The sequence below is a fragment of the Paenibacillus sp. JMULE4 genome (genome assembly GCF_013337105.1).
Taxonomy (GTDB): Bacteria; Bacillota; Bacilli; order Paenibacillales; family NBRC-103111; genus Paenibacillus_G; species Paenibacillus_G naphthalenovorans.
Genome location: NZ_SGWF01000014.1, coordinates 1 through 57,671, shown reverse-complemented (window position 1 = coordinate 57,671; position 57,671 = coordinate 1). Strand labels below are relative to the sequence as shown.

The following is a 57,671-nucleotide window of genomic DNA, read 5'->3' as shown; positions in this document are numbered from 1 at the left end:
GCGCTGCGCATTGCCGTTAACGACGAGCTCGGAGCCTTTGAAGAAGCGCTCGAGCAAACGATTCGCTGTCTGGCTCCGGGAGGCAGAGTGGCAGTCATTACGTTTCATTCGCTCGAAGATCGAATCTGCAAACAAACGTTTGCCAAATACGTAGGGAAATGCACATGTCCGCCGGATTTTCCATTGTGCGTATGCAACCCCGCAGGTATTGTCAAGTTGATTAACCGCAAACCGATTGAAGCCGGCGCAAAAGAGCTTGAAGAGAACCCGCGAGCGCGTTCGGCAAAGCTGAGAATAGCTGAAAAATTACCTTCTTAAGGGGGAGATGACGTTGCCAGCCTACATGCATGGGAATTTAGCGACAGAACAAAAAACGCAGCCCAAAGTGAAGATCAGGGAAACGAAGAAAGTCGTTTACCGGAGCAAGGCGCTGCCGCTGCAGGAGAAGCTTCTTTATTTATTCACCGTCCTCATTTGCGTAGTGGTGGCGGGATTGATTATCTGGAGATATGCACTGATCTATGAGATGAATGCGGACATCAAGTCCATTGAACAGAAAATCAGTAGACTGGAAGCGGAGAACAGTATTTTGAAGCAGCGGGTGGATGGATTGTCTGATCCGAGAAGGCTGGAAGAGGAAGCCAAAAAACTCGGTTACGGAGTTCCCGGAGACAACCAGGTCAAGCCGTCCGGCAATGCCAAAACGGGTACATCGTCCGTATCTTCTCAAGGTATAGCCGCAAATACGAACAAATCAAAGGATCAACCCTGATCTGCTATTCGAATAGGGGGAGCAGCCGATGACTAGAAAAGTAAAGTTGCGGTCGTTAATTATTGGAGGGGCCTTCACCCTCCTTTTTGTTGTCCTGGTTACCCGATTGTATTGGGTTCAAGTGGTCCAGGGGGCGGAATTGCTGTCGGACGCAAAAATGATGTGGGCGACAGATAAGGAGCTCAGGCCGGTACGTGGCACGATTTTGGACCGCAATGATAAAGTGCTTGCGGAGGATTCGCCCGCCTATACGCTGGCGCTGAATCCGAAAATCATTCATGATAAGGGCATCGAGAACGAAATCGTTCAGGGACTATCTGAAATTTTGGGCAATTCGGATGATTCCGGCGCTTTGGCGGCGCTTGCGGATAAAATCCGTACCCGGATCAATCAGAAGAGAGATGACGGTTCCTATTATACCCAAGTGGAAATTCGGAATGAAGGCTGGAAGATCGATGCGGAGATTGCCGATAAAATCAAAGCGCTCGAGAAGGAGCTTCAACAGAAGCTGAATACGAAAAAAAGCCTGGGCATTCTATTGCTGCCCGAGAGCAAACGGTTTTATCCGTCCGGAGGTCTGGCGGCTCATCTGCTCGGCTACATGGATAAAGATGGCAAACCGATCATGGGTTTGGAATCCCAGCTGGATGAATATCTAAAAGGCGAATCCGGATGGCTGAGCTATGAGAAAGATCGCTACGGCGTGGAGCTGCCCCATTCCCAGAGAAAGTACCAGCCGGCCGTCAACGGAGACAACGTGAGGCTGACGCTGGACAAAAACATCCAGTTTTATATGGAGAGCGCCATCCAAAAAGTGTACGAAAAATGGCGTCCGAAAAGCGTAACGGCGATCGCGGTCGATCCCCATACCATGGAAATTCTCGGATTGGCCAATATGCCTTCGTTCAACCCCAATAAATATTGGGAAGCAAAGCGGCAAAGCGATTTTGTCAATCATGCGGTAGCTTCCCAATACGAACCGGGATCGACCTTCAAGCTGGTCACGCTCGCCGCAGCGGTGGAGGAAGGCATTTTCAATCCGAATGAAACCTATCAATCCGGTTCGATTGCCGTTCCGGGTCGGAGGCTGCATGACCACAACGTCTCGGGCTGGGGACAAATATCCTATCTCGAAGGCTTGAAGCGGTCCAGTAATGTCGCATTTGTCAAGCTGGGGTATGAGAAGCTCGGGCAGGATAAGCTTCGGGCGTATATCGAAAAGTTCGGTTTCGGCGCAAAGACCGGTGTGGACATTGCCGGAGAAGTCGCCGGAATCGTAAATATGCGTTATCCGGCGGAATTTGCCACAGCTACTTACGGTCAAGGGCTGACGGCTACGGCGATACAGCAGACGGCGGCCTATGCGGCCATTGCCAATGGCGGCAAATTGATGTGGCCCCATTTGATCAAAGAAATTTATAACCCGGAAACGGGAGAAATTATAAAAAAATTCGAACCCAAGGAAATCCGCAGAGTCGTTTCGGAAAACACGGCCAAGCAGGTCGGTGAATATCTGGAGCAGGTTGTAGCCGACCAATCGATAGGTACGGGAAGAAAAGCTTATATCGACGGCTATCGCATAGCCGGTAAGACAGGTACGGCGAATAAGGTTATTCCGGGTCAGAAAGGGTATGCCGAAGGCAAATGGGTGATTTCGTTTGCCGGGTATGCACCGCTTGAAAATCCGCAAATTCTGGTTACCATTATCGTCGACGAACCGGACCTGGGGGGAAACTACCATCTTGGAGGGGATGTAGCGGCCCCGGCGTTCAAGGAAATCGTCTCGCAAACCTTGCGTTATATGGGCATCGCGCCGAATACGGCGGCTCAACAGCACGCTCAAGCGGCGGAACAGAAGATGCTTGCCGCTGTTCCCGATTTGACAAGCCTGTCGCTTGATCAAGCCCGGAAGACGATGGACAAATTCGGCATTTCGGTAGCGGCGATCGGCCAAGGAGCCGGCGTGATTGCACAATATCCCGCCCCTGGCACCGAAATCGGAGGCTTGCAGCGAATGTATGTAATGATGCAGGAGACGAAAGATGTTCCGGTACCGGACATGACCGGCAAATCGCTTCGCGATGCGATCGGACTCTGCTCCTTCCTCAAGCTGCGATGTCAATCCGAGGGAGAAGGATATGTAACGAGCCAGACGTTGGAGGGCACCGGGGAAGACCGGGTGCTGCACCTGCGGCTCCATCCTTACGGTGAGACGGAGGAGAATGCCGAATCGGAGAAACCGCAAACCAACCCGAACCATGACGGCGCTGAGAATGGTGCCGAAAATAAAGAAAATAAAGAGGAGTCCGCACCCTCGGCCCCCCACGGCAATTAATCCGCATATCATGCCGCACCGCCGCGACAGCTTGTTCTAACCCCTGGTTGTCCTGAATAGGGATGATTATGAAACGATTTTTGTTTACAACGGACAACGTGGAAGAAGCGTTGTAAAGGTTGTAGCACTGTTGACAGCTGACGGCGGCTGTAACGCCGTAACGGCTGCAGCATTTCGGGAGGGGGAAAAAACGGGCATGAGGGCATCGAACGTAACGGTTCGTCGACGTCTATTCGCCGCACTGATCGTCGGCACGTTTCTTTTCTTGGCGCTGGTGGTGCGGCTCGCGTATGTGCAGATTTGGGTAGGTCCGGAGCTGTCGGACAAAGCGGAGGATTCCTGGAGAAGGGATATCAAGGTGACGGCCAAACGGGGAGAGATTCTAGACCGCAACGGGGATCGCCTGGCTTACAACGTCAGTTCACCGACCGTTGTTGCCGTACCGGCGCAAATTAAAGATCCGAAAGCAACGGCCGCCAAACTGGCCGCGGTTCTTCAAATCAGCGAGGAAACGGTATACAAACAAATTACAGTCCGGAAAGCCAGTGTATACATTAAGCCGGGCGGACGAAAGATTACGATAGAAAAAGCGGATGAGATTCGCGATTTGCAGCTTCCCGGCATCTGGGTGACCGAGGACAACAAGAGGTACTATCCTTTCGGCGGCCTGGCTGCCCATGTGCTTGGATTTACGGGCGATTATAATCAAGGCTTGACAGGCATAGAATTGAAATATGACAACAGATTGACAGGGATCGACGGAAGCATATCGTATTTGTCCGATGCGGCCGGCAAGCTGATGCCGGGGTCGACGGATGAGTACAAAGAGCCGCTGGCCGGTATGAACCTGCAGCTTACGATCGACAGCCATATCCAATCCATCATGGAGCGGGAGCTCGATCAAGCCATGGTGAAGTACCAGCCGAATCATGTCATTGCCATTGCGATGGATCCGAACAATGGAGAAATTTTGGCCATGGGTTCGAGACCCGGCTTTGAGCCCGGCAATTATAAAAATTATCCGGTGGAGAATTACAACCGGAATCTTCCGATCTGGATGACTTACGAACCGGGGTCGACGTTTAAGATTATCACTTTGGCAGCTGCCCTGGAGGAGAAAAAAATAAGCCTGACCGAAGGGTTTCACGATCCCGGCGCGATTGAGGTCGCCGGGGCAAGGCTTCGCTGCTGGAAGCGGGGCGGACATGGAAGCGAGACCTTCCTTCAAGTGGTCGAAAACTCCTGCAACCCCGGCTTTGTGGTCATGGGGCAGCGGCTGGGCAAGGAGAAGCTGTTTGATTATATCTACAATTTCGGCTTCGGTAAAAAAACCGGTATCGATCTTGGCGGCGAAGAGAATGGCATTTTGTTTAAGCCTTCACGTGTCGGCCCTGTGGAGCTTGCGACGACCTCGTTCGGGCAGGGCGTCTCGGTCACGCCGATTCAGCAAATCTCGGCGGTATCCGCAGCCATTAACGGCGGCAGGCTGTTTAAGCCGCATGTTGCCAAAGCCTGGTATAAGCCTGAAACAGGCGACGTGGTCGAGACCGTGAACCCGGAACTGATCCGTCAGGTGATCTCTCCGGAAACCTCCAGGATGGTGCGCGAAACGTTGGAGAGCGTTGTGGCCAACGGTACGGGGCGGAATGCATTTGTCGACGGTTATCGCGTAGGCGGGAAAACGGGAACGGCACAAAAGGTCATCAATGGGCGCTATTCCTCCAGTGAGCATATTGTTTCCTTCATCGGATTCGCTCCTGCAGACGATCCGAAGGTCGTCATTTATGCGGCCGTGGATAATCCGCAGGGAATCCAATTCGGCGGTTTGATTGCTGCTCCGCTGGTTAAGAATATCATGCAGGATACGCTTCAATATATGAAAATTCCGCCGCGGAAGGATCAAATGGAACGCAAATACGTATACGGAGACAAAAGAATTGTGGAAGTGCCGAATCTGGTCGGCATGACCCTTACTGATATCTACGAAGATCTCAATATGAATTTCCAACTTGCCAAATCCGGCGTCGGCCGCACGGTGATCAACCAAGTGCCGAAGCCCGGTACTAGGATCGAACAAGGCTCTACGATCCGGATCTATTTGTCGGATACGCAGCCGGTGCCCGATGGAGGGGCCAGACCGCAAGTTCAATAGCGCTGCCCCGGCAGAACCGGCTTGGGAGATGCTGAATCTGCGAGTGGAGAAGACTTGAGCGTCCGATCCGCTCGCCCGGTCTGTACGTAAGGTCGATTTAACAGCCTTGGAGTCTGTTATGTCCGGCCGCTTTCATACGCCTTGAACAAAAGTTCGCCGTCCCCCGTGCCTTTTTTCAAAAGGGGCTTTTCACGGCACATTTTTTTGTCCATAATAGATACCATGTGCATAAACGGAGGAGGACGCTTGATGCAACTGAAGGAACTCGCTTCTCAGCTTGCGGTGAGCCGCCTCGTTGGCGATGACCGCATCAATATTACCGGATTGCAGACGGATTCCCGCAAGGTGAACCCTGGCGATTTGTTTATCTGCATCCCGGGATTTGCCGTAGACGGACACGATTATGCGGGGAAAGCGGTTGAGCGGGGAGCTGTTGCCTTGGTTGCCGAGCGGGAGATGCAGCTAGGCGTTCCCGTGTTGATCGTAAAGGATGCGCGATATGCGATGGCGGTGCTTGCGAACCATTATTACGGTTATCCGAGCCGCGAGCTGAAGCTGATCGGGATCACGGGGACCAACGGTAAAACAACAACAACTTACTTGCTGGAAAAAATCTTGAGCGATCAAGGGTTTCGAACCGGACTGATGGGCAACATTCATGTCAAGATCGGTTCCCGATATATTCCAAATGCGATGACGAATACGCAGGAAGCAGTGGAGCTTCAGCGGATTTTACGTGAGATGGTGAACGAAGGAACGGATTATTGTATCATGGAAGCTTCCTCGCACGGACTGGAATTGGGCCGGGTCAAAGGATGTCGTTTCCGTACGGGCATTTTCACGAATTTAACCCAGGATCATCTGGACTTTCACCATACCATGGAACAGTACAAGGCGGCCAAAGGACTGCTTTTCTCCCGTCTCGGCAATGAATTTTCCGATGATCCGAACCAAAACAGGTTCGCCGTGCTCAATGCGGACGATCCTGCATCGAAGGATTATGCGAGGCTGACTGCCGCACAAATCATAACTTATGGAATCGAGGATCCGTCTGCGGATGTGAGAGCTGAAGCGATCGAAATTTCTTCGAAAGGTACACGGTTCAAATGTGCAACGTTTCGCGGAAGCGCCGAGGTGAGCATGCGGCTTGTCGGGCGATTTAATGTATACAATGCGCTTGCAGCCATCGCTTGCGCGCTTGCGGAGGGGATTGAGCTTGCAAGGATTGCCGACAGCCTCGGCCGGGTGGATTCGGTTGAAGGCCGGATGGAGATAGTGAATGCCGGACAGGAGTTTCTTGTTCTTGTCGACTATGCGCATACCCCTGACGGTCTGGAGAACGCCCTTTCGACGATTCGTCAATTTGCCGAAGGCAAGGTATACTGCGTTTTTGGCTGCGGAGGAGACCGCGACCGCGCCAAACGTCCCCTGATGGGTGGCGTGGCGGCCAAGTATGCGGATTATGTATTCGTCACTTCCGACAATCCGCGTACCGAGGACCCGGAGCGCATTCTTCAGGACATTGTTCCGGGACTTCGTACCGCAGGGTATGACCCCGGCCGCTACGAGCTGGTTGCCGACCGCAGAGAAGCGATTCAAAAAGCAGTCGATCGCGCAGCTCCGGGCGACTGCATCTTGATTGCGGGGAAGGGACACGAAACGTATCAGGACATCATGGGCGTCAAGCATCCTTTTGACGACCGCAAGGTAGCCAAAGAAGCAATCATGAATCGCTTTCGTTCATCGGGAAGCGATGGGGTTTAAGCAATTGGGGGGATAACGCGTGGATTTTAATATGTGTGTTGATCACGCTCGGCGTGGCTTTTTTACTTGCTGTCATTATGGGGCCTCTATTCATTCCGCTGCTCCGCAGGCTCAAATTCGGGCAGCAGATTCGTACGGAAGGGCCGCAGGGACACTTGAAAAAAGCAGGCACGCCGACGATGGGCGGGATCATCATTATGCTGGCGCTGGCGGTTGCCGTGCTTCGATTCGGGGAAAAAAACCTCGAAACCGTCATTCTTCTGGTTGCTGCGCTTGGCTACGGATTAATCGGTTTTCTGGACGACTACATTAAAATATTGTTTAAGCGTTCGTTAGGGCTTACCGCCAGGCAAAAGCTGCTTGGGCAGCTGGTTTTATCGGGCATCGTTTGTTTTTTGCTCGTACAGTCCGGGCACAGCACCGAAATACGCATTCCTTACGTCGACTTTTCTTTTGACGCCGGGTGGCTTTATTTTCCTTTTGTGGTGTTTCTGATGCTGGGCACGTCCAATGCGGTGAATTTCACGGATGGTTTGGACGGACTATTGGCCGGTACCAGCGCCATTGCTTTTGGGGCCTACGCGGTGATTGCCTTAAACAACTCGCAGCCGAACATTGCGATTTTCTCCGCCGCCATGGTAGGCGCGGTGCTGGGCTTTCTCGTGTTTAACGCTCATCCGGCCAAAGTGTTCATGGGGGATACCGGTTCGCTCGGTATAGGCGGCGGGCTCGCCGCGGTAGCGATCCTGACCAAAGGGGAAATACTGCTGGCCTTGATCGGCGGCGTATTTGTCGTCGAAGTACTATCGGTTATCATTCAGGTCGTCTCCTTTAAAACGAGGGGAAAACGAGTGTTCAAAATGAGCCCGATCCACCATCACTTCGAGCTTGCAGGCTGGTCGGAGTGGCGCGTGGTGATCTCCTTTTGGACGGCCGGTCTGATTCTTGCAGGCGTCGGACTATATATTAACGAGGTGTTGTAATGATGGAGCATCCGCAGAATTATTGCGGCCGCCAGGTGGTCATATTGGGCCTTGCGCGCAGCGGCGTCGCTGCTGCAAAGCTGTTTCACGACAAGGGAGCTTTGGTGACGGTTAATGATAAAAAGGAACGCAAACTATGCCCTGAAGCCGATGAGTTGGAGGCTCTGGGTATTTCTGTTGTTTGCGGGGGTCACCCGGCGGGGCTGATTCATGAGGGGATTTCGCTCATCGTGAAAAATCCGGGCATCCCATACACGATCGAACCATTGAAGAAGGCGGCTGCGCTTGGTATCGAAGTCGTTACCGAGGTCGAAGTAGCCCATCATATTTGTAAGGCTCCCATCATTGGTATTACGGGCTCTAACGGCAAGACCACCACAACGACCTTGACCGGACTGATGCTGGAAGCCGGCGGCTTGAAGCCGATTGTTGCCGGCAATATCGGCCGCGCTCTGACGGAGGCGGCTCTGGAGGCCGAGGCAGACAACTGGATGGTCGTTGAGCTCAGCAGCTTTCAATTGAAGGGCACTCGCAGCTTCCGGCCCCGCATCGGCTGTTTGCTTAACGTATATGAAACTCATCTGGATTACCACGATACCATGGAAGATTATATTTTTTCCAAAACGAAGCTGTTTGCGAATCAAACCGAGGAAGACACTGCGGTGCTGAATTGGGACGATGCCGTATGCCGGAAGGCTGCCGGGGAAATCAAATCCCGGGTGTTTCCATTTTCGGTCAGCTCGGAGCTTTCTTACGGCATGTATGTGTCGTCTCCGTTCGGCACGGGGGAGGACGCGGATAGCATGATCGTTTACCGCGATCATGATGGCGCGGAGCATCCCGTTATTGCCGTCAGGGAGCTGGGCATCCCCGGCAAGCACAACGTGGAGAATGCGCTCGCCGCCAGCTGTATGGCGCTCGTTTCCGGCGTGCGGACGGACGTTATTGCCCGGGTATTGAAAGAATTCCGCGGGGTGGAGCACCGTCTGGAGTATGTGGCTCTGAAGGATGAAGTTTTATTTTACAATGACTCCAAGGCAACCAATCCGACGGCAACGATCAAAAGCATCGAGTCGTTCTCTCAAGACATTATCCTGATTGCCGGCGGACTCGACCGGGGATCCGATTACATGGAACTGCTTCCCGCATTTCAGCAGGAGGTGAAAGGACTGGTCGTCCTGGGGGAAACAAAGGAAAAAATCGCCCGCGTGGCCCGGCTTGCAGGCATGAGCCGGATCAAAACCGTCGATACTGCTAAGGAATTGCAGGATACGGTTGCAGAAGCGGTGAGAGCCGCTTTTGCCATGGCAAAGCCGGGTGATGTGGTGCTGCTGTCCCCGGCTTGCGCCAGCTGGGACATGTTTCCTTCTTACGAGGAAAGGGGAAGAATGTTTAAGCAGACCGTGCATAACCTGTAAAGAGGGAGTAAACAAGCTTGCCGCCGCCTAAAAAGACGGCAAATGCCGCGGCTGCAGGCTGTTGAGGACAGACGCTCCCATCAAACTCAAGGTTAGAGGTGTGGGCGGTTATGGTTAAAGCACGGTCGGCTCCGGACATGTTGATGCTGGGCTCCACGCTGCTCCTGCTCGGAATCGGCGTGGTCATGGTGTACAGTGCCAGCGCAGTGCTGGCGTTTCGGGAATTCGGCGATGCCTTCTATTACTTGAAGAGGCAGGCGCTGTTCGCGGCCTTAGGCATTATGGCCATGGTTTTTACAATGAACACAGATTACTGGATCTGGAAAAAGTATGCCAAACTCGTGCTTATCATTTGCTTCATTTTACTTGTAGCGGTGCTTATTCCGGGCATTGGCGTGGTTCGCGGCGGCGCGCGCAGCTGGCTTGGCATCGGATCGTTCGGGATTCAACCCTCCGAATTTATGAAAATTGGCATGATCATTTTTTTGTCCAACTGGCTTTCCGAAAAACAAAACACGATTACGCTGTTCGGCAAAGGCTTGCTTCCTCCGCTCGGGCTTGTAGGACTAGCCTTCGGCCTGATCATGCTGCAGCCGGACCTTGGCACCGGCGCTGTGCTGGTGGGAGCCTCGCTTTTGATTATTTATACGGCGGGAGCGCGCCTTGTTCATTTATCTTATCTCGGTCTTGTCGGGGTTCTCGGCCTGGTCGGTTTGATCGCTGCGGCGCCTTATCGTTTGAAGCGGATTACGGCTTTTCTGGACCCGTGGCAGGACCCGCTCGGAGCGGGCTATCAGGCGATTCAATCGCTGTATGCGATCGGTCCGGGCGGTCTAGTCGGCCTCGGACTGGGCATGAGCCGGCAAAAGTACAGCTATCTGCCCGAGCCGCAGACCGACTTTATTTTCTCTATTATCGCCGAAGAGCTCGGCTTTATCGGGGGAACGTTCGTACTTGCCCTGTTCATACTGCTTTTGTGGCGCGGCATGCGTACGGCTATCACGGCTCCGGATACGTTCGGCAGCTTGCTGGCTGCCGGTATCGTCGGGATGATTGCCGTACAGGTGATAATTAACATCGGCGTCGTCATCGGCATGTTCCCCGTCACGGGCATCACGCTTCCGCTTATTAGCGCCGGAGGCTCATCACTTACGCTGATGCTGACCTCGATCGGTGTATTGCTTAACATTTCCCGGTTTTCGAGGTGATCCTGACATGAAAAAAATCGTCTTCACCGGCGGCGGAACGGCCGGCCATGTCACGCCGAATTTGGCGGTGATGGCTGAGCTGCGCAAGCAGGGGTGGGAGATTGAATATATAGGTTCCCGTGACGGTATTGAAAAAGAAATCATCGATCACGAGGGCATTCCGTTCCATCATATCGCTTCCGGAAAGCTCAGGCGCTATTTCGATCTGAAGAATGCGAAAGATCCGTTTAAAGTGCTTCTGGGCATTGGGCAAGCCTATCGTCTGCTTCGAAAAATCAAGCCTCATATTGTATTTTCCAAAGGGGGATTCGTGACCGTTCCGGTCATTCTGGCATGCAGGCTGAATGGCATTCCCGTGATCTGCCACGAGTCGGACCTGACGCCGGGGCTCGCCAACAAAATTTCCCTGCCATTTGCTTCTCGCATTTGCGTTACCTTTCCCGAGACGCTTAAGCATATTCGCAGCCGCAAAGCCGTATGCACCGGACTGCCGATTCGCGAACAAATTTTGCAGGGCCAAGCTTCCCGTGGACTTCAAATGTGTGATTTTCACTCTAATAAGCCTGTATTGCTCATGATGGGCGGCAGTCTGGGATCCAAGCGGATTAACGAAGCGCTCAGAGCAACGCTGGAGACGCTGCTCACACAATTTCAAATTATCCATATCTGCGGTAAAGGCAACGCCGATCCTTCCCTGGACGGGGTACCGGGTTACCGGCAGTTCGAATATGTGAAAGACGAGCTGCCCGATTTGCTGGCTTGTGCGGACTTGGTCATCTCCCGGGCGGGATCTACTTCCATCTTTGAGTTTTTGGCGCTCCGCAAGCCTATGCTTCTGATCCCGCTGTCCCGCGAGGCCAGCCGGGGAGACCAGATATTGAATGCGGAATCTTTCCGTAAGATGGGTTACAGCAAAGTGCTTTATGAGGAAAACCTTTCCCCGCAAACGTTAGTATCCGCCGTCTCCGATCTTTATGAAGAACGCGTCCGCATACAAGAGCAAATGTCCGGCAACCCCTTCGGCAACGGGACTCAAAGGATTGTAGAGCTGATCGAAGCTTGCCGGTTGCCTGAAGCATGACAAATTTGCCTGGGCATTTGTCACACTCTGCAGTGATTCACATAAACTACACTATAACCGTGACAGACACCTGACGAAGCCGCATGCCGCAATGTGCGATAAAAGACAAAAGAGGCGCATGGCCTGAGGCTCTCGTGCTTCCGGGGATGTACCGGAAGCCCATCGTCTTGTCGTTCTGTGAAGGAGGTTTTCCCATGCAACAGGTCATAACAGAATTGCTGAAAGGATCGTATGGTGAAGTTCGATTGAACGAACCGCTTGCCCCTTATACCACATGGAAAATCGGCGGTCCGGCCGATGTCCTGCTCATTCCGCAGGACAAAAGCCGATTGATCAGCGCCGTTAAGCTGCTCCATCAGCACGATATCCCATGGATTGCGCTCGGCCGAGGCTCTAATCTGCTTGTAACCGATAAAGGCATCCGGGGGGTCGTGATCAAACTGGGGCATGCGCTGGAGACCGTGCGTTTCGAAGGAGAGTACGCCTTTGCCGGCGGCGCATATTCGTTCATCAAACTGTCGGTCATGGCAGGCAAGCAAGGATTGACCGGGTTGGAGTTTGCCGGAGGCATTCCGGGAACCGTGGGAGGCGCCGTTTACATGAACGCCGGGGCGCATGGGTCGGATGTGTCGCGCATTTTACAGCGGGTTGAAGTGCTGCTCCCGACAGGGGAGTTGGTGACGATGCAAAAAGATGATTTGGCGTACGCTTACCGGCATTCGATTCTGCACACGAATCCGGGGATTGTGACGGAAGCTGTCTTTAAGCTTAGCTATGGGGACCGGAAGGAGGTCGCAGCGGCCATGGCAGCCTATAAAGACAGGCGGCTGAGAACGCAGCCGCTTCAGCTTGCCTGCGCGGGAAGCGTATTTCGTAACCCGGAAGGGCATCATGCCGCAAAGCTGATTGAAGAGGCCGGACTCAAGGGCTTAAGGGTCGGTGACGCCCAAGTATCGCCACTGCACGCCAACTTCATTGTCAACACCGGGCAAGCGACAGCCCACGACGTGCTCACCCTGATCGAACAAGTGCGAAATGCCGTTTCGGAGCGGTTCGGAGTTCGTCTTGTACCTGAAGTATTGGTGGTGGGTGAGCGGTAAATCGGAGGTGGGACTTTGGAAAAGTTGGTTATCGAAGGCGGGAAACCTCTATCGGGAGCCATCAGAATTCACGGCGCAAAGAACGCTGCACTGCCCATACTTGCGGCAAGCATCATGGCAAAAGGTACAATAATGATTCAAAATGTGCCCGATTTGTCCGATATCCATGTTATGTTGGGTATTTTGCGTGCCCTCGGCTGTCAAGCCGAGCTTAAGGGCGATGCTGTCATTGTGAACACAAATGGCGTTCATCAGTTTCACATTCCCGAGAGCCTGATGAGCCAGATGAGGTCTTCTATTTTCCTTATGGGTCCGATGCTGTCCCGTCTGGGGAAAGTGGAGCTTTATCAACCCGGAGGCTGTGCCATCGGAGAACGAAAGATCGATCTGCATTTGCAGGGATTGGCTGCCATGGGGGCAAGCATTGAGGAGAGCGGCAACAAAATCGTTTGCACGGTCGATGAGCTTGAGGGCGCGGAGATCGTGCTCGATTATCCGAGCGTAGGGGCTACGGAGAACATTATGATGGCCGCCGTGAAGGCTCGTGGAATGACCACGATCACCAATGCGGCCAGAGAGCCCGAAATCCAGGATCTTCAAAATTTTTTGAATGCCATGGGCGCCAAAATTATCGGCGCCGGTACCGATACGATTACGATTGAAGGCGTTCGCGAATTGATTCCTTGTTCTTATCGGATTATCCCTGACCGGATCGTAACCGGAACGCTGATGATTGCCGCTGCGGTTACAAAAGGCAACGTCACGTTGGAGAGGGTAAATCCCTCTCATCTGACCTCCGCGATTCACGTATTGAAGAGGGCAGGTGTTCAAATCACGATTAACGGTGATATAATGAACATATGTGCCAAAGCCCGGCCCAAAGCCGTAGGGTGGGTCGTCACTTCTCCTTATCCTTCATTCCCGACGGATCTGCAGTCGCAAATTATGGTACTGTTGAGCTTGGCGGACGGCGCCAGCATTGTAAAAGAAACCGTGTTTGAGGGCAGATTCAAACATGTCGATGAGCTTTCGCGCATGGGTGCGGATATTCGGGTGGATCTGAATGCGGCGTTTATCCGCGGGGTATCGAGGTTGTACGGGGCCACGGTAGAGGCAACCGATCTGCGTGCGGGCGCCGCACTGGTCATTGCAGGCCTTGCCGCCCAAGGAACGACGATCATCGAGCAGATTCACCATATCGATCGCGGATATGAGCATATCGAGCACATGCTGAGCGCTTTGGGTGCCAGTATTGAACGGATTACTCCCGTTAGGGCGGAGTAGCTATATTCATCCATATGACCATAACCGTTGAAATATCCCTTTTCCCCTGCGGGAAGGGAATTCAGCGGTTTACATATTATTCCTGAGCTCGGGAGGATTTCCATGACTTCAGAAGACAGGCTTCCGGTCATCAAAAAACCTGCACCGAGAAACCGCAGCAGCAAAAGGCTGCTTCTGTTTCTTTTCGTTTTCTTCATTACGCTGCTTCTCGTGCTGTTCTTTCAATCATCGCTGAGCCAGATTACGGAAATCGAAGTTCAAGGGCAAGAGCTTGTGTCTGCGGAAGACGTCAAGGCAGCCGCCGCGGTAAAGCCGGGGGACCATTTTTTCTCTGTCTCTTCCAGCGGGATTGCAGAGAAGGTCAAAGCCTTAAGAATGATAGAATCCGTGCAGGTGTCCAAGCATTTTCCCGGGCGGATTTTGATCGAAATAAAGGAATACCCGAAGGTGGCCTATCAAATCGGTGAGGACGGCCGCATCGAAGCGCTGCTTGCGGATGCCAGCGTGGTTCCGGTGACGCTTCAGGGATTTGTGCCGGACAAGCCGTTGTTAACGGGCTGGGGCAAGGATGATCCGCTCAAGACCCAGCTTTGCCTTGCGATGTCCAAGCTGTCCGCTGCTTATTTTGCCGACGTATCGGAAATCAAGCCCGACCCGAGTTCATCGTATCCGGACAAAATTAAGATGTATACCCGCTCGCAATTCGAAGTTCAGACCACGATAGGATATCTGCCGGAAAAAATCATACATTTAAACACGTATATTGCTAATTTAAAAGAAAATAACCAGTCAGGCGGAGTATTGAGGTTATTGGAAGCCGATTCCCACACGCCTTTACCGTTCGAACAGGGCAGAAAAGAGGGAGACGCCAATACCTCGGCTCCAAGCCAATAATTGAAAAATCCGGCTACTCAACCTTACAAAAAAATGATAGAATTGTAATTATGGTATATTTTATGCGCTTATTCCGAAAAAAATTGCGAGAAAAAGAGGAAACGAACGAGCTGTGTGGAATAACTACAGGAGGTTTGCTGGCCAAGGCTCGTTTACATTACATATCACAGGAGGTGCCACAGGTTGAGCAGCAATGACATCATTGTTAGTTTGGACATCGGTACATCCAAAGTTCGTGCTATTATTGGGGAAGTCGTTAACGGCACCATTAATATAATTGGAGTTGGATCTGCCGACTCGCAGGGAATCCGCAAGGGAGCAATCGTTGATATCGACCAAACGGTGCAATCGATTCGAAGTGCGGTGGATCATGCGGAGCGGATGGTGGGCATTCAAATAGCGGAAGTGTATGTTGGTATTTCCGGCAATCATATCTCTTTGCAGTCCAGTCATGGCGTCGTGGCCGTGTCAAATGAAGACCGTGAAATCGGGGATGATGACATAGAACGTGTCATTCAAGCCGCCAGGGTCATTCCTTTGGCTCCCGAGAGGGAAATTATCGGTGTTGTCCCCAATCAATACGTGGTGGATGGCACGGATCAAATTCATGATCCCAGAAGCATGATCGGCGTAAGGCTGGAAGTGGAAGCGACGATTATAACCGGCACCAAAACAGCCATTCATAATTTGCTCCGCGTTGTTGAGAAGTCAGGTCTGAAGGTAGCCGGCTTGGTGCTTTTATCGCTGGCCGCAGGCCATCTGGCTTTGTCCAAGGATGAGAAGGCGATTGGCACCGCATTGGTGGATATCGGTGCGGGAGCAACCACCATTGCTGTGTTTAATGAAAACAATTTGGTTGCGACAACCACGCTTCCGATCGGCGGCGAGTATATCACCAATGACATTGCATACGGGCTCAGGACGCAAGCGGATATCGCCGAGAAAATCAAGCAGAAATTTGGATGCGCCATGGTGGAACATGCGGCTGATGATCAAGTGTTCAAGGTGAACCGTCTCGGCAGCAATGTGGACAAGGAGTACTCACAGGTCGATTTGGCGAATATTATCGAACCGCGCGTACAGGAAATATTTCATTTGATAAAGATGGAAGTGCTAAGGCTGGGATTCAGTGATTTGCCGGGCGGGTATGTATTGTCCGGCGGGACCGTTTCTTTGCCCGGGGTGCTGGCTGTCGCGCAATTGGAGCTGGCATCGTCTGTCCGAATCGCCGTTCCGGATTATATCGGCGTTCGGGATCCCGCATTTACAAGCGGAGTAGGGATTATTCAATACGCATCCAAATATTTGCGCGGCTCCAAACAAAACACCGGCGTGAAAAAGCTGGTCAGCAAAAAGACGTCTTCCGGTCAAGAGCAAAAGCCATCGGCCATGGAACGGTTTAAAAACTGGTTAAGCGAATTTATATGATCGAAAAAGCTTGCACGATGAAAGCCTAATGAGGGGGAAGACGCTAGTATGTTTGAATTTGACATGGACATGGACCAGTTAGCGAAAATAAAAGTCATTGGCGTCGGCGGCGGCGGCAGTAATGCCGTCAACCGAATGATCGACAACGGAGTGAGGGGCGTCGAGTTTATTACCGTCAATACGGACGCTCAGGCTCTGCATCTTGCCAAATCGGAGCAAAGGCTGCAGATCGGGGATAAGCTGACGCGCGGTCTCGGAGCGGGAGCGAATCCCGAGGTAGGCAAGAAAGCGGCGGAGGAATCGCGCGAACTGATTTTGAACGCCCTGAAGGGTTCCGATATGGTGTTCGTTACAGCCGGAATGGGCGGCGGCACGGGAACCGGCGCAGCGCCGGTCATTGCCGAAATCGCTAAAGAATGCGGCGCTTTAACCGTAGGTGTCGTTACCAGACCCTTTACGTTTGAAGGGCGCAAACGGCACATACAGGCGGAACAGGGGATCGCGGCCTTGAAAGAAAAGGTCGATACGCTGATCGTTATTCCGAATGACCGTCTGCTTGAAATTGTCGATAAGAAGACTCCGATGCTGGAAGCGTTCCGCGAAGCGGATAACGTGCTCCGTCAAGGGGTTCAAGGGATCTCCGACTTGATCGCAGTTCCCGGTCTGATTAACCTGGACTTTGCTGACGTGAAGACGATCATGACGGAGCGCGGCTCCGCGTTGATGGGGATCGGCGTGGCCACGGGCGAGAACCGTGCGGCTGAAGCGGCAAAGAAAGCAATCTGTTCCCCGCTGCTGGAGACCTCCATTGACGGCGCGCGCGGCGTGCTGATGAACATTACCGGCGGGATCAACCTGTCGCTGTATGAAGTGAATGAAGCGGCCGATATCGTAGCGTCCGCTTCCGATATGGAGGTCAACATGATTTTTGGCGCCGTCATCGATGAATCCCTGAAGGATGAGATTATGGTAACGGTGATTGCCACCGGCTTCGAGGACAAGCCTGCGGCAAATCCCGGCGCAAGAAAGCCTGCCGGAACGGGCAATGTTCAACAGGAACCGTCGGATTCCCGATTGGGTAATCTTCGGCCTTTCGGAGGACAACCCTCCGGAGATCAGTTGGATATTCCCGCTTTCCTGCGTAATCGCAACCGGGGCGGTTTTGACAAGTAAATTCAATATTTCAGGTACTAACGAGCAGTCGCCTCTGCATAAGAGGCGGCTTTTTTTATTCCAGCGTGACTACCCCTAGCTCTTGCTTTCTCTTGGCGAACTTTTCATACCCTTCCGCTATACGACAAAAAAAGTCACCCGCTATCGGCATGTTTAGACAGACTTTGGAATAGGATTGCTATATACTTGTCTCATTCGCGACGGAGAAGGGGCAGATGGCAGGAGGTTACGGGAAATGATCGTGTATATCGATGTCATTTTCCTGTTTAACGTGTTGATTGACGGCATTTTGCTATGGACGACAGCCTGGTCGCGCAAGCTCAGCTTTCGCTGGTGGAGACTCGCGCTTTCCGCGGCGATCGGCGGCAGCTACGCCATCCTGCTGTTTTTCCCGCCGTTATCGTTCTTATACACGTTTGCGGTCAAGTTTGTGTTGTCCTTGCTGATGCTGCTCACGGCATTCGGATTTGGAGGATTACAGCATTTTGTCAGAAATCTCGGAGCCTTTTACCTTATTAATTTTGCTGCGGCCGGCGGGGTTGTCGGGTGTGTTTACTTTTGGCAATCGTCGGGCGAATTTGTGCAAGGGATTTTGATCAGCCGTGATCTCAAGGTGACGCTCCCGCTGCTGCTGTTTTCGATCCCTTTTACCGTATGGATTTATCGGCAGGTGACGCAGGCGCTCAGGCGGAAGCAGGAGCTGGCGGCGTTTACAGTGAAAGTGGATGTACATATCGACGATTATGCTTCCAGCTGTACCGGACTGATTGATACGGGAAATCAGCTGTACGACCCCTTAACCAAGACGCCTGTAATGGTGATGGAGGCCGCACAATGGGGAGAGCACTTGCCGGAAACGTGGATGGCCAAAATCCGGCGTGCGGAAGTCGATCAATTGGTTTCGTTGATCGGAACGGAGCCTTTTATATGGCAGGATCGGCTTCGGCTGGTCCCTTATCGGGGGGTGAACCGCAGTACGCAATTTATGCTGGCGATCAAACCGGATCGGGTCGTCATCACAACTGAAGGCAAACAGATCGAGGCGACGAAGGTTTTGATCGGTCTGGACGGCGGGAGGCTCAGCTCAGACAATGCCTATCAAGCCATCATTCATCCTGCGCTTATGGAAATTGACCGGCCTTGATTTTCAGGAACGGTCGTCCCGGTTCTCGCCCGGTCCGCATAAATCAACTGTACCGATTAGGTGGCCATATCGCTCGGAAACACCAGACGAATGCACAGATGAGCGGGACGGCCAACCTGAGAAGACATTCAGGGTAGGAGGAAGGTTTAATATGTTAGTCAAGTGGAAGCTGATGATGCAGATCGCGTATTTCCGTCTTTTGCTGCTGCTGGGGTTAAAGGGAGAAGAAATATACTACATCGGAGGAAGCGAAGCGCTTCCGCCCCCGCTTACCCGTGAAGAGGAAGAATATTTGCTGGAGAAGCTTCCGTCCGGTGATGCGGCCATACGAGGGATGCTGATTGAACGAAATCTCCGGCTCGTGGTTTACATCGCACGCAAATTTGAGAATACCGGGATTAACATTGAAGACCTCGTATCGATCGGTGCGATTGGTTTGATTAAGGCCGTAAATACGTTCGACCCGGAAAAAAAGATTAAATTGGCCACCTATGCATCCCGCTGTATCGAGAATGAAATTTTAATGTACCTGCGCCGCAACAGCAAGATCCGTACGGAGGTGTCGTTCGACGAGCCTTTGAATATCGATTGGGATGGCAATGAACTGCTGCTGTCCGATGTGCTTGGAACCGAGAACGATACGATCTACCGCAATATCGAGGAGCAGGTAGACCGTAAGCTGCTGCATAAAGCGCTCGATAAGCTGTCGGAACGGGAGCGGATCATCATGGAGCTGCGTTTTGGTTTGCAAGACGGCCAGGAAAAGACACAAAAGGATGTAGCGGATATGCTGGGCATTTCACAGTCCTATATTTCCCGTTTGGAAAAACGCATTATTAAGCGGCTGCGCAAAGAATTCAACAAAATGGTGTAAACTGGTAAAAAAATTTTTCGTTTTCCGTGAAAGCGAAATCTTCCTTGCGGGATATGACTTTGGTCGATTTGGTGTTCCCCGCAGGCGCGTCGGGAGGTCGTAGGCTTGCGCATAAAAATGCGTCCCCAGGAGATAATTAACAGTAATGTTTCTCCTTGGGAGGTAATCGCGGTGACCCGAAACAAAGTCGAAATATGCGGCGTCGATACGGCTAAGCTTCCGGTTTTGACCAATGCGGAAATGCGTGAACTTTTCGTTCAGCTGCAAACGAATCATGAACGATCTGCAAGAGAGAAATTAGTCAACGGCAACCTCAGGCTGGTGCTGAGTGTGATTCAGCGCTTCAATAACCGCGGGGAATTTGTCGACGATCTGTTTCAAGTAGGATGTATTGGACTGATGAAGGCGATTGATAATTTTGATTTGAGCCAAAATGTGAAGTTTTCAACGTATGCGGTACCGATGATTATCGGTGAAATTCGCCGTTATTTACGGGACAACAACCCGATTCGAGTTTCCCGGTCCTTGCGTGACATCGCTTATAAAGCGCTGCAGGTAAGGGATCAGCTTACGAATCAAAATTCGCGCGAACCGACGATATATGAAATTTCCGAGGTGCTGAACGTACCGAAGGAGGATGTGGTATTCGCGCTTGATGCTATTCAGGATCCGGTATCGTTGTTCGAACCGATCTACCATGACGGCGGCGATCCGATCTATGTCATGGACCAAATCAGCGATGACCGCAATAAAGACGTTTCCTGGATCGAAGGCATCGCGCTTCGGGAGGCGCTGCACAAGCTCAATGACCGTGAGAAGATGATATTGTCCATGCGTTTTTTCGACGGGAAGACCCAGATGGAGGTGGCCGACGAGATCGGCATTTCTCAGGCGCAAGTATCGCGGCTGGAGAAGTCGGCGATCTCGCAAATGCAAAAGCACGTTAAAAACTAAAATGACTTTCGATCGAAAATCCGACCTGCCCCGATGAAGGGAACGGTCTTTTTTTGTGCCGATAAGGTATTTTGCAGAGGTTTCTCATATATATAGTAAAAAAGGCTGGTTCAAATAACCAAGTCTTCACGGTGGTGGATAACAGCATGAAAATATCCGACCTTCAAATGAAGGATGTCATCAATATTGTAGACGGCAAAAAGCTGGGGCAGATCAGCGACCTGGAGCTCGATTTGTGGCATGGCCGGATTGATGCCGTCGTGGTGCCGAACGGAACGCGTTTTTTCGGCCTGCTTAGCGGCGGCGGGGATGTGATCATACCGTGGGAAAACATTGTGAAGATCGGAATGGATGTCGTACTGGTCAAGCTGGAGGATATTCCAAGCTACCGCCGGCATGACGAGACGAATTTTGCTTATGAATATTATCGGCAGCACCGCGATTAAACGGAACCGGATCATGGAGGCTTAGGAAACTGGTTTGAAGGATTCCTGTCCCGGCTGACAGCAGAACAGGATGCTCTTTTTTTCCGTTTCGTGTATACTTGTTAATATTCTGACAGCAGGGGGATGGATGTTGATGCAAACGTCGGAGCCTTTCGTACTTGGCAAGGCCGATAATGGCTGCGGACTGCTGCTGCTTACCGGTTTTATGCGCTTAAATCCCAGGCTGACCGCCGGATTTACGACACGGATTGGCGGAGTCAGCCGGGGGGATTATGACAGCTTGAATTGCGGGCTCCATGTGGCGGATGCTCCGGAGGATGTGGTGGAGAACCGCAGACGGCTGGCCGGAGCGCTTGCCGTGCCTTTTGAGTCCTGTACCTACGCAGAGCAGGTGCACGGCAAAGAGGTCCAAGTGGTAACGAGGCGGCAGCGTGGAGCGGGCCATGATTCCAGAGAAGGAGCGCTGCAGGACAAAGACGGCTTTATTACCAACGAGCCGGGAGTTTACCTGCATGCACTTTTTGCCGATTGTGTGCCGCTGTACTTTTATGATCCGGTACATAAGGCTGTAGGATTGGCTCATGCGGGCTGGAAAGGGACGGCGCTGGAGATTGCCAAGGCCGTTACTGAGGCGATGAGCGCCGCATATGGCACAAAGCCCCGCGAGCTGAAGGCGGCCATCGGGCCTTCCATTGGCATGTGCTGCTATGAAGTGGACGATGCAGTCATTGTGCGGATGGACAAAGTGATCGGAGAGCCGGGGCTGAGGTACAAAGATGAAGCCATAGGGGAAGTCCCTCCGCTGTATACCCGAAAACCGAACGGAAAATATAATTTAAACTTGCAACAAATAAACCGACAAATTATGATAAAAGCAGGAATTTTGCCATCAAATATCGAAATAAGTGGTTTATGCACAAGCTGTCGGCTCGATCTGTTTTACTCGCACCGCAAGAATGGCGGGTCAACGGGCCGCATGGCCGCATGGATCGGTTTGCGGGAATAAGCCGGTTTGAGGATCTTCCCATTCGGGGCTTTTGAACTCACGCTTGACGCAAGCCGGGAGGTAGGTGAATCTTTACAATGACATTGGAATTGCAAGCTCGCTTAAACGAGGTAAAAGGAAAGATTGCTGCGGCGTGCACGCGGGCGGGAAGAGATCCGCAAGAGGTGAGGATCATCGCCGTCACCAAGTACGTGTCGCTGGCTGCAACGGGGCAGGTTCTGCAGCAAGGGCTGACCGATATCGGAGAAAACCGCTGGCAGGATGCCGCGGCCAAATGGGAAGCTTTCGGCGATCGGGGGACCTGGCATTTCATAGGCCATCTGCAAACGAATAAAGTTAAGGATGTTGTCGGCCGGTTCGCCTACATTCATTCATTGGACAGGCTGTCGCTTGCCAAAGAAATAGAAAAGAAAGCGGCTTCCCTGGGAATGGAGATGCCGTGCTTCATCCAGCTTAACGTCTCCGGGGAAGAAACCAAATACGGTCTGGAGCCGGAAGCGCTGTTTGACTTCGTCAAAGAAATTCGCGAATATCGCCATATCCGAATTGCAGGTTTAATGACAATGGCGCCTTATGAGACGGAGCCGGAGCAAACCCGTCCCGTATTCCGGGGGTTAAGAGAGTGGCGCGATCGACTGAATCGGGAAGCATTGCTCGATTACGAAGTCGGTCACCTATCGATGGGGATGTCCAACGACTTTGAAGTCGCGGTTGAAGAAGGGGCGACTTGGGTGCGTCTCGGTTCTATTCTGGTGGGAAAAGAGTGAGGCTGTAAGAAACACGAAGGAGGAGTGGACATGGGCGTCATGAACAAATTCATGAATTTAATCGGTTTGCAGGAAGAAGAAGAAGTAGTGGAGCGCGAACGTATCGTAGAACAGCATGAAGAAGTTGAAACCCCGGCGCAGGATACACGTAAACATAAGGGGAACGTTGTGAGCATTCACTCGCAAAAAAATGTCCGGGTCGTGCTGAACGAGCCGCGCACCTATGAAGAGACGCAGGAAATTGCCGATCATTTGCGCTACCGGCGTCCGGTGGTGGTCAATTTGCATCGCGTTCGTCCGGACCAGGCGACCCGGATCGTCGATTTTTTGAGCGGAACCGTGTACGCACTGAGCGGCTCGATATCGAAAATTGGCCCCAACATCTTTTTGTGTACTCCGGATACCGTAGAAATTCACGGTTCGATCTCGGAAACCATGAATCATGACGAAGGATAGCCCCCACTAAACAAAACGAGGTGAACAGCTTGATTGAGGGTTACATACGCACTCTGGTCGATATCTACCAATACGTACTCATCGCCTATGTTCTGCTCTCCTGGCTGCCGAATGCGCGGGAAAGCTTTATCGGAGAATTTCTGGGAAAGCTGTGCGAGCCGTATTTGAGCATCTTCCGCCGCTTTATTCCGCCCATTGGCGGGATGATCGATATTTCTCCGATCGTGGCGCTGATTGCACTCCGGTTCGTTGGCGAAGGGATTGTCGCGATCGTGTCCGCTATTTTTTAAGTCATCGGGCGGAACGGTGCATGGAGTCGAAGGAGATTTTGACGAATGAATGAACATATTTATGCCCACTTCCATCCGGATGAACACCGGTTTGTGGACAAAGCGGCCGAATGGGTGGAGCGGGCGGAGCAGCACGCTGTCAAACTTACCGATTTTTTGGACCCGCGCCAGGCATTTATCGTTACGTCGCTGGTGAACCGGAGTGCAGATGTTCACGTGCGCTTTGACGGAGGCCATCCCGGCGCCGAGCGCAAACGGGCATTCATCGCTCCGGATTACCGCGTATTGGACGACGAAGACATGGGCATTCGCCTGATCGGAGTGACTTCGCCCGACGAGAAGCTGCAGCAGCTCGATCACGGGGACTATATGGGAGCGATCTTAGGGCTTGGCATCAAGCGCGATAAGGTGGGCGACATCTATGTCCGACCGGACGGCTGCCATTTTCTCGCCGCCGCCGAGGTCGCCGATTATATCCGGCTGAACCTGAACGCTGTCCATCGTGTGCATGTGCAAACCGAGCTGCTGCCTTTGGACCGTCTTATCAGCACAGAGGTCAAGCTGGACGAGATGAGCCTGTCGGTCGCTTCACTGCGCCTGGACGGTATTGTCAGTGATGTATACCGGTTGAGTCGCGCCAAAGTGCTGATCCCGATTAAAGCGGGGCGGTGCAAGGTTAACTGGAAGCAGGTGGAAGATCCGAGCAAGCCGCTAAAACAAGGGGATGTCGTATCTCTTCAGGGCTTCGGACGCTTCAAGCTGCTTGAGGTCGAGGGTGTGACCAAAAAGGGGAGGTACCGCGTGAAAATCGGCAAGTATGCTTAAGCCGATTTTTTTTCTACGACTGACCAATTAACTAACAAGGATTTCCAAAGCCTCTGTCGAAATAGTTAATAGCTAAATTTGACGGAGGTTTTCGTTGATGCCCTTACCCAAAAATCGCGTTATCCCGGAAAAGAAAATTTACTTTCGTGCGGAGGTTCAACATTGTCCTCATTGCGGGACGAAGCTCAAGCGACATCATACCGCTTGGAAGAAAAACATCATCACGTTGAACGGCGTTATCCAAGTATGGAACATGGCATATCACTGCCCGAATGTCGACTGCGCTTATCCAAAAGCCTACTACAAATCGGTCGAAGCCGATTCGTTGTGCATGAAACATACCTCTTACGGTTTCGATGTGCTGGCGTTGGTCGGCCAGTTGCGATTCAAGCATCATATGACCATTACGGAAATTACCGAGGAGTTAAATTGCCGCGGGGTTGCCACCTCAGAGCGGAACTCTCAAAGACTGTACGAACGATATTTGACCTTGCTCCGTGCCAGTGTAACGGATCACGTGAAGGACGTTCTAAAGCAAGTCGTTCAAGACAATGGTGGCATCATGATCTCCATGGACGGCGTGCAACCGGAGAAAGGGAATGAGACGCTGTATGTCATTCGAGAAGTCTTCAGCGGTACCATTCTGGCCGCTCAAAACCTAAAAAGCGGCTCGGCTGAGGAATTGAAGAAGCTCATCACGCCGATCATCGAGTTAGGCTTTCCAATCATCGGCATCGTGACGGATGGGCAGCAGTCCATCCGCATATCCATGGAGTCGTTGTTGCCGGATGTTCCCTATCAGTACTGCCAGTACCATTACCTCAAGGACATCGCCAAACCAGTTGTCGACTTGGACCGCAAGCTCAAAACCGGGATCAAGAAAAGCCTCCGCGGAATCCGTGAGATCGAAAAGAAAATTGAGAACGACGATTCGGCAGAAGCCGAAGTTGCCAAAGATTACGTCGCAGCTGTTCGTTCGTTGTTGCTCGAAGATGGAAACCCGCCGCTAGATCTGCCGGGGATTCGGATTTACGAGAATGCACAAGCCATTCAGGCTTCCCTCCAAAGATGCCTGGATAAAAAAGGGGACCTCGCTGCTGAAAAACGTCGTCAGAATATTTAATAAACTTAAAGAATTTCAGCAAGCCTACGAAGAGGTCAAGCGTTGGGCGCTGCCGCTCAATCACGTGGCCGATATCCTGAATCCCGACGCGGATAAAAGCAGTGATTCGGTTCGGTTTCATCTACAGCATCTGCTTCAATGGGTCGAACAAGCTTACACCGAAGAGTACGACAAGCCGATGGTTGCCAACTTGATGAGCTATACCAAAGGATTTTGGAAAGGCTTGTTTACTTGCTACGATCATCCCCACGTTCCGCGAACCAACAACGATCACGAGCGGTTTTTTCGCCGTACCAAGACCCGCCACCGGCGTATGACCGGGTTACGAAGCTGGAACGAATACATTCTCCGCAGCGGCGAAATGGTCGTGTTCGTCGACGATGCGCTTCAGCAAAAAGACCTTGTGAAACGGCTCCAAAACGTGAAGTACCAAACCTTCCAAGCGGAACGTCAACGTTGGGCATCTCGTTTGTCGGAAGGAGCTAAACGAAGACGTTTCAGAAGCAATCCAGAAAAATACCTTCAAAACGCTGAAAATAAATATTGTGCGTTAATTGGTCAGTCGTAGTTTTTTTTGTTTGCGATTGCAGGAAATTGCAGTCAATTGTCGAATATAGCAATACGTGATTAGGTTGGTTGCTAAATTTGCAGGAGGTGCAACAATGGCTTTAACCCCGCTCGACATACATAATAAGGAATTCAAACGGTCATTTCGCGGTTATGATGAGGATGAAGTCAATGAGTTTTTGGATCAGGTGATCAAGGATTATGAAGTGTTAATCCGTGAAAATAAAGAATTGCAGAATCAGCTGAACGCGATTCAAGAACGGCTGGATCATTTTGCCAACATTGAAGAAACGTTAAGCAAGACCATCATCGTCGCGCAGGAAGCGGCCGATGAAGTCAAGACGAATGCGAAGAAGGAAGCGCAGCTGATCCTTAAGGAAGCGGAGAAGAATGCAGACCGCATCATCAACGAAGCCCTCTCGAAGACACGCAAAATCGCCATGGAAACCGAGGAGCTGAAAAAACAGGCGTCGATTTATCGCACGCGTTTCCGCACGCTGATTGAGGCGCAGCTGGAACTGCTCAGCAAAGAAGACTGGACTTCTCTCGAACGCATGGAAGTAGAGCAGCCATAAAGCAAAGCCAGTGACATATACGGCTGCACCCGGGTTCATGCCTGTTTTTGACCGGAGCTGCACTCGGATGTTGACGCCGCCGCTGATTTCCGCTATACTCCACTCTATAAGTGAACATGAGTGAAAGCGATGATTGGGACGAGTACTTGGCGTCAAGCTGATGTCAGCGAACCGGGGGTTGGTGCGAGCCCGGACTTTGGCGGCGAAGGAATATCACCCATGAGCATCTCTTGAACCGATTAGAAGTAAAGAGCATCGGCTGATCCCGTTATCGATCATGGAGCGAAGACGCTTCGGTGAAAGGGCAGGTTGGCTGGCTTGAATGGTCAAGCGATCGCCCTGTATTCGTTTGTGTCTTAATTTGGGTGGTACCGCGAGACTTCTCGTCCCTAAGGGATAAGAAGTCTTTTTTGCGTTTATATCAAGTAAGGAGTGAATGGTGCAATGGCAATGGATTATGGCAAAACATTGAACCTGCTGCAGACCGATTTTCCGATGCGCGGAAATCTGCCGCAGGCCGAACCGAAGATGCAGCAGCGCTGGGAAGAAATGGACATTTATCGTATGGTTCAGGAGAGCCGTAAAGGCAAACCGAAGTTTATACTGCACGACGGCCCGCCGTATGCGAACGGCGATATTCATATAGGTCATGCGTTAAACAAGATCATCAAGGATATTATCGTCCGCTTCAAAACGATGCAGGGCTATGACGCTCCTTACGTGCCCGGCTGGGATACGCATGGGCTGCCGATCGAGCAGGCGATTGCCAACAGCGGCAAGGTTGACCGGAAGAAGATGAGCGTGCCCGAATTCCGGGACTACTGTAAAGCGTATGCCTTGGAATGGGTTGAAAAGCAAAAGGCCCAGTTCAAGCGTCTTTCGATCCGCGGGGATTGGAACAACCCTTACATCACGCTTCAGCCGAAGTATGAGGCGCAGCAAATCCGCGTTTTCGGCGGAATGGTGAATAAAGGCTATATCTATAAAGGGTTGAAGCCGGTCTATTGGTCTCCGTCGTCCGAAAGCGCCCTGGCGGAAGCTGAAATCGAGTACAAAGACAAAACGTCCACTTCGATCTATGTTGCTTTTGAAGTGAAGGACGGTAAGGGCAAGCTTCCGGAGGATGCGTCCATCGTCATCTGGACCACAACGCCATGGACACTTCCCGCTAACCTGGGGATCAGCCTTCACCCGGATTTCGATTATACTCTGGTGGAAACCGGCGGCAAAAAATATGTGCTGGCCCAAGGACTTCTGGAAGCTGTCTCCAAGGAAATCGGCTGGACCGATGTTAAGGTATTGTCCACCCTAAAGGGAAGCGAGCTGGAATATGTACTCTGCAAGCATCCGTTTTATGACCGTACTTCACTTGTGATGGTTGGCGAGCACGTAACGCTAGATGCCGGTACCGGATGTGTGCACACGGCGCCGGGCCACGGCGAGGACGACTTTGTGATCGGGCAAAAATACAACCTCGGCGTGCTTTGTCCTGTAGATGATCAGGGGCATTTTACTTCGGAGGCCCCGGGCTTTGAAGGGCTGTTTTATGAAAAAGGAAATAAGATCATCACGGAGAAGCTGCAGGAATCCGGGCATCTGCTTCATATGACCACGATCCAGCACCAATATCCGCACGATTGGCGGACGAAAAAACCGGTGATTTTCCGTGCTACGGAACAGTGGTTTGCGTCTGTCGACGGATTCCGCCAGGCCATGCTGGATGAAATCAAAAGACTCAAATGGACGCCGGAGTGGGGGAAACCCGCCTGCATAACATGATTGCCGACCGTGGAGACTGGTGTATTTCACGGCAGCGCGCCTGGGGCGTTCCGATCCCGATTTTCTACTGCCGGAGCTGCAGCGAGCCCCTGGTCAGCGAAGCGACGATTGAGCATGTGGCATTGATTTTTGAACGGGAAGGCTCCAATGCCTGGTTCTTGAAGGATGAGAAACAGCTGCTTCCGGACGGGACCGTATGTCCGAAATGCGGGCACGATCATTTCCGCAAGGAAACCGACATTATGGATGTCTGGTTCGATTCCGGTTCAAGCCATTCCGCTGTACTGGAAACGCGCGAAGAGCTGCAGTGGCCTGCGGATCTGTACCTGGAAGGCTCGGACCAATACCGCGGCTGGTTCAACTCCTCGTTGATTACTTCGGTGGCGGTCAAGGGCTCTGCACCGTACAAAGGAATTTTGAGCCATGGCTTTACGCTGGATGGAGAAGGCCGCAAAATGTCCAAATCGCTGGGCAACACGGTAGATCCGAACCAGGTATCGAATAAGCTGGGCGCCGACATTTTGCGTTTGTGGGTATCGTCTACGGATTACCAGTCGGACGTGCGCATCTCGGATAACATCCTGAACCAAATTTCCGAAGGATACCGCAAAATCCGTAATACGCTCCGGTTCTTGCTCGGGAATCTATATGATTTCAACCCGGCGACAGACCGGGTAAGCGTGGATCAAATGAACGAGCTGGATCGTTATGCGCTGGTGCGATTGCACCGGATGGCAGAACGTGTCATCGAAGCATACGACAACTATGAATTCCATGTGGTCTATCAGGCTGTGCACCATTTCTGCGCGGTGGAGATGAGCGCCTTCTATCTCGATATTCTGAAGGATCGTCTGTATGCGAGCGCGCCGAAGGATCCGCAAAGAAGAGCGGCACAAACCGTATTATATGATGCCCTCACGGCAATAACTAAATTGATCGCACCGATTTTGCCGCATACGGCCGATGAGGTTTGGAACTATATCCCCGGAATAGAGCTGCCCAGCGTACAAATCGCAGAGCTTCCGCAGGTGGACAGAAGCTTGTTTGACGGCCAGCTGGAAGAGAAGTGGGAGAAGTTCACGGAACTGCGCGACGACGTGCTGAAGTCGCTTGAGGAGGCCCGTAAGGCTAAGCTGATTGGAAATTCGCTCAGCGCGGCGGTTCATTTGTACCCGGATCAGGAGACGCAGCAGTTTTTGAGCGGCTTCGACCGGCTGGATCTGCTGTTTATCGTATCGGCCGTACATGTGCATGAGGCCGGCGCTGCGATTCCGGAGGACGCTCATGCCTATAAAGGCATGTCGGTGAGCATTTCCGTAGCGGAAGGCGAGAAGTGCGAACGCTGCTGGATCGTCACGCCGGAAGTCGGCCATCATGAAACGCATCCTTCGCTTTGCAAACGTTGTGCCGAAGTTTTGGAGTCGGGTGTAGAAGCGTAAAACAGATCAACGAGCTGATCCGAGGGAAATCAAACCCAAGGATAAGCTCGTTATTTCTAGGACTTATCCTCGTCCTCCAGGGTTCGATCCGGCTCAAGCAGCCCATAGCCTTCACCGCTTCGCATATAATCTTTATAAGCTTTATTGCGGACAACAGTGACATGCTGACCGTACATGTCGGTGGCCAAAAAGCTTTCGAACGGTTCCACATAGCCGACGGCTTCATCGGCCTCGATTTCCATTTCGTTATAGCTGTCCGCTTCATTCGGGTTCTCGGCCATGGCCGGAGAGTTGGACGAGCCCCAGCTTTCTACAATTTGCCAGGCGTCCTCGCCGTCGAATGAATTCTCTTTGGAAAGCTCGTCAAGGCTGGTGCGTCCGAAAGGCGGAGCCAGCAGCTCCTCCTCTGCCGGACGACGGTCGGACGCGTGCGGATCCGGTACGTGATCGACGCAGTAAGCTGCTGTCGGGACCGCCTGCAGACGTTCGAACGGAATCGGCGCGCCGCATGTTCGGCATACCCCGTAAGTGCCGTCCTGAATACGTTGAAGCGTCTCTTTGATGTCGGACAGATGACGCTCGGCGTTCTCGAGCAGCGCAATGTCTTTGCCGCGTTCGAACATCTCGGTGCCCAAATCGGCGGGATGGTTGTCATTGGTGGACAGATCACCGGTTTGGACACGCATCTCGTCGCCCAAACCGAAATGTTCGCCGTCTTGCAAATGCTCTTCGAGCCAATGCTTCTCTTCACGCAGCGTGTTCGTCAATTCCTGAAGCTGCTGCGCTGTAAGCGAATGGGATGGTACGGGTCCGCTCGTCATTGAGTAGCCTCCTTTTTACACAATCGCAAGTAACGTTATTTTTCACGGTTCCGGCTGTTCTTAGGCAAGGGAATCGTTGTTAGCACGGAAACGGATAAAGGAGCTGGTACGTTGAAATATTACATCTACGCATTGATCGTGCTGCTGCTGGATCAGGCAACCAAATGGATCATTGTCAGCCAAATGGCGCTGGGAGAAGTTCGTTCAGTCATCGGCGAGTTTTTTCAGATCACGTCACATCGGAACCGCGGCGCCGCCTTTGGCATTTTGCAGGATCAGCGCTGGTTTTTTATTGTGATCACGATCGGTGTTGCCGTAGGAGTGATCTGGTACCTGCAAAAAACGGTAAAGGAAGGCAAAAAGCTGCTCCCGTTTGCTTTGAGCCTGCTGCTTGGCGGCGCACTTGGCAATTTTATCGATCGGGCGTTATTCGGTGAAGTGGTTGACTTTTTGATGTTCCGGTTTCAATTTAACTGGTTCGGTACTCCTGTAGATTATACTTATCCGATTTTTAATGTGGCCGATATGGCCATTGTCATCGGCGTTGTACTGATTTTCGTAGATTCGTTCATCAGCTGGCGTCAGGAAAGCAAACAAAATGCACAAAGCAATACGGAAGGCGGAGATGCGTAAATCATGAGCATAGGGGAAGAACGTGAATCCTCGGACAACCGGTTTGAATGGATTGCCGAGCCTGAAGAAGCGGGAGAAAGAATTGATAAGTTCCTGACGGAAGTATTGGAGGAAGAAGTATCCCGTACACAGGTGCAGCAGTGGGTCAAAGACGGACATGTCACCGTCAATGGAAAGACCGTAAAGCCCAATTATAAATTGTCGGATGGAGATACCGTTGTGCTGATGATGCCGGAGCCTGAGGAGCTGGAGTTGGCGCCGGAGGCCATTCCGATTGAGGTCGTCTACGAAGATTCCGATGTGATTGTGGTCAATAAGCCGCGCGGGATGGTTGTGCACCCGGCACCGGGACATCCGGGAGGGACGCTGGTGAATGCGCTGCTCTACCACTGCAAGGATTTGTCTGGTATTAACGGCATCATGCGTCCGGGGATCGTTCATCGCATCGATAAAGATACGTCGGGGCTGTTGATGGCGGCCAAGAATGATCTGGCCCACAATAGTCTTGCCGAGCAGCTGAAGGCTCATACGGTGAACCGCAAATACTTGGCGCTTGTTCATGGGAACGTGCCCCATGATAATGGTACGGTGGATGCTCCGATCGGCCGCGATCCGAAGGATCGCAAGCTGTACACGGTTACGGAACGAAACAGCAAGCATGCGGTCACTCATTTTGCCGTCATCGAACGTTTCAAGGATTACACCCTGCTCGAGCTGAAGCTGGAAACGGGGAGGACGCACCAGATTCGGGTACATATGAAATTTATCGGCCACCCGCTGGTGGGCGATCCGGTTTACGGCCCGTCGAAAAGCAGGGGAGTCCATATGGAAGGCCAGGCGCTTCATGCCGCCGTGCTTGGTTTCGAGCATCCGCGGACGGGAGAATCACTGCAGTTTGAAGCTCCGATGCCGGAGGATATGGTGAGCGTACTCGAAGTATTAAAAACAAGGTAGAGGAAGAGAAACGGACATGGAGCATTTAGAGCGTCTAGTTAATCCGAGAGTCAAGGACATTCAAATATCCGGCATCCGCAAAATATCCAATCTGGTGGCGACCTATAAGGATGCGATCACACTCACGATCGGCCAGCCCGATTTTCCGACGCCGGAGCATATTTTGCGGTCTGCCGAGCAAGCTATTACAGACCACCGGACCACTTATACCCCTAATCCGGGTATTCTGGAGCTGAGACAGGCAGCCAGCGCTTTTATCGAGAAAAAGTACGGGTTAACGTACGGTGCGGCGGATGAAGTCATTATAACTACGGGCGCAAGTCAAGCGCTCGATATTACGCTGCGTACGATTCTGGACGAAGGCAGCGAGGTGATTCTGCCCGGACCGATTTATCCGGGATATGAGCCATTGGTTCGCCTGTGCGGGGGCGTTCCCGTATACGTGGATACACGGGCCAACGGCTTCAAGCTGACGGCGGAGCTGCTGGAGCCGCATATCACCGGGAAGACGAGATGCATCATCTTGTGCTATCCGTCCAATCCTACAGGTCGCGTCCTGTCGGAAACGGAGCTGTCGGAGATGGCGCGGCTGCTTGCGCAGCGGGATATTTTCGTCATATCCGATGAAATCTACAGCGAGCTGATTTACGACGCGCCTCATCGGTCGATTGCCGCTTTGCCGGGCATGCGGGACAAAACGATCGTGATCAACGGATTGTCCAAATCGCATTCGATGACCGGCTGGCGGATCGGCTTCACGCTGGCGCCCGCTTATTTGTCGCAGCACATGGTCAAAGTGCATCAATATAATGTCACCTGCGCCAGTTCGATCAGCCAGTATGCCGCGGTAGAGGCGTTGACCTCGGGAATGGACGATGCGCAGCCGATGAAAGAAGAATACCGGAAGCGGCGCGATTATGTGTATGACCGGCTGATTGGCATGGGGTTTGAGCTGGACAGACCGGAGGGAGCTTTTTATTTATTTCCTTCCATCGAGCGGTTCGGGTTGTCATCCATGGACTTCACAATGAAGCTGCTGGAAGAGCAGCGAGTGGCTGTTGTACCCGGCAATGCCTTTTCCATTTATGGCGAAGGATATGTCCGTATTTCCTATGCATACAGCATGGAAGTATTGGAGCAGGGGATGGAACGGCTGGAAAAGTTCGTTAAGCAGCAAGGCAGATAAAAATGAACATCATTTAACAATGTTGATAAGAAGCCCCGCGATACACTGAAAGAGTGTTGTTGCTGGGTATTTTTTTGATATAATTGAAGATGATAATCATTTTCATAAGAATCAAGCCATTCTGACTGTCAAGGAGTGAAGCCTTTGAGACCTGTACAACCTGTTCGTAAGTCTTCTCTGCATTATATGGGGACAGAGGAGTTTAAACTGGACAGTCTGCAAAGCATAGAGCTGTCTGCCGATCATGTATCAATTTTCGGCTTCGTCATGCAGGAAAGCTTGAAGGTGACTCTGGAATCGGAGAGCAGACGCCGGTCAGGCAAAGTGTGGAGCGGGGAATTATTTTTCATTCCTCCGCACTGCCAGTGTACGATTGAGAATCGGGGAGCTGCGGCCTCCCAAGTCATCATAATCCGGTTTGAATGGGATTGGAGCCGCTTATCCATACCGGCGCCATCGGCCCGACCTTTCAGGCCTTCGGATGAATTTCACTTATACAGCTTTAGGATGCCGCAAATCCGCCATTGGATTCAAGATTTCATGAGTGACTGCGGTGACGATGAGCCGGTGCTGTTCTACCAGCTGCAATCGCATTTATACGCGATGGTTTCCTCATTGATGACCTATATTCAAAAGCCGGGGGCAGTGGATGACGTTCTGACCGATTACGTGGAACAGACCAAACGGTATATGCTTGAACACTATAATACGCCGATGGACATTGAAGAGATCGCCCGTCTGTCCGGGGTAAGCCCCAATCGATTTTATCAGTCTTTCAGGAGGCATACAGGGCTCACCCCGCACAAATTCATGACCACGATCCGATTGAATGCCTCGCTATGCCTGCTGGCAAATACGCCGTCATCGGTCATGGAAGTGGCGCACTCCGTCGGATATTCCGATGAATTATACTTTAGCAGGGTGTTTAAAAAGCATATGGGGATGTCGCCGACGGAATATGCCGCGTGCGCCAAAATACGCATTGCCAATTTATCTCCGGTATTTCAGGGCGACTTATCCGTTCTTGGTATTACACCGAAGCTAACGTTAAGAAGAGGCTGGTCGGATCACCCGGAGAAATATTTGCACCAAATCGAAAGCTGCAGGCCTGAGCTTATTTTTTGCTCTCCCGTACCGGAAGATTTGTACCGGAGATTATGCAAAATCGCCCCGGTCGTCATGCTTCATTGGAAAGGGATGTCCTGGAAGGAGCGGCTGCTGAAAATTAGCGGGATTCTGGGTCTGTCAACCGTTGCCGAGCGGTGGCTGGCTTATTTTGATATGAAGGTGGAAAACGCAAAATTTCATATTCGCCGGCAGTTGGGGGACGAACCCTTTTTATTGGTCGGCTCGTTCGAGGAACAGTTTCGCGTGTTTGGTATGCAGCACAAAAAAATGAGAGATCTGTTTTACGACGAGCTGCAGGTTACGCCGCCTGCCCAGGCCAATAAGGTCAACTTTCATGAAGTCATGACGCTTGGCGAGGTGGCGTCGCTGGATTGCAATAATGTCCTGTTTCTGGTGCCGTCCACGGCTTCAGACGATTACTGTGCAAAGCTGGAGGAAGAATGGCGGCGGCTTAAACGGAACGGGAAGAAGAAGCACTGTCTTTTTATACGTTATGTTGAACCCTTGTTGTACAATCCTTCCATGCACGAAAGCTTGCTTGATCAAACCGTTAATCAACTGCTGCTAACCTCGGGGAAATGAGGAAAATCCATACTCCAAATAAGAAATATCCATTCATGTTGAGGAGAATTTATGTAAAATGGAAAAAGTGATAATCATTATCACTTGTAATCATCGATTGCATACGTGCTTGTTATGATGCTTTTATAGGGAGGGCAGCGAAAAATTGCAATAGGCAGCCGTTCCATGATGACGGTGACCGCTCAGCATCATTTTTTTTGGGGTCAAATTGAGAATGATTATCTTTATTGATTTTAAAGCGCGTAATCCTAATTTATCGAGTAAGGAACCGTTATGAAAAAAAGATACTTACTGCTCGCTCTCGTCGTCTTATCCGTCACATCCGTATTTATCGGGGTTAAGAACATCTCGATCCTGGATATATTCCATTTATCCGAGGACCAAGCCCACATCCTGATGGACAGCAGGCTGCCCCGGTTAATAAGTATTATTATCGCAGGTGCCAGCATGAGCATCATTGGTCTGATCATGCAGCAGCTGACTCAAAACAAATTCGTATCCCCGACGACAGCCGGAACGATGGACGCGGCCCGATTAGGCATACTGGTGTCCATGCTGATTTTTTCTTCAGCCACTCCTTTGCAAAAGATGCTTGTCGCTTTTGTTTTTGCGCTGCTCGGAACGCTGATGTTCATGAAAATTTTAGACAAAGTGAAGATGAAGGATACGATATTCATCCCTCTTGTTGGCCTTATGTTTGGAAATATTTTGGGCTCGATCACTACGTTTTTTGCCTATAAGCATGATCTCATTCAAAGTATTTCCACATGGCTTCACGGGGATTTTTCCATGATGATGACGGGGCGCTATGAGCTGTTGTATATCAGTGTTCCGTTGGTGGTCATCGCTTATTTGTTCGCCAACCGGTTTACGATTGCGGGGATGGGTGAGGAATTTTCCGTCAATTTGGGACTGAATTACAAACAGGTGGTATACATAGGCTTGATCATTGTAGCGGCCGTATCCTCTGTCGTGCTGCTTACGGTCGGCATGTTACCGTTCCTGGGTCTCATTATCCCTAACATCGTGACGATTTATCAGGGAGATCATCTGAAAAAAAACCTTTCTCATACCGCTTTATTGGGAGCTGTGTTTGTATTATTTTGCGACATCCTCGGCCGGGTCATTATTTATCCGTATGAAATTTCCATAGGCCTTACGGTCGGCGTGATCGGAAGCGGTATTTTTCTTTATTTACTCATGAGGAGAAAGGCACATGGCTTATAGAGGCAAGCTTGGTTTTCTGGCAATGGCTGCGGTCCTGTTAGTAATCCTGTATTTATTCATCGATGCCGGATCCAATTGGGATTATGTCCTTCCCCGAAGGCTCAAAAAGATTCTTGCGATTATGCTGACCGGCGCTGCCATCGCTTTTTCTACGGTGGTATTTCAAACGATCACCAACAACCGGATATTGACGCCTTCTATGATCGGGTTGGATTCGTTATATCTGTTGGTTCAAACTTCTGTGGTTTATTTGTTCGGCGCGACGACGCTCACGATGATGAACAGCAACGTTCAATTCCTCATCTCGGTCGGGGCGATGATCCTGTTTGCGGGAGTCTTGTATAAATTTCTGTTCAGAAAAGAAGGGCAGCACATCTATTTTTTGCTGCTGGTCGGGTTTATATTCGGGACGCTATTTTCGAACCTTTCGTCATTCATGGAAATGCTCATCGATCCCAATGAGTTTATGGTGGTGCAGGACCGGATGTTTGCCAGCTTCAATAATATCAATACGGATCTTCTTTTGATCTCGTTCCTGGTGGTCTTGGCGACAGCCGTTTATTTTATGAAATATGCCAAGTTCCTGGATGTACTGTCGCTGGGCAAAGAGCATGCCGTCAATTTGGGGATTCCCTACGATCTGGTTGTCAAAAGACTGCTGATCATCGTAGCCGTGCTGATCTCCATTTCGACTGCTTTAGTCGGCCCGATCACATTCCTGGGCTTGCTGGTTGTGAATATCGTCCATCAATTTATACAAACGTACAGGCATACCTATCTGATTTCAGGCTCCATTCTCGTTAGCGTGATTGCCTTGGCAGGAGGTCAATTGATTGTCGAGAGGGTATTCACCTTCTCTACGACGTTAAGCGTGATTATCAATTTCATAGGCGGCGTTTACTTTATTTATCTTCTATTGAAGGAGAATAAGTCGTGGTAGAAGTAAGGGAAGTATCTAAACAATACGGCAATAAATCGGTGGTCGACGATGTTTGTATCAGCATCCCCAAAGGGAGGATCACTTCTTTAATCGGACCTAACGGAGCGGGAAAAAGCACGGTCTTGTCCATGATCAGCCGTCTGATTCCGAAGGATCGCGGAGAAATTTTCATTGACGGTCAGGAAATCGGCCGCTGGAAGAGCGGCGAGCTCGCCAAGAAAATATCGATCTTGAAACAATCCAACCATATCAATATCCGTTTGACGATCAGAGAATTGGTTTCATTCGGACGCTTCCCCTATTCCCAAGGAAAGCTGTCCAAGGAGGATCTGGAGTATGTCGATGAGGCGATCCGTTATATGGAGCTGGAGGATATACAGCATAAATATCTTAATCAATTAAGCGGCGGGCAAAGGCAAAGGGCGTTTATTGCGATGGTCATCGCCCAAAATACAGAATATATCCTTTTGGATGAACCGCTGAACAATCTGGATATGAAGCATTCCGTTCAAATTATGAAAGTGTTGAGAAGAATGGTAGACGAACTGGGCAAAACCATTGTTCTGGTCATCCATGACATCAATTTTGCCTCCTGCTATTCCGACTACATCGTCGCTCTTAAAGACGGGAAGGTCGTTAAAGTGGGAGATACGGATGACATCATCCATCCGTCGGTATTGAAAGAAGTCTATGACATGGATATTCACATAGAGGATATCAACCAGAATAAAATTTGTGTTTATTTTGCTTAATCGATCCGGTATTTTTCAGGCATTATTTTGGTGGTATTCATCATGAGTCCCATGTTGAAGCATCATCAATGTAATTCATAAAACCATTTGTTTAGGAGAGTGACATGAATGAGTAAAAAGCTTTCTTTGATTTTCTTGACCGTGCTGCTGGCCGTTGTTTTTACCGCGTGCGGTACGACGGGCGGCGGAACGACCGATACGGCTGCAAACCTTTCTAACGGCAGCTCCAATGGAGCCCCGGCACCGAAGGTTGATGAAGAATTGACGATCAAGCACCAGCTGGGCGAAACCAAGGTCAAGAAAAATCCTCAGAAAGTCGTTGTTTTTGACTTTGGCACTTTAGATACTTTAGACAAGCTGGGGGTTCAAGTGACAGGCGTACCTCAAGCGAACATTCCTCCTTATCTGTCCAAATATCAGGATGCAAAATATGTGAATGTAGGCAGTTTGAAAGAGCCTGACTTTGAAAAAATCAATCAGATTGGTCCGGACTTAATTATCATTTCCGGCAGACAATCCGAGGCTTATCAAGAGCTGTCGAAGATTGGTCCAACGATTTTTGCAGGCGTGGATAATGCCAAATATATGGAGTCCTTCAAGCAAAATATGACGTTGCTGGGATCGATTTTCGATAAAGCCTCCGCTGTCGAGGAAGAGCTTGCCAAAATTGACGCTACGATCAATAATGTCAAGGAAAAAGCAACGGCAAGCGGTAAAAACGGTTTAATCGTTTTGGTTACCGGCGGGAAAGTCAGCGCTTATGGACCGGGTTCCCGGTTTGGTCTTATTCATGATGTGCTCGGGTTTGCTCCTGTGGAGAAAAATATTGAAGTTTCCACTCACGGCCAAAGCATTTCCTTCGAATTTATCGTTGAAAAAAATCCGGACTACCTGTTTGTGATTGACCGGGATGCCGCTGTCGGCAACGAATCGCCGGCCAAGCAGGTGATTGAAAATGAGCTGGTGAAAAAGACCAAAGCTTACCAAAACGGAACGATCGTTTATCTGGATCCTAACTATTGGTATCTTTCCGGCGGCGGGTTAATATCGGTAGCGGAAATGGCTAAAGAAGTGGAAGCTGGCTTAAAATAAGGAAAAAAACCGAGAGGGGCGTGGCCCTTCTCGGTTTTTCCTTATTTTAACGATTCGATTTCCAGGTCAGGTAACGAGTCATGAGGCCGATAGCCAGATCGATCGAGCGTTCATCAGGCTCGATCTTGGCATGATGCAGGCCGTATGGCGTGCCCACGCCCAGCCAAAACATGAAGCCGGGAATGGATTCCAGAAAATAACCGAAATCTTCACCGGTCATGGCTTCTTTACACTCGATAAGGTCGATGTGATAAGACTGCTGCGTTTCGCGTACCCACTGCATAAACTCGCTGGTGATCTTTTCCTCGTTGTACACCTGCAGGTAATTGGAGCCGTAGTCGATATGAGCCTGACAGGCAAATGCCGTTTCCAACCCATGGACTAAGGCTTCGATGCGGGACTTGACCAGGGTCATCGTGTCCGCCGACAGCGTACGGATGGTTCCTTCCAGACGCGCCTTCTCGGCGATAATGTTCTGCTTCGTGCCGCCGTCGATTTTGCCGATGGTGATTACCGCTGAATCCAACGGATTCACGTTTCGTGCGATGACCGTCTGTAGTTGACCCACCAGCTGGCAGGCGGCGATCACCATGTCGTTGGCGTTGTGCGGAAACGCCGCATGGCCTCCTTTGCCGGTCAAATCGATGAACAGCTCGGAGGTGTTGGCGAACAGAATGCCGGGCTTTGTGGCAATCGTTCCCACCGGATATTCGGGTGCAATATGCAGAGCGAAAATTTCATCCGGCATCCAATCCTTCAGCTCCTCGCTTTCGAGCATCGGTTTGGCGCCGCCGGGACCCTCTTCAGCCGGCTGGAAGATAAACGTCAGATGGTCTTGGCCGGGGTGGCTTGCAAAATGCGTCAGGATACCGAGTCCGATTGCCATGTGCAGATCATGACCGCAGGCGTGCATGTAGCCGGGGTGCTTGGAACGGAAATCGTAGCCGGTATCCTCCTGGATCGGCAGGCCGTCCATATCTGCCCGGTAGCCGAGCCTTTTTTGCGGCTGCGTGCCCCGGACATTGACCAGGACGCCTGTCTTCCACGTGCGGATTTCAATATGTTCCTGCGGAAGGGTGGAGATATAGTCAAGCAAGTACTGCTGCGTCTTGAATTCTTGAAAGCCCGTTTCGGGAATCTGATGCAGGTCGCGGCGCAGTTTCACATAACGGCTTGGAGTGGCAGTGACGCTCACGGTGGGTTAACCTCCTTTACTTTGGCGGACCTTGACAAAGGCTGATACTAATAGAAAGACCCGGCGTCGCGACGCCGAGCCTGAATTCGACCGATTTACAGATTGCGCAAATCCTTCAAAATTTCGGTTTTGGACTTCGTTTTGTCGTCCACCTTTTTGATGACGCGGGCTGGCGTACCGGCAACGACGCTGTATTCCGGAACGTCTTCTACGACGACGGCGCCTGCGGCAACAACCGAGCCTTTGCCTACGCGCACGCCTTCGAGAATAACGGCATTGGCGCCGACCAGCACGTCATCCTCGATGACAACCGGCTGCGCAGAAGGCGGCTCGATGACGCCGGCAAGGACGGCGCCTGCGCCGATGTGGCACATGCTGCCGATTTTCACGCGGCCGCCGATGACGGCGCCCATGTCGATCATCGTGCCTGCGCCGATGGAAGCTCCGATGTTGATCACAGCGCCCATCATGATGATGGCGTTATCGCCGATGCCGACCATATCGCGGATCACGGCGCCCGGCTCGATGCGGGCATTGATGCCCTTCAAGTCCAGCAGCGGTACAGCCGAGTTGCGGCGGTCGTTCTCGACCACATAATCCTCGATTTTGGAGGAATTCGCATCAAGCACGCTTTGAATCTCCGCCCAGTCTCCGAAGATGACGCCGGTTTTGCCTGTAATAAACGTTTGAACGTTTTCGCCAAAGGAAATCGACTCGAGGTCGCCTTTCAAGTATACTTTAACCGGGGTCTTTTTCTTGCTCGTTTTAATAAGATTAATAACTTCTTCTGTATTCATTTCAATCGACATAGCTACATTTCCAACTCCTCTATGTATAGTACCGTGAACGATGGGCGATATCCGTCACCAAAGTTCGGGTTGATAGTGAACTACATCTTTTATAGCATAAAATGACCGCTTCCCGCAATCTTTAGGGAATGCTTCGGAACGAAGATTCGCGGTCTATTGACAAGCGATGTCGAACGTGGGATAATTCTTTTTAACTGAATAGCACCTTTAATTTCAGTCCCGTGAGGCTGGCAAGGTGAACGATGAATATGAACGGTCTATCCGGAGCGTGCTGCGGCAGATAAATTCGGGTGAAGTATACCCGCATCCGGAGGCTGAGTTCTGTTCTTGTGCATATACCTTGCCTTATCGGCAAGGTTTTTTTCGTCTCACGACCGATTTCAAAAAGCTCAGGTGGAGGAGGTTGCCCTGCAGATGCAGCAGACCGAGCATGTGCTAATGGATGAGACCGCCATTCGGCGGGCGTTGACGCGGATCGCTCACGAGATTTTGGAAAGAAACAAAGGCTTCGAGAACTGCATGCTCATCGGGATTCGAACGCGCGGAATACACTTGGCTGCCAGAGTGGCTGAGCGAATTCGTGAAATCGAGGGCGTTCCCGTTCCCGTTGGCGAGGTCGACGTGACCAGGTACCGGGATGACCGGAGCAAAGCGGCGGGCGGCGGTGAGGATGCCGCGGCGGCGGAGTCGGTTCCGGATCAACTGGAGATTCGTAATAAAAAGCTGATTTTGTTTGATGATGTACTATATACGGGCCGGACCGTCAGAGCAGCGATGGATGCGCTGATGGATCTGGGCCGGCCGCAAATGATTCAGCTTGCGGTGCTGGTGGACCGCGGACACAGGGAGCTTCCGATTCGGCCGGACTATGTCGGCAAGAACATCCCCACCTCCCGGCTGGAGAACATCGATGTGGAGCTGAAGGAAGTGGATGGAATCGATCAAGTCGTAATTACGGGGCAGAGGGGGCCAAAAGAATGACACTGCAGGTACACACGCATAAGCATCTTCTCGGCACTAAGGGGCTAAGCGCTGCGGAGCTCACGTCCATTTTGGACCGGGCGGCCTACTGGGAGGAGTACCCGGTGAAGGTATCGAACCATCTGCAGGGACGCTTTGTAGCCAATATGTTTTTTGAGAACAGCACGAGAACGCGCTTCTCCTTTGAAGTAGCGGAAAAACGGCTTGGAGCCGAAGTGCTGAATTTCACGGCCGCCGTCTCCAGCGTGCAAAAAGGCGAGTCGATATACGATACGGTGCGGACCCTGGAGTCGATGGGGATCGACGCGGGCGTGATCCGGATGAAGCCGAACGGCCTTCTTGCCGAGCTGGCACAGAAAATTAAAGTGCCTCTGATCAATGCCGGTGACGGCAATAACGAGCATCCGACGCAGGCTCTGCTCGACCTGTACACGATACGCAAACATTTTGGCCACATCAGCGGGCTTCATGTAGCGATTATCGGAGACATTCGGCACAGCCGGGTGGCGCGCTCGAACCTGTGGGCGCTCCGGACGCTCGGGGCCAGAGTAAGCTTCTGCGCTCCTGCAGAAATGCAGGCCGCCGAATTGGCGGAATATGCGCCTTACACCACGATCGAGGAAGCGCTGAAGGCCGATGTTGTCATGATGCTCAGAGTACAGCTGGAACGGCATGAAGGCTCTCTGTTCCGATCGGCTGAAGAATACCGCGCCGCTTACGGGCTGACTGTGGAGCGGGCGGCCAAGCTGGCGCCGCATGCGATCATCATGCACCCCGCTCCGGTGAATCGGAACGTAGAAATCGACGACGAACTGGTCGAATGCGATAAATCGAAAATCTTCACGCAAATGAGCCACGGCGTACCGATTCGGATGGCTGTGATCGAGCGGGCTTTAAGTTGAAAATACACGATGCGGAGGTACCGATGGGAATCTGGATTCTGAACGCTGCAGTATTGAATGGCGGCAATGAACTGGCGGCAAAGCATGTTCTTGTGGAAGGAAATCAAATTGAGCGCATCATAGAAGCAGGTACGGCGCCTGACACCTCAGGGCATACGGTCATCGACGCGCAAGGCAAGTTTCTCGCGCCCGGGCTGATCGACATGCACGTGCATTTGCGTGAACCGGGCTTTGAGTATAAAGAAACGATTGCGACAGGAACGCGTTCGGCGGCGCGGGGCGGTTTTACGACCATTGCCTGCATGCCGAATACGCGGCCGGTGACCGACACGGTGGAAACGCTGAAATACGTGCTGAACAAGGCTGAAACCGAAGGGGTTGTGCGCGTACTGCCTTATGCCTGCATCACGAAAAATGAGCTGGGCCGTGAGCTGACGGATTTCGAAGCGCTGAAAGCGGCTGGCGCGATCGGCTTCACCGACGACGGGGTCGGGGTACAAAGCGCTCAGATGATGAAGGACGCCATGGCCAAAGCGGCTTCGATCGGAATGCCGATCATCGCGCATTGCGAGGACAACACCCTGGTGGAGGGAGCGGCCGTAAGCGAGGGAGCGTTCGCTCGCAAGCACGGGCTGAAGGGCATTCCGAACGAATCGGAAGCCATTCATGTGGGCCGCGATATTCTTCTGGCCGAAGCGACAGGGGTTCATTACCACGTATGCCATGTGAGCACGGAGCAATCCGTTCGCTTGATCCGTCAAGCCAAGCAGATCGGCATCAAAGTAACGGCGGAGGTTTGTCCGCACCATCTGCTGCTCTCCGACGAAGACATTCCGGACAGCATGGACGCCAATTGGAAGATGAATCCTCCGCTGCGTACGCCTCGTGACGTGCGGGCTTGTATCGAGGGCCTCGTGGACGGTACGATCGATATCGTGGTAACCGACCACGCTCCGCACAGCGAAGAAGAAAAGGCGCGCGGGCTGCAGCTGGCGCCGTTCGGTATCGTCGGCTTTGAAACAGCCTTTCCGCTTCTTTATACGAAGTTCGTAGCGACAGGCGAATGGACGCTGCAGTTCCTGGTGGACAAGATGACCAGGCTTCCGGCGGAAGTGTTCGGACTGCCTTGGGGCATATTGGAGGCCGGCCGGACGGCGGACCTGACGCTGATCGATTTGGAGACGGAGAAGGAAGTGAACCCTGCGGAATTTGAATCCAAGGGCCGCAACACCCCGTTTACCGGCTGGAAGCTTAAGGGCTGGCCGGCGATGACCATGGTGGAAGGCAAAGTGGTTTGGTCGGAGTGAGGTTTATGGGTTTACAAGTACTTACGAACACAGCAGAATGAAGGAGTTGACCAGACATGCAGGCTAGATTGTTGTTGGAAGACGGTACGCTGTTTACCGGTAAAGCATTCGGAAGCACCGGCGACTCGGTAGGCGAGGTCGTTTTTAATACAGGGATTACAGGATATCAAGAGGTTCTTTCCGATCCGTCCTATTGCGGACAGATCGTGACGATGACCTATCCGCTGATCGGCAACTACGGCATTACGCGGGACGATTTTGAATCGATTCGCCCGTATGTTCATGGATTTGTCGTCCGTGAGCATGAGGCAGTGCCGAGCAACTGGAGAGCGGAATATACGATCGACAGCCTGCTTAAGGAATACGGCATTCCCGGAATCAGCGGCATCGATACGCGGATGCTGACCCGCCGTATCCGTCATCATGGCGCAATGAAGGGCATTTTGACGACATCCAACAAGCGTGTGGAAGAGCTGCTGGAGCAGTTGAAAGCTGCACCGTTGATGACCGATCAGGTATCCCGCGTGTCCACCAAAAGCGTGTACAGCGCACCGGGGACGAAAGAACGTATCGTGCTTGTAGACTTCGGTTCGAAGAGCGGCATTCTGCGCGATCTGACCAAGCGCGGCTGCGATGTGGTCGTGGTGCCGCAGGACACGACAGCCGATCAAATCCGCCGCCTCGCGCCGGACGGCATTATGCTGTCCAACGGCCCCGGAAATCCGAAGGATGTACCGCATGCCGTCCAGATGATTTCCGAGCTGATCGGACAGTTTCCGATTTTCGGCATCTGTCTGGGTCATCAGCTCATCGCGCTGGCCAGCGGAGCCGACACCGAAAAGCTCAAGTTCGGGCATCGCGGCGGGAACCATCCGGTTAAGGATTTGAAGTCCGGCCGGTGCTACATTACTTCACAAAACCATGGATATACGGTAAAGGAAGATTCCATCAGCGGTACGGACCTGGAAGTGACGCATATCAACAACAACGACCGTACGATCGAAGGCCTGCGTCATAAAAAGCATCCGGTCTTCTCCGTGCAGTATCATCCGGAGGCGGCTCCCGGACCGCTTGACTCCAGCTATCTGTTCGACGATTTTCTGGACATGATCCGTGAACATAAGAAGAACCATCCGCCGGTACCGCGCCAGGCGCAAATTGCAGCGGCTTATCAGGCGGGCGGCGCCAAATCCGCTTCCGCATCGAAAGGAGAACTGCACTATGCCGAGAAATAATGACCTCAAGAAAATACTTGTGATCGGCTCCGGGCCGATCGTGATCGGACAAGCGGCCGAGTTCGACTATGCCGGTACGCAGGCTTGTCAGGCGCTGAAAGAAGAGGGCTATGAAGTTGTCCTTATCAACAGTAACCCGGCCACCATCATGACCGACACCAACATGGCCGACAAAGTATATATCGAACCCATTACGCTTGATTTTGTCACTCAAATCATTCGTCAGGAGCGGCCGGACGGCCTGCTGCCGACGCTGGGCGGCCAAACGGGCCTCAACATGGCTGTGGAGCTGGCGCGCGCAGGCGTGCTGGAGCGCGAGAACGTAAAGCTGCTCGGAACGCAGCTGACGGCCATCGAGAAGGCCGAGGACCGCGACTTGTTCCGTGATCTGATGCGCGAGCTGGAACAGCCGGTGCCGGACAGCACGATTGTTACGACCGTGGAGGAAGCCGTTGATTTCGCGAACGATATCGGCTATCCGATCATCGTACGTCCGGCCTACACGCTAGGCGGTACGGGCGGCGGAATTTGCGCGAACGAGGAGGAACTCGTCGAGACGGTATCCTCCGGCATTCGCTACAGCCCGATCGGCCAATGTCTGATTGAGAAAAGCATCGCGGGCATGAAAGAAGTGGAGTATGAAGTCATGCGTGATGCGAACGACAACTGTATCGTCGTATGCAACATGGAGAACTTCGACCCGGTAGGCGTACATACCGGCGACAGCATCGTCGTGGCGCCGAGCCAAACGCTCTCCGACCGCGAGTACCAAATGCTCCGCTCGGCATCGCTAAAAATCATCCGCGCCCTGAACATCGAAGGCGGATGCAACGTACAGTTTGCGCTTGACCCGCACAGCTATCAATACTATGTGATCGAAGTCAATCCCCGGGTTAGCCGCTCGTCCGCGCTTGCGTCCAAAGCGACCGGCTATCCGATTGCCAAAATGGCGGCCAAAATTGCCGTGGGCTACACGCTGGACGAAATCGTGAACCCGGTAACGGGACAAACCTATGCTTGCTTTGAGCCGACGCTCGACTATATCGTATCCAAAATCCCCCGCTGGCCGTTCGATAAGTTCACGTCGGCCAACCGGAAGCTCGGTACGCAGATGAAAGCTACGGGTGAGGTTATGGCGATTGGCCGGACGTTCGAAGAATCGATTCATAAAGCGATCCGTTCCCTGGAAATCGGCGTACACCGCCTTTATTTGAAGGACACCGACAAGCTGGATAAAGAGGTGCTGGATCAGCGCCTGGCGAAGCCCGACGATGAGCGTATCTTCCTGATCGCGGAGGCGCTGCGCCGCGGCTACACCGTACAGCAGCTGCATGATCTTACGAAGGTGGACTGGTGGTTCCTGCACAAGCTGGAAGGCTTGATCCAATTCGAAGCCGAGCTGCTGCAGCCTGAGCTTTCGGAAGAGCTGCTGCGCGAAGCGAAGCGCAAAGGCTTTACGGACCGCGCGATCGCGGAGATCAGAAGCCAGGCGGACCAAGGACTGAATCTGACGAAGGAAGCGGACGTTCGCGCTTACCGTCTCGGCCTGAATATCAAGCCGGTATACAAGATGGTGGATACGTGCGCGGCCGAGTTCGAAGCGACGACACCTTACTACTACTCGACCTACGAAACGGAAGACGAAGTGAAAGAGACGACGAAGCAAAAGGTCGTCGTTCTGGGCTCCGGTCCTATCCGGATCGGCCAAGGCATCGAGTTCGACTACTCGACCGTGCATGCCGTATGGGCGATCCAGAAAGCAGGCTATGAAGCGGTCATCATTAACAACAATCCCGAAACCGTATCGACGGACTTTAATACCTCCGACCGTCTGTATTTTGAGCCGTTGTTCTTTGAAGACGTGATGAACGTGATCGAGCGCGAGCAGCCGATCGGCGTGATCGTTCAGTTCGGCGGTCAAACCGCGATTAACCTGGCTGCTCCGCTGGCCAAAGCCGGCGTGCGCATTCTGGGTACCGATCTGGAAAGCATCGATGCGGCGGAAGACCGCAAAAAGTTCGAGGCGCTTCTGCGCTCGCTGGAGATCGCGCAGCCTCCCGGCGGTACGGTAACCTCCGTCGACCAGGCGGTGGGCATGGCATCGAAATTCGGTTATCCGGTGCTCGTGCGCCCGTCCTATGTGCTTGGCGGCCGTGCAATGGAAATCGTGTACTCCGACGAAGAGCTGCTGAGCTATATGGAATATGCGGTTAAAATCAATCCGGAGCATCCGGTTCTGATCGACCGGTACATGCTCGGCAAAGAAGTAGAAGTCGACGCGATCTGCGACAAAGAAACCGTACTGATTCCAGGCATCATGGAGCATGTCGAAAGAGCGGGCGTTCACTCGGGCGACTCGATTGCGGTATATCCTCCGCAGACGGTTTCCGAGGAGCTGAAGCAAAAAATTATCGAGATCACCACCAAGATTGCCAGAGGCTTAAACGTTGTCGGGCTTGTCAATATTCAGTTCGTCATCTATCAAGGCGAAGTCTATGTGATCGAGGTTAACCCGCGTTCCTCGAGGACGGTGCCGTTCTTGAGCAAAGTAACGAATATTCCGATGGCCAACGTGGCGACTCGCGTCATCATGGGCGAGAAGCTGGCCGATATGGGCTATCAAACCGGATTGTGGCCGGAGGATGATTATGTATCGGTGAAGGTACCGGTGTTCTCCTTTGCCAAGCTGCGCCGCGTAGACACGACGCTAGGACCGGAAATGAAATCGACCGGTGAAGTGATGGGCCGTGACAAAACGTTCGCCAAAGCCCTGTATAAAGGCTTGATCGGCTCCGGCATGAAGGTTCCGCCGACCGGCGCGATTATTGCGACGATCGCCGATAAGGATAAAGAAGAAGCAACGGCCATCCTCCGCTCCTTCGAACGGCTCGGCTATCGGATTGTGGCTACGGGCGGAACCGCGAAGGCGCTTGAGGCGGTCGGGCTGAAGGTGACCCGTGTGAACAAGCTGAGCGAAGGCTCGCCGAACATTCTGGATCTGATTCGTAACGGGGAAGCGCACTTTGTGGTCAACACGCTGACCAAAGGCAAAACGCCGGAGCGCGACGGATTCCGTATCCGCCGCGAGGCGGTAGAGAACGGCGTGGTGTGTATGACGTCGCTTGATACGGTAAGCGCGCTGCTGCATGTGCTGGAGTCCATCTACTTCCAATCCACGGCTATGCCGGTGTCTCAAGCCTGACACCATCCGGAATTAGCACAGTGTCCCGCTGACTGCGGGGATGCTGTGCTAATCCCTTGATTGGGCTAAAAAACAGCTTCATTCTTGAACAGGAGGCGGGGAACATGGCGTTTGACAAGAATAAGGCAGAGCGAATCATGGTTGCGCTCGATTATGCCCATGCCCAACAGGCGGAAGCGCTGGTGAGCTCGCTTGCCGGCATTCCTTGCTATATGAAGGTGGGCATGCAGCTATTTTACAGCGCAGGCCCTTCCTTTGTCCAAAAGCTCAAGGATCAAGGCTACCATGTGTTTTTGGACCTCAAGATGCACGATATTCCAAATACGGTCAAGGGCGGCGCGGAAAGCATTACGAGGCTCGGTGTGGACATGTTCAACGTGCATGCGGCAGGCGGCAGGACCATGATGGAAGCGGCGTTGGAAGGGGTAGACAAAGGGCTTCAAGCGGGCAACAGACCCGCAGTAATCGCGGTGACTCAATTGACGAGCACAAGCCTTGCGGTGATGAATGAGGAGATCGGTATCGCAGGTACGGTGGAGGATGCCGTCCTGCGTTATGCCAAGCTGGCCCGGACGGCCGGCTTGAACGGAGTCGTGGCTTCCCCGTTGGAAGTGGTTCGGATCAAAGAGACATGCGGACCCGATTTTATGACCGTTACTCCCGGAATCCGTCCTGCAGGCGCGGATATCGGAGATCAGTCTCGTGTGATGACGCCTGCAGAGGCCTTTGCGCAAGGAACGGATTTCATCGTTATCGGTCGCCCGATCACAGCGTCGCCGGACCCTAGAGGAGCGCTGGAAGCGATTCTGGCCTCCGTATAGGGAGAAGTCCGACCATATAAAGAACAAATGGAGAGGAATGATCTAAGCGTGCAACCCATTCGTACAAACCATGAGCTGGCAGAACGTATTGCTTCGGACCTGCTTGCGATCGGAGCCGTAGCGCTCCGTCCGAATCAGCCGTTCACCTGGACATCGGGACTGAAATCTCCGATCTATTGCGACAACCGCCTGACGATTTCTTACCCTGAAATTCGCGAGCGGATTGCAGAAGGATTCGTTTCGCTGATCCGCGACAACTTCCCGGATGTGGAAGTCATTGCAGGAGCGGCGACCGGAGGAATTCCTCACGCCGCTTGGGTGGCCCAGAAGCTGAATCTGCCGATGGTTTATGTCCGCGATAAGGCCAAGGGGCATGGCAAGGAAAATCTGATCGAAGGCTCCATTAAGCCGGGTCAAAAAACAGTCGTCATTGAGGATTTGATTTCCACGGGCGGCAGCTCGCTGAAAGTGGCGCTGGCCATGAACGACGCCGGGGCACAGGCGCTTGGCGTGCTTGGCATTTTCTCCTACCAATTCGACAAGGCAAAAGAAGCCTTCGAAGGTGCCGGCATTCCTTTTGAAACACTGACGAATTATACGACGCTGCTGGACGTTGCGCTGAAGGCGGGCAGCATCCGGGAGCAGGACCTGCAGGCGCTTAAAGCATGGCGGAGCAATCCTGCGGAATACGGGAAATAAGCATAAAACTCCAGGTGACCCAGCTGTTTTAAGCCCTTATTAGTGTAGTGGACATTGAAAAATACCTGGGCAGCGAGCTGACGTCGGTATATAACCGGCGTCAGCTTGTTTAGTATGTGCGCAGCATGGGCGTCATCTTTACGGTGTCAGGTATGGGGGGTTACCTCCAGGACAACAATCGATTTCTCACCCATGCCATGCAGAACAGCAGCCAGGGAACGATCACGAACATAGTCAAAACAGAAAGGGTTACGGACGTGGCTATCGCATGCGTCAATTCCTGAAAATTGGGTGCTACCCACATGCTCAACAAAACTAACAGAAAGCCTAACGGGAACACAAGCGGTCGATAATCGGACAGGTTCATCCATTGGGAGGTGACAAGAACGGCCACATAAAAAAATACACAGATTTTCACAAACGCGCCCAACACCCAAATGGCCATGTACAGCGATTCCAAATGGGTGAGAAACTCGGCCAGGTCAATGTACCTCGCAAGGATCAGAAAGGGATAAGTAAAACTGCCTGTTAAATCCCCCAGAAGGAGCAGGGTCGACAGATTGGACACAACCAGTGTCAGTATGATTATTAAAAAGGTAATCGAGATGCTTGTTTTCGCCTTTCTTTGATCAGCTACATAAGGAAGAAAAAACGATACAGTGATCAATTCGGCAAACCAGGTTTGCAGGACGAAAGCCCCCTCGATCGAAGGCCTGATCCCTTCTCCCATGATCGGAAACATGTTTGAAAAACGCAGATCAGGAATGATCGGAACAATGATGAGTAAAAAAAAGGCGATAAAAACGGGAAGCAAGAGCTCGGAAAACCTTCCCACAATTTCCACGCCTCCGCGTACGGTTATGGCACATACCAGAACCATGCTGCCCGACACCACGATGAGCGGGGTGTTGAGCAGGAATGCGCTGACCACGAATTCGCCGTATTCCCGTACGATAATTCCGTTGAGATACAAATAAAAGAACGAGAACAGGATCCCTATGATTTTTCCGAGGAACCGGGTGACGATGCGTTCGCTTGCTTGGCTAATATTTAGGCCGGGATACATGTTATGGAGCCGCAGCGCGACATAAACGGCAATCAACCCGCTAAAAGCCCATATCGGGGAAATCCACAGATCCTGTTTCGCAAATTTGTACGTAATCGTGGGGGCGGTGAGAATCGCGGTAGGGGTGGTGGCCAAATACATCATCATTCCCAATTGTAAGGGGGAAATTCTCGTTTTTTCGGGCATCCTTCTCATCCGCTCCTTTCCATAGTCCATTTCTCTACAACGTTTACCAGCGGTTTGTACATGGCGTCAATGCATTGTGTGGGCCCTGGCGTTTCCGGATAGAAAACGAGCAAACAAGCCAGAATTCCTCCCAAAACGGTTAGTGCGGCAAAGGCGGTTTTTTCTTTTTTCATTTGCCTTTTCATCCTTGGCCATTCATACAGGGTCATACAAACCAAAACCGCTGCGATTCCCAAGACCTTCACCCATTCCATTTTTTCTCACTCCTGTTTCGACTTGAAAATGTTTTTGCCTGTCATTCCCGGTCTGTATATTTTAGGCTCCGTCTCCAGCATGACTTTCAGATTTGGGTAGATGTCGTCCCAGCGATTCTTGTTTCGATTCCATTCTTTTGGATAATTGCGGTAAAAAGCATCGGCAAAACCGAATATGTCGGCTTTCATTTCTTTCTGCGCTTGTGTCAGGGCCATGTGCACACGATGCTCAATACCGGTCGCCAATTCGGTTTCCAGCTCTTTGATATACTTTGGATCGGCAAGATCCAGGCCCGTTGTATTTTCAATGATGTCGTCCTGGGTGTCAATTCGGACGGTGATGCTCCAGTCGTCCCCATGAATATGCGGAACCAATTCCGTATGGCTCCTCAGCAGTTGGAAGGAAACATAGCCTTTGGCGTTTTTCGGGGAAATGGTCGTGGTAGCCCTTTTTATTTCGTTTCTCAGCCACAAGATCCCCCGGGTTGTGCTGTCGTTCATACGCCCGACCATTTTCCCGTTTTTTAATATGCCCGTTCCATTCAGAAACGGGAACGCCTCCTGCATTCCTTGTTTCGGTTTGATTTCCACCAATGGAATGACGGCCGCCCTGGCTCTGCCGGCCATCATTTGCATCAGATCTTTCATCGTGATATTCAGTCCGATTCGCGACTCGGCCATTGACCGCAGCCCTTTGGCAATTGAGCGTTCAATAGGGGGGTCAAGCTGCAGCACATCTTTCGCCGACCCTTTGCTGATGAATACTTGTATGCGTTCCCTCGGAGAGGGGTGACGCGTAAAAAATTCCATCGGTTCGGCAAGTCCTTCTTTCGCCAATCTTTCCCCAATAATGAGCACCTCGGCCTGCCCCCAAAACACTTTGCGGGTGAGCACTTGCTGCAATTGGGCAACCGAAGCCGCCATGGTCAGTCCTTTCACCGATCGTACGATCGACAGTCCGGTCCCCCCGCTATCGGCGGAGAACCCTCTCATCTGTTGAGAAGATGAAGGTGACGTAAGATATATTTTGACAGACAGCTCCAATTGGCGATCTTCCGTCCAATCCAAACCGACAGCTGTAATGATCGCCAAATTGTTCACTTCCGTACGGTCCCAACAGCCGGAAAGCCATAGTGCATGAATAGAAAGGAAAAAGAGGACAAAAACGCTTTTTCGTTTTGTTGTACGCATGAAAATCCCCTTCCGATTATCCCTCTTCATCCCCTTTGGCTGGATTTGGCCGTTGCCCGGGGGGCTGCCGATATTCGTTCCATTCTCCGGTCAAGTGCTGGCGCGTGTTCATCATCCAACGCGGAGCCCGCCAAAGGACATCTTTTAAATCGCGACCTTTAAACGGAGCCAGAGGCGACAAATAAGGCACCCCAAAAGAACGAAGAGTGAGAAGATGATTCAAAATGACAATCACCCCCAGGATCACACCAAGGACTCCCAGGAACCCTGCAAGGAACATCATGGGGAAACGAAGCAGCCTGACGGCAATTCCAACGGTGAACCGGGGAGCCATAAATGAAGCGATCCCCGTGATGGCCACAACCATCACCATCGGAGCGGAGACGATTCCGGCTGCAATAGCCGCTTGACCGATGACAAGCGCCCCGACAATGCTGACGGCTGTACCGATCTGCTTGGGGAGTCTGGCGCCGGCCTCCCGCAGCGCTTCAAACATGGATTCCATCAGCAAGGCCTCCGCAATAGCGGGAAACGGTACTTGTTCACGCGATTTCACCATGGTTAACAGAAGGGAGGGCGGAATCATTTCCTGGTGAAACGTAATGACGGCGACGTAAATGGATGGCCCCAGCAAAGAGATGGAAAAAAACAAATAACGCAGCCAACGGATCGCCGTACCCACAACGTATCGCTCATAATAATCTTCAGGTGATTGCAGCATGGATAAAAACGTCACCGGAGCGACCAGCACACTGGGGGTTCCGTCGACCAAGACGGCGACATGCCCTTCCAGCAAGTAGGCGCTTGCCACATCAGGCCGTTCCGTCGAAAGAAGCTGAGGGAAAGGGGAATAAGGATTGTCTTCAATAAATTCCTCGATATACACGCTTGCCAACATGCCGTCGATCTCAATCCGCCGTAACCGGCTCATCATTTCCTCGACTAATGCGGGAGCTGCAATTCCCTCGATATAGGCAATGGCGATCGGCGTTACGGAATAGGTTCCGATGTTCATCGCTTTGATTTTCAAATTCGGACTTCTTACTTTCCGCCGCAGCAAAGTCGTATTGGTCCTTAGCGATTCGATGAATCCTTCTCTTGGTCCCCGTAAAACCGACTCGGCCGTAGGCTCTTCAATTGAACGTTTATCCCACTTGGACAATCCGACCGACAATCCTTGGCCTTCCCGATCCATGAGCAGGACGGGATTCCCGCCGGATATTTCTTCAATGGCATCAGCGACGGTTTTCACAGGTTTGATGGATGAGACGGCAATTTTCTTTCGAATGTTCGAAAGGGTATGCTCCAGAGGGAATTCCTGCTGGAGCGGCGCGAGTACATGCTGATCGACCTCTTCGACATGAGTAAGACCTTCGATGTAAATAAGCACGGCTTTGGTTTGATCGCCAATGAAAAAGTCGTGAAAAATGACGTCGGAACAATTCGCATAAATGCTCTGAAGCAGTTGAAGGTTTTCGTCCAGATGTTCGGAAAATCCGGTTTGGGTTTTCGGATCTTTGTCTTGCAATCCGGCATTTGCAGACTGTTGCCGATCAGAACGCAGCAGACGATTCAAGAACGTTTTTTTTTCTACGGCGGCATGAATAACATACATGTTATTTGAGCCATTGGTTTTCTAAATTTTTAAGATAATTTTGTGGATCGCGTTTAAACCGTTTGCGCATAACACTATCGCTCAACCGGTTATTCCATTTTTCTTTCTGTTTCTTGTAGCTTGTGTAGTCGACCATCCTTAAACGGGCGATTAGGTTTTCCTGTTTAAGTCCATCATCAACGAGCACAACCATCTCACCATTCCGTAAGATGTATTCGTTCCAGTTGCGTAGCCCGGTCATCCGACGGTGTCGTGTCTTCGTAGCTCGGAAGAAGCGTTCCAGATCGTTGTTCGTTCTTGGCACATGATAATGATCGTAGCAAGTGAAGAGTCCCTTCCAGAATCCCTTGCTGTAACTAAGGAGATTGTTAACCATTTCCAGATCATTCTCTTCGGTATAGGAAAGCCGAACCCAATCCAACAGCTTTGTCATTTCCCATTCAACTGTCTTGCTTGTCTTATCCATGCTGGGTTCAAGGATTTCTGCAATGTGACGGATTGGCTTCATCCAGCGAGCGACTTTCTCGTATTGTTGCTGAAGGGAATCGACTTTACTAAATATTCTGAAAACGTTTTGAAGTAGGGTGGCCCCCTTTTTTATCCAAGCATTTTTGAAGGGACGCTTGAATGGCTTGGGCCTGTTCATAGATACGCATACCGGGTAAATCTAATGGAGGATTTCCGTCTTCCAAGAGCAATGCACGTACGGCAGCAACGTAACCCTTCGCGATGCTTGCTTCTTGTGAATCCGACTGTTCGATTTTCCGCTCGACTTCACGAATGCCGCGCATGCTTTTCTTGAGCTCGGTCTTTAACTTTCGATCGACATCAACAACCGGTTTCGCGATGTCTTTTAAATAATGGTACTGGCAATATTGATAAGGCACATCGGGCAAAAGCGTCTCCATCGCTAGACGAATGGATTGCTGTCCATCACTAACAATACCGACGATCGGATAGCCTTGCTCGATGATCGGTTGGATGAGCGTTTGTAACTCGGCAGATGAACCACTTTTCATGTTTTTTGCTATTAAGACAGTACCGCTGAATACTTCACGAATTACATAAAGTGTCTCATTGCCTTTCTCTGGCTGGACGCCATCCATAGACAAGATAATACCGCCGTTTTGTTCTGTGACTTCAGCCAGCACTTTCTTCGTATGTTCAGTAAGACTAGCAGCAAGCAATGTTTGATACCGTTCATACAGATTTTGTGCGCTCCGTTCGGATGTCTGAACACCTCTCGCGTTCAATTCATCCGCAATCTCCTTGCGGGTCATATGCCGTTTGAAGCGAAGTTCACCAACTAGGCAAACAACGTCGAAGCCGTAAGGAGAATGCTTCATGCTTATTGCTTCTGCTTCCGCCGATTTGTAGTATACACCTGGCTTCGGGCAATCTGGATTTTCGCAATGGTAGGCCATGCTCCAAACGTGAACGACTTCTTTCAATGTGGCGATTTTCTTATTCCATGCTGTATGTGAACGACGTAATTTCTGTTGGCAGTGAGGACAATTCTTATGTTCAGGTCTAAAGTATATTCTCCGTTGTGGACGCAGACGGTTTTTGGAAAGCAATGCGGGTCAACTCCTTTGGAAATTTTGACCGTAATTACTTCGACAAACCGTTAGGAAGATCCTGTTAGTTATTCATGCCGCCGTAGTTTAAAAATAAGGAGCATGGTGATGAAATGAACCTATACAATGGTTTTTATCTGGTTGAAATACCGATTCCGGTTCCCTTAAAAACAGTGAATTGTTACCTCGCGGAGTCCCCGCTGGGCTGGCATCTGATCGATACGGGCTTTCATACGGAAGAAGCCAAATCGGCTTGGAAAACCGCGCTTCGTCAACTCCATATTGCCCCGCGGGATATCGTTGAGATTGTACTGACGCATTTTCATCCGGATCATATGGGATTGGCGGGTTGGCTGCAGGAATATACGGGAGCGCCCGTCAAAATCTCGGCGGAAGGCCAAAGGATGGTCCAGCATTTATGGATTCAAAAGCAGGAATCGGAACGCTTTACTGACTATGCCCTGAGACACGGCATGCGAACGGAAGAGCGGAAAAAGATTTATGATTATTTAGAACAATTCACTAAATATGTAAGTCCTTTTCCTGAGTTTACGACCTTTGAAGAAGGGGCCACGTTTCAGTGGTGCAATGAGGAATATACAGCGATACACACGCCGGGACATGCGGACGGCCATATGATTTTTTATTCCGCCCGGAGCAAAACGGTATTGGCGGGGGATTTGCTTTTGCCTAAAATCACGCCTAATGTGGGCTATTTCCCCGGATTTAACGCGAATCCATTGAAGGCGTTTATCCACTCCTTGCATAAGATTCAATCTTATCCGATGGATACGGTGCTCCCTGGACACCGGTATATTTTTAATAACGGGAACCAAAGAGCCAAGGAATTGATCCGCCATCACGAAGACCGGCTACGGGAAATATTGCCGATGCTGGAACGGCCCTGCACGGCTCAAGAGGTAAGCGGCAAGCTGTTTGCCCATCTTTCCGGCAATGCGGATCCTTTGCAGCTGCTCTTTGCGCTTCAGGAAACCCTTGCCCACTTGATCTATTTAAGAGAAGAAGGCTTGGTCACCTGCGAATTGGGCCGTGACGGTGTCGTTGTATTTTCGCTTGAAAAATCCAAGATGAACCTGTTGAGTCCTATGGCATGAACCAGCGAGAAGGCAGATTAGTCCGTACGGTCGGTCGGCATCAAAAACAGAAGCAATCCGGGTATTTTACTTCTTCCCCCTATGGAATATAATGGTTGTATAGTTGACTATATAGGGGGCCCTGCCATATTATGAGTGATTATCCTTCAGTTTATCGGATTAAGCAGAAGTTTGCCCGATCGCAGCTTGGCGATTTGGAGGCGGCGGTGGAGCAAGCCGTAGACCGGCTGTTTCCGCCAGGCCAACAGTCTCCGGCTCCCGGTTCAACCATTGGAATAACGGTAGGCAGCCGGGGAATTACCAACATTGTGCCGATCCTGACCTCCATCGTTGCTCAGCTCAAAAGCAGGGAACTGCAGCCGTT

Annotated in this window: 51 protein-coding genes, 2 pseudogenes and 1 other annotated feature (1 of these 54 running past the window's edge); of the genes and pseudogenes, 44 read left to right on the top strand and 9 right to left on the bottom strand. The window is 51.7% G+C overall.

The genetic code is table 11. The features are described from left to right. The 27 genes and pseudogenes from rsmH to ileS form a co-directional block, all read left to right on the top strand. Positions 1-318: the 3' portion of a 16S rRNA (cytosine(1402)-N(4))-methyltransferase RsmH gene (rsmH, locus tag EXW96_RS13130; protein ID WP_062407644.1), read on the top strand. Its footprint begins 639 nt before the window's first position; the window shows 318 of its 957 coding nt (coding positions 640-957); the start codon falls outside the window, past its left edge; it ends in the stop codon at positions 316-318. 13 nt (positions 319-331) lie between these two features. Further along, positions 332-772, top strand: a complete 441-nt coding sequence (gene ftsL, locus EXW96_RS13125; protein WP_062407646.1) for a cell division protein FtsL — start codon at positions 332-334, stop codon at positions 770-772. A gap of 28 nt (positions 773-800) precedes the next feature. After that, complete coding sequence (locus tag EXW96_RS13120) at positions 801-3,107, top strand: penicillin-binding transpeptidase domain-containing protein (protein WP_174350713.1); 2,307 nt, start codon at positions 801-803, stop codon at positions 3,105-3,107. Between the two features lie 196 nt (positions 3,108-3,303). Then, positions 3,304-5,259, top strand: coding sequence for a stage V sporulation protein D (locus EXW96_RS13115; RefSeq protein ID WP_174350712.1), 1,956 nt, complete (start codon positions 3,304-3,306; stop codon positions 5,257-5,259). 249 nt (positions 5,260-5,508) lie between these two features. Then, the gene (locus tag EXW96_RS13110; RefSeq protein ID WP_174350711.1) at positions 5,509-7,023 is read left to right on the top strand and encodes a UDP-N-acetylmuramoyl-L-alanyl-D-glutamate--2,6-diaminopimelate ligase; all 1,515 of its coding nucleotides are present in this window, start codon (positions 5,509-5,511) and stop codon (positions 7,021-7,023) included. A gap of 77 nt (positions 7,024-7,100) precedes the next feature. Continuing rightward, complete coding sequence (mraY, locus tag EXW96_RS13105; protein WP_217437372.1) at positions 7,101-8,006, top strand: phospho-N-acetylmuramoyl-pentapeptide-transferase; 906 nt, start codon at positions 7,101-7,103, stop codon at positions 8,004-8,006. Between the two features lie 2 nt (positions 8,007-8,008). Next, positions 8,009-9,424, top strand: coding sequence for a UDP-N-acetylmuramoyl-L-alanine--D-glutamate ligase (murD, locus tag EXW96_RS13100; protein ID WP_174350947.1), 1,416 nt, complete (start codon positions 8,009-8,011; stop codon positions 9,422-9,424). Positions 9,425-9,534: 110 nt separating this feature from the next. Beyond that, positions 9,535-10,632: a stage V sporulation protein E gene (gene spoVE, locus EXW96_RS13095; protein ID WP_054818071.1), complete on the top strand. Its 1,098-nt coding sequence runs from the start codon at positions 9,535-9,537 to the stop codon at positions 10,630-10,632. 7 nt (positions 10,633-10,639) lie between these two features. Next, positions 10,640-11,713 carry an undecaprenyldiphospho-muramoylpentapeptide beta-N-acetylglucosaminyltransferase gene (locus tag EXW96_RS13090; RefSeq protein ID WP_174350710.1) on the top strand — a complete coding sequence of 358 codons (1,074 nt, stop codon included), beginning with the start codon at positions 10,640-10,642 and terminating at the stop codon, positions 11,711-11,713. Between the two features lie 194 nt (positions 11,714-11,907). After that, the gene (gene murB, locus EXW96_RS13085) at positions 11,908-12,813 is read left to right on the top strand and encodes a UDP-N-acetylmuramate dehydrogenase (RefSeq protein ID WP_054818072.1); all 906 of its coding nucleotides are present in this window, start codon (positions 11,908-11,910) and stop codon (positions 12,811-12,813) included. Between the two features lie 15 nt (positions 12,814-12,828). Further along, positions 12,829-14,097 (top strand): UDP-N-acetylglucosamine 1-carboxyvinyltransferase, encoded by a 1,269-nt coding sequence (gene murA, locus EXW96_RS13080; RefSeq protein WP_174350709.1) that lies wholly within the window; start codon positions 12,829-12,831, stop codon positions 14,095-14,097. A gap of 102 nt (positions 14,098-14,199) precedes the next feature. Beyond that, positions 14,200-14,991: a cell division protein FtsQ/DivIB gene (locus EXW96_RS13075; RefSeq protein ID WP_174350708.1), complete on the top strand. Its 792-nt coding sequence runs from the start codon at positions 14,200-14,202 to the stop codon at positions 14,989-14,991. A 183-nt stretch (positions 14,992-15,174) separates the two neighbouring features. Continuing rightward, positions 15,175-16,419: a cell division protein FtsA gene (ftsA, locus tag EXW96_RS13070; protein WP_062407658.1), complete on the top strand. Its 1,245-nt coding sequence runs from the start codon at positions 15,175-15,177 to the stop codon at positions 16,417-16,419. Positions 16,420-16,467: 48 nt separating this feature from the next. Further along, positions 16,468-17,592: a cell division protein FtsZ gene (gene ftsZ, locus EXW96_RS13065; RefSeq protein WP_174350707.1), complete on the top strand. Its 1,125-nt coding sequence runs from the start codon at positions 16,468-16,470 to the stop codon at positions 17,590-17,592. 235 nt (positions 17,593-17,827) lie between these two features. Beyond that, on the top strand, positions 17,828-18,736 hold the full coding sequence (gene spoIIGA, locus EXW96_RS13060) for a sigma-E processing peptidase SpoIIGA (RefSeq protein ID WP_054818074.1): 909 nt from the start codon (positions 17,828-17,830) through the stop codon (positions 18,734-18,736). A gap of 151 nt (positions 18,737-18,887) precedes the next feature. Then, positions 18,888-19,610 carry an RNA polymerase sporulation sigma factor SigE gene (gene sigE, locus EXW96_RS13055; protein ID WP_062407662.1) on the top strand — a complete coding sequence of 241 codons (723 nt, stop codon included), beginning with the start codon at positions 18,888-18,890 and terminating at the stop codon, positions 19,608-19,610. Between the two features lie 171 nt (positions 19,611-19,781). Continuing rightward, on the top strand, positions 19,782-20,564 hold the full coding sequence (sigG, locus tag EXW96_RS13050; RefSeq protein WP_054818100.1) for an RNA polymerase sporulation sigma factor SigG: 783 nt from the start codon (positions 19,782-19,784) through the stop codon (positions 20,562-20,564). Positions 20,565-20,710: 146 nt separating this feature from the next. Continuing rightward, positions 20,711-21,010 (top strand): YlmC/YmxH family sporulation protein, encoded by a 300-nt coding sequence (locus EXW96_RS13045; RefSeq protein ID WP_062407664.1) that lies wholly within the window; start codon positions 20,711-20,713, stop codon positions 21,008-21,010. 133 nt (positions 21,011-21,143) lie between these two features. Further along, positions 21,144-22,016 (top strand): peptidoglycan editing factor PgeF, encoded by an 873-nt coding sequence (gene pgeF / locus EXW96_RS13040; protein ID WP_174350706.1) that lies wholly within the window; start codon positions 21,144-21,146, stop codon positions 22,014-22,016. Between the two features lie 83 nt (positions 22,017-22,099). Continuing rightward, positions 22,100-22,783, top strand: coding sequence for a YggS family pyridoxal phosphate-dependent enzyme (locus EXW96_RS13035; RefSeq protein WP_171005934.1), 684 nt, complete (start codon positions 22,100-22,102; stop codon positions 22,781-22,783). A gap of 30 nt (positions 22,784-22,813) precedes the next feature. Then, positions 22,814-23,239, top strand: coding sequence for a cell division protein SepF (locus tag EXW96_RS13030; RefSeq protein ID WP_062407670.1), 426 nt, complete (start codon positions 22,814-22,816; stop codon positions 23,237-23,239). 20 nt (positions 23,240-23,259) lie between these two features. Continuing rightward, a complete protein-coding gene (locus EXW96_RS13025; protein ID WP_062407672.1) occupies positions 23,260-23,529 on the top strand; it encodes a YggT family protein in 270 nt (89 codons plus the stop codon). Between the two features lie 45 nt (positions 23,530-23,574). After that, on the top strand, positions 23,575-24,354 hold the full coding sequence (locus EXW96_RS13020) for a YlmH family RNA-binding protein (RefSeq protein ID WP_062407674.1): 780 nt from the start codon (positions 23,575-23,577) through the stop codon (positions 24,352-24,354). A gap of 97 nt (positions 24,355-24,451) precedes the next feature. Next, a complete protein-coding gene (locus tag EXW96_RS13015) occupies positions 24,452-25,477 on the top strand; it encodes a transposase (RefSeq protein WP_083351442.1) in 1,026 nt (341 codons plus the stop codon). Continuing rightward, the gene (locus EXW96_RS13010) at positions 25,392-26,045 is read left to right on the top strand and encodes an IS66 family transposase (RefSeq protein WP_074730235.1); all 654 of its coding nucleotides are present in this window, start codon (positions 25,392-25,394) and stop codon (positions 26,043-26,045) included. Before EXW96_RS13015 ends, EXW96_RS13010 begins: the two co-directional genes overlap by 86 nt. A 94-nt stretch (positions 26,046-26,139) precedes the next feature. Further along, entirely contained in the window at positions 26,140-26,619 is a 480-nt protein-coding gene (locus EXW96_RS13005; RefSeq protein ID WP_054818078.1) for a DivIVA domain-containing protein, read from the top strand. Between the two features lie 120 nt (positions 26,620-26,739). Further along, positions 26,740-27,013: a binding site (T-box leader), on the top strand. A gap of 56 nt (positions 27,014-27,069) precedes the next feature. Next, positions 27,070-29,837: pseudogene (gene ileS / locus EXW96_RS13000) on the top strand (isoleucine--tRNA ligase). Between the two features lie 56 nt (positions 29,838-29,893). On the opposite strand, the gene EXW96_RS12995 reads toward ileS, so the two are convergent. Next, positions 29,894-30,658 carry a TraR/DksA C4-type zinc finger protein gene (locus tag EXW96_RS12995; protein ID WP_174350705.1) on the bottom strand — a complete coding sequence of 255 codons (765 nt, stop codon included), beginning with the start codon at positions 30,656-30,658 and terminating at the stop codon, positions 29,894-29,896. Positions 30,659-30,769: 111 nt separating this feature from the next. On the opposite strand from EXW96_RS12995, the gene lspA reads away from it, so the two are divergent. The 8 genes from lspA to EXW96_RS12955 all read left to right on the top strand — a co-directional run bounded on the left by lspA (position 30,770) and on the right by EXW96_RS12955 (position 39,152). After that, positions 30,770-31,291 carry a signal peptidase II gene (lspA, locus tag EXW96_RS12990; RefSeq protein WP_074726955.1) on the top strand — a complete coding sequence of 174 codons (522 nt, stop codon included), beginning with the start codon at positions 30,770-30,772 and terminating at the stop codon, positions 31,289-31,291. 3 nt (positions 31,292-31,294) lie between these two features. Continuing rightward, on the top strand, positions 31,295-32,245 hold the full coding sequence (locus EXW96_RS12985; protein ID WP_137670507.1) for an RluA family pseudouridine synthase: 951 nt from the start codon (positions 31,295-31,297) through the stop codon (positions 32,243-32,245). A gap of 16 nt (positions 32,246-32,261) precedes the next feature. Further along, on the top strand, positions 32,262-33,431 hold the full coding sequence (locus tag EXW96_RS12980) for an aminotransferase A (RefSeq protein WP_174350704.1): 1,170 nt from the start codon (positions 32,262-32,264) through the stop codon (positions 33,429-33,431). Between the two features lie 144 nt (positions 33,432-33,575). Further along, positions 33,576-35,141: an AraC family transcriptional regulator gene (locus EXW96_RS12975; RefSeq protein WP_062407685.1), complete on the top strand. Its 1,566-nt coding sequence runs from the start codon at positions 33,576-33,578 to the stop codon at positions 35,139-35,141. Between the two features lie 273 nt (positions 35,142-35,414). Beyond that, the gene (locus tag EXW96_RS12970; protein ID WP_062407687.1) at positions 35,415-36,368 is read left to right on the top strand and encodes an ABC transporter permease; all 954 of its coding nucleotides are present in this window, start codon (positions 35,415-35,417) and stop codon (positions 36,366-36,368) included. Further along, positions 36,358-37,308, top strand: a complete 951-nt coding sequence (locus tag EXW96_RS12965) for an iron chelate uptake ABC transporter family permease subunit (protein ID WP_062407689.1) — start codon at positions 36,358-36,360, stop codon at positions 37,306-37,308. The genes EXW96_RS12970 and EXW96_RS12965 overlap by 11 nt, the downstream gene beginning before the upstream one ends. Beyond that, complete coding sequence (locus EXW96_RS12960; protein WP_174350703.1) at positions 37,302-38,060, top strand: iron ABC transporter ATP-binding protein; 759 nt, start codon at positions 37,302-37,304, stop codon at positions 38,058-38,060. Before EXW96_RS12965 ends, EXW96_RS12960 begins: the two co-directional genes overlap by 7 nt. A 108-nt stretch (positions 38,061-38,168) precedes the next feature. Then, the gene (locus tag EXW96_RS12955; RefSeq protein ID WP_174350702.1) at positions 38,169-39,152 is read left to right on the top strand and encodes a siderophore ABC transporter substrate-binding protein; all 984 of its coding nucleotides are present in this window, start codon (positions 38,169-38,171) and stop codon (positions 39,150-39,152) included. 46 nt (positions 39,153-39,198) lie between these two features. Here the strand turns inward: EXW96_RS12955 and EXW96_RS12950 are convergent, their stop codons facing one another. Together EXW96_RS12950 and dapD are read right to left on the bottom strand one after the other, a co-directional pair. Further along, the gene (locus EXW96_RS12950) at positions 39,199-40,347 is read right to left on the bottom strand and encodes an N-acetyldiaminopimelate deacetylase (protein ID WP_174350701.1); all 1,149 of its coding nucleotides are present in this window, start codon (positions 40,345-40,347) and stop codon (positions 39,199-39,201) included. 95 nt (positions 40,348-40,442) lie between these two features. Continuing rightward, on the bottom strand, positions 40,443-41,156 hold the full coding sequence (gene dapD, locus EXW96_RS12945; protein WP_062407693.1) for a 2,3,4,5-tetrahydropyridine-2,6-dicarboxylate N-acetyltransferase: 714 nt from the start codon (positions 41,154-41,156) through the stop codon (positions 40,443-40,445). Between the two features lie 414 nt (positions 41,157-41,570). Here dapD and pyrR point away from each other — a divergent pair, with 414 nt between their 5' ends. The 7 genes from pyrR to pyrE all read left to right on the top strand — a co-directional run bounded on the left by pyrR (position 41,571) and on the right by pyrE (position 50,303). Further along, complete coding sequence (pyrR, locus tag EXW96_RS12940) at positions 41,571-42,137, top strand: bifunctional pyr operon transcriptional regulator/uracil phosphoribosyltransferase PyrR (protein WP_054818103.1); 567 nt, start codon at positions 41,571-41,573, stop codon at positions 42,135-42,137. Continuing rightward, on the top strand, positions 42,134-43,039 hold the full coding sequence (locus EXW96_RS12935; protein WP_074729668.1) for an aspartate carbamoyltransferase catalytic subunit: 906 nt from the start codon (positions 42,134-42,136) through the stop codon (positions 43,037-43,039). Before pyrR ends, EXW96_RS12935 begins: the two co-directional genes overlap by 4 nt. Positions 43,040-43,062: 23 nt before the next feature. Next, on the top strand, positions 43,063-44,346 hold the full coding sequence (locus EXW96_RS12930; protein WP_062407697.1) for a dihydroorotase: 1,284 nt from the start codon (positions 43,063-43,065) through the stop codon (positions 44,344-44,346). A 56-nt stretch (positions 44,347-44,402) separates the two neighbouring features. Then, positions 44,403-45,581: a carbamoyl phosphate synthase small subunit gene (locus EXW96_RS12925; RefSeq protein ID WP_174350700.1), complete on the top strand. Its 1,179-nt coding sequence runs from the start codon at positions 44,403-44,405 to the stop codon at positions 45,579-45,581. Further along, positions 45,568-48,783: a carbamoyl-phosphate synthase large subunit gene (carB, locus tag EXW96_RS12920; RefSeq protein ID WP_174350699.1), complete on the top strand. Its 3,216-nt coding sequence runs from the start codon at positions 45,568-45,570 to the stop codon at positions 48,781-48,783. Before EXW96_RS12925 ends, carB begins: the two co-directional genes overlap by 14 nt. 104 nt (positions 48,784-48,887) lie before the next feature. Beyond that, a complete protein-coding gene (gene pyrF, locus EXW96_RS12915) occupies positions 48,888-49,604 on the top strand; it encodes an orotidine-5'-phosphate decarboxylase (protein ID WP_054818084.1) in 717 nt (238 codons plus the stop codon). 57 nt (positions 49,605-49,661) lie between these two features. Next, entirely contained in the window at positions 49,662-50,303 is a 642-nt protein-coding gene (pyrE, locus tag EXW96_RS12910; protein ID WP_269465279.1) for an orotate phosphoribosyltransferase, read from the top strand. A gap of 160 nt (positions 50,304-50,463) precedes the next feature. Here the strand turns inward: pyrE and EXW96_RS12905 are convergent, their stop codons facing one another. Genes EXW96_RS12905 through EXW96_RS12880 form a run of 6 tightly spaced genes read right to left on the bottom strand, consistent with a single transcriptional unit; the run spans position 50,464 to position 56,039 of the window. Beyond that, positions 50,464-51,555 carry a GerAB/ArcD/ProY family transporter gene (locus tag EXW96_RS12905; RefSeq protein WP_137670515.1) on the bottom strand — a complete coding sequence of 364 codons (1,092 nt, stop codon included), beginning with the start codon at positions 51,553-51,555 and terminating at the stop codon, positions 50,464-50,466. A 5-nt stretch (positions 51,556-51,560) separates the two neighbouring features. Next, positions 51,561-51,809 (bottom strand): hypothetical protein, encoded by a 249-nt coding sequence (locus EXW96_RS12900; RefSeq protein WP_137670516.1) that lies wholly within the window; start codon positions 51,807-51,809, stop codon positions 51,561-51,563. Between the two features lie 6 nt (positions 51,810-51,815). Next, positions 51,816-53,000 (bottom strand): Ger(x)C family spore germination protein, encoded by a 1,185-nt coding sequence (locus EXW96_RS12895; protein WP_174350698.1) that lies wholly within the window; start codon positions 52,998-53,000, stop codon positions 51,816-51,818. Positions 53,001-53,016: 16 nt separating this feature from the next. After that, positions 53,017-54,615, bottom strand: coding sequence for a spore germination protein (locus tag EXW96_RS12890; protein WP_174350697.1), 1,599 nt, complete (start codon positions 54,613-54,615; stop codon positions 53,017-53,019). 1 nt (position 54,616) lies between these two features. Next, a complete protein-coding gene (locus tag EXW96_RS12885) occupies positions 54,617-55,123 on the bottom strand; it encodes a hypothetical protein (protein ID WP_054820364.1) in 507 nt (168 codons plus the stop codon). A gap of 46 nt (positions 55,124-55,169) precedes the next feature. After that, positions 55,170-56,039, bottom strand: a complete 870-nt coding sequence (locus tag EXW96_RS12880; protein WP_254611176.1) for a transposase — start codon at positions 56,037-56,039, stop codon at positions 55,170-55,172. Positions 56,040-56,305: 266 nt separating this feature from the next. Between EXW96_RS12880 and EXW96_RS12875 the strand changes: the two genes are divergently transcribed. After that, a complete protein-coding gene (locus EXW96_RS12875) occupies positions 56,306-57,307 on the top strand; it encodes an MBL fold metallo-hydrolase (protein ID WP_174350407.1) in 1,002 nt (333 codons plus the stop codon). A gap of 131 nt (positions 57,308-57,438) precedes the next feature. Then, positions 57,439-57,671, top strand: a pseudogene (locus tag EXW96_RS12870) (hypothetical protein); the annotation flags it as partial.

What these genes read in the sequence shown, in the direction of transcription:
- ftsZ (WP_174350707.1), top strand. Translation starts at nt 16,468, where the DNA reads ATGTTTGAATTTGACATGGACATGGACCAGTTAGCGAAAATAAAAGTC.
- EXW96_RS12925 (WP_174350700.1), top strand. Translation starts at nt 44,403, where the DNA reads ATGCAGGCTAGATTGTTGTTGGAAGACGGTACGCTGTTTACCGGTAAA.
- EXW96_RS13045 (WP_062407664.1), top strand. Translation starts at nt 20,711, where the DNA reads ATGAAAATATCCGACCTTCAAATGAAGGATGTCATCAATATTGTAGAC.
- EXW96_RS12900 (WP_137670516.1), bottom strand. Translation starts at nt 51,809, where the DNA reads ATGGAATGGGTGAAGGTCTTGGGAATCGCAGCGGTTTTGGTTTGTATG.
- spoIIGA (WP_054818074.1), top strand. Translation starts at nt 17,828, where the DNA reads ATGATCGTGTATATCGATGTCATTTTCCTGTTTAACGTGTTGATTGAC.
- EXW96_RS12980 (WP_174350704.1), top strand. Translation starts at nt 32,262, where the DNA reads ATGGAGCATTTAGAGCGTCTAGTTAATCCGAGAGTCAAGGACATTCAA.
- pyrF (WP_054818084.1), top strand. Translation starts at nt 48,888, where the DNA reads ATGGCGTTTGACAAGAATAAGGCAGAGCGAATCATGGTTGCGCTCGAT.
- carB (WP_174350699.1), top strand. Translation starts at nt 45,568, where the DNA reads ATGCCGAGAAATAATGACCTCAAGAAAATACTTGTGATCGGCTCCGGG.
- EXW96_RS12965 (WP_062407689.1), top strand. Translation starts at nt 36,358, where the DNA reads ATGGCTTATAGAGGCAAGCTTGGTTTTCTGGCAATGGCTGCGGTCCTG.
- dapD (WP_062407693.1), bottom strand. Translation starts at nt 41,156, where the DNA reads ATGTCGATTGAAATGAATACAGAAGAAGTTATTAATCTTATTAAAACG.
- EXW96_RS12985 (WP_137670507.1), top strand. Translation starts at nt 31,295, where the DNA reads ATGAGCATAGGGGAAGAACGTGAATCCTCGGACAACCGGTTTGAATGG.
- EXW96_RS13110 (WP_174350711.1), top strand. Translation starts at nt 5,509, where the DNA reads ATGCAACTGAAGGAACTCGCTTCTCAGCTTGCGGTGAGCCGCCTCGTT.
- EXW96_RS12930 (WP_062407697.1), top strand. Translation starts at nt 43,063, where the DNA reads ATGGGAATCTGGATTCTGAACGCTGCAGTATTGAATGGCGGCAATGAA.
- sigE (WP_062407662.1), top strand. Translation starts at nt 18,888, where the DNA reads ATGTTAGTCAAGTGGAAGCTGATGATGCAGATCGCGTATTTCCGTCTT.
- EXW96_RS12970 (WP_062407687.1), top strand. Translation starts at nt 35,415, where the DNA reads ATGAAAAAAAGATACTTACTGCTCGCTCTCGTCGTCTTATCCGTCACA.
- EXW96_RS13010 (WP_074730235.1), top strand. Translation starts at nt 25,392, where the DNA reads ATGCACAAGCCATTCAGGCTTCCCTCCAAAGATGCCTGGATAAAAAAG.
- pgeF (WP_174350706.1), top strand. Translation starts at nt 21,144, where the DNA reads ATGCAAACGTCGGAGCCTTTCGTACTTGGCAAGGCCGATAATGGCTGC.
- EXW96_RS13015 (WP_083351442.1), top strand. Translation starts at nt 24,452, where the DNA reads ATGCCCTTACCCAAAAATCGCGTTATCCCGGAAAAGAAAATTTACTTT.
- pyrR (WP_054818103.1), top strand. Translation starts at nt 41,571, where the DNA reads ATGCAGCAGACCGAGCATGTGCTAATGGATGAGACCGCCATTCGGCGG.
- EXW96_RS12885 (WP_054820364.1), bottom strand. Translation starts at nt 55,123, where the DNA reads ATGAAGCCAATCCGTCACATTGCAGAAATCCTTGAACCCAGCATGGAT.
- EXW96_RS12880 (WP_254611176.1), bottom strand. Translation starts at nt 56,039, where the DNA reads ATGGCCTACCATTGCGAAAATCCAGATTGCCCGAAGCCAGGTGTATAC.
- EXW96_RS12875 (WP_174350407.1), top strand. Translation starts at nt 56,306, where the DNA reads ATGAACCTATACAATGGTTTTTATCTGGTTGAAATACCGATTCCGGTT.
- EXW96_RS12890 (WP_174350697.1), bottom strand. Translation starts at nt 54,615, where the DNA reads ATGTATGTTATTCATGCCGCCGTAGAAAAAAAAACGTTCTTGAATCGT.
- EXW96_RS13090 (WP_174350710.1), top strand. Translation starts at nt 10,640, where the DNA reads ATGAAAAAAATCGTCTTCACCGGCGGCGGAACGGCCGGCCATGTCACG.
- EXW96_RS13115 (WP_174350712.1), top strand. Translation starts at nt 3,304, where the DNA reads ATGAGGGCATCGAACGTAACGGTTCGTCGACGTCTATTCGCCGCACTG.
- EXW96_RS13005 (WP_054818078.1), top strand. Translation starts at nt 26,140, where the DNA reads ATGGCTTTAACCCCGCTCGACATACATAATAAGGAATTCAAACGGTCA.
- EXW96_RS13030 (WP_062407670.1), top strand. Translation starts at nt 22,814, where the DNA reads ATGGGCGTCATGAACAAATTCATGAATTTAATCGGTTTGCAGGAAGAA.
- EXW96_RS13120 (WP_174350713.1), top strand. Translation starts at nt 801, where the DNA reads ATGACTAGAAAAGTAAAGTTGCGGTCGTTAATTATTGGAGGGGCCTTC.
- EXW96_RS12935 (WP_074729668.1), top strand. Translation starts at nt 42,134, where the DNA reads ATGACACTGCAGGTACACACGCATAAGCATCTTCTCGGCACTAAGGGG.
- murD (WP_174350947.1), top strand. Translation starts at nt 8,009, where the DNA reads ATGGAGCATCCGCAGAATTATTGCGGCCGCCAGGTGGTCATATTGGGC.
- EXW96_RS13020 (WP_062407674.1), top strand. Translation starts at nt 23,575, where the DNA reads ATGAATGAACATATTTATGCCCACTTCCATCCGGATGAACACCGGTTT.
- murB (WP_054818072.1), top strand. Translation starts at nt 11,908, where the DNA reads ATGCAACAGGTCATAACAGAATTGCTGAAAGGATCGTATGGTGAAGTT.
- spoVE (WP_054818071.1), top strand. Translation starts at nt 9,535, where the DNA reads ATGGTTAAAGCACGGTCGGCTCCGGACATGTTGATGCTGGGCTCCACG.
- EXW96_RS12905 (WP_137670515.1), bottom strand. Translation starts at nt 51,555, where the DNA reads ATGCCCGAAAAAACGAGAATTTCCCCCTTACAATTGGGAATGATGATG.
- EXW96_RS12955 (WP_174350702.1), top strand. Translation starts at nt 38,169, where the DNA reads ATGAGTAAAAAGCTTTCTTTGATTTTCTTGACCGTGCTGCTGGCCGTT.
- EXW96_RS12895 (WP_174350698.1), bottom strand. Translation starts at nt 53,000, where the DNA reads ATGCGTACAACAAAACGAAAAAGCGTTTTTGTCCTCTTTTTCCTTTCT.
- mraY (WP_217437372.1), top strand. Translation starts at nt 7,101, where the DNA reads ATGGGGCCTCTATTCATTCCGCTGCTCCGCAGGCTCAAATTCGGGCAG.
- EXW96_RS13075 (WP_174350708.1), top strand. Translation starts at nt 14,200, where the DNA reads ATGACTTCAGAAGACAGGCTTCCGGTCATCAAAAAACCTGCACCGAGA.
- EXW96_RS12995 (WP_174350705.1), bottom strand. Translation starts at nt 30,658, where the DNA reads ATGACGAGCGGACCCGTACCATCCCATTCGCTTACAGCGCAGCAGCTT.